We start from the raw sequence: 57671 nt of genomic DNA on the forward strand, positions 1-57671 counted from the left end.
CCGGGAATTAAGCGTTAAGGCGGTGATGGTGAATGGCGGCGGCAATCACCGGCTTTAAGCGGGTGAAGTCGTCCACGGCGGGAACGGCGCGCGGTGCGGGCGCGGCGACGGGTTCCGGGAAGAAGCGAGTAATCACGGCGGACATGCCGCGGATGGCAAAGATGAGCAGGAACAGAAAGCTCAGTACGAACCCCATCCCTAAAAACATCAGGGTGAAACCTTCACCCAGTAGTACAGCTTCATTCATGAATCATTTTCCATAATGAGAGGCACGACGGTGGCCTTGACGACAACCTTCCTGGTGAATCCGGCTAAGGAGTAGAGTGGATTTCCCTTGGCCACCTCTGGCTTTGGCCTCTACTTTTCTCCAGGTCGTTTGCTGCCAAGACACCGCCGTGCGTTTTTTTACACCATCATGCTGAACACGATGCTAGCGATAACCAGCACAATACCGCCGCCCAGACGAGAGGAAATTTGTGCATATGAAATGAGGTTCATACGGTTACAGGCGGAGAGCACTTCCAGATCGCCGGAGCCGCCGCGGTTGGCCATACAAAGACCCGCAGTAATGGATGATTCAATCGGGTAGAAGCCAATCAACCAGCCCCCGATAGCTGCGCCGACGACTGCGCCGACCACAATGATCGCGGCGATAACGACGTTCGCGAACGTCAGGGCATCGATGATCTCTTGCAGATCGGTGTAGCAAACGCCCACACCGACCATCAGCACCCACAGCAGTTGTTTAGAGAAGAAGTCAGAAAGACGTTTCGCCCCGGCTTTAATCTCCGGTGAGCAAAGACCTGATGCGTTCAGCGCAGCAACAATCAGAACCATCCAGGCGAAGTAGTGAATAGAGACGCCGCCGATGCTTGGCAGAATTTTCTTGGCAACAACATAGGCCAGCAGGAAGCAGGTGGTGGATAGCACCATGCCAACCGCCGTTTCACGATGGGTAATCTGACCGGCCTTTTCATCATCTTCGGTTTTGAAGGAAGCCTTACGAACCAACTCGCCTTCACCGCTAAGCCAGGTGTATTTTTTGCCTATCATATCGAGGAGGGCGGCGAAAATAATGGCGAAGATATTCGCAATGGTCAGAATAGCAATAGCCGTTGAGTAATACTCTTCGCGAGAACGTCCGGTAACCGAGTGATAAATTTCAGACAGAGGCACGGCGCCCGCGCCGTTACCACCGCCCATAATCGGCAGAACGTACAGCATCATGATACGGTCGACCGGGATACCGAAGCACAGACCAATGACGATACCGAAAAGGGACGCGCCGACAATCCCGGCGAGGATGGTTGGGATATAGCCCAGCAGTGATTTTAATAGCAGCTTACGGTTTACCGACAGGATCGCGCCTGTGATCAACACTGCGATAAACAGGTTAAGGAAGTTGCTTTTATCCATTACGTTGCTGATCGCATCAATTTCTTTCTGCGTAAATATGCCAGCATAGACAAAATAAGCTGCAACCAGAAATATCATAACCGGTGCGCCGCCAATATATTTATTGAAGATCGGTAAACGTTTGCCGATTTCACCAAAAATGGCCCCCATAACAAACATAAGAGCAAAACCACCGACTAAGTCAGTCGGTATAGCGTTATAGAAATGAGACAGTAATAAAGTAATTAATGCAAAGGCATAAAGCGGTAGCGGCATACCAAAGATTTTGAATCTGAGTAAATCGCTGGCCCCCTTTTTCTCCGTCGCCGAAGCCTGGGTCATGTTGGTCATAAACATTTTCCTGTGTATTGATGGGTAACAAGACCCGCGCATACTAATAAATTCAATGAACCGTGAGATGTGACTATCTTCACTGAATGGTTGTGTTTTTAATTAATTTAATTATTTTTATTAACTCTGGTTAATTAAGGAAATAAAAACCATAAAGCTTATAAAAGCAAGGGGGAAAGTGTGATGTCTATTCCAGACGAATAATATAAACACTGGCGAAATATGCGGCGTTATTTGCTGACGGATGCAGAATAGAGTGAATCTAATATTTAAACGCATTTATTTGCAAAAGGATGTATTGCGTCGCGAGTCGGTCGCCATGTTTCTGGAGGGCGTGGGACTCTCCCTGGAAGACGATTGTGAAATCGCGGTATGCGCATATTGGCAGGGTGAGATAGTCGGGTGCGGTTCTCTGGCCGGGAACGTACTGAAATGCATCGCTGTTTCCCCGGTTTTACAAGGGGAAGGGCTCAGCCTCAAACTGCTGACTGAGCTGCTTACATTGGCCTACGAGTTAAACCGCAGCGAGCTTTTCCTGTTCACTAAGCCGCAAAATCGGTTGCTGTTTTCTGGCGCGGGGTTTTGGCCCATTGCGCAGGCAGGTGAGCTGGCGGTGTTAATGGAGAACAGCAGTGAACGGTTAGCGCGCTTTTGTCGCCAACTGGCGCTTTATCGTCAACCGGGAAAAACGATCGGCGCCATCGTCATGAACGCCAATCCGTTTACATTGGGCCACCGTTATCTGGTGGAGCAAGCGGCTGCGGCCTGTGACTGGTTGCATCTGTTTGTAGTCAAAGAAGATGCTTCATTTTTTTCCTATACCGACCGTTGGGCGCTGATCGAACAAGGAATCGCGGGCATTGACAACGTCACGTTGCATTCCGGCTCCGCTTATATGATCTCGCGTGCGACGTTTCCCGGCTATTTCCTCAAAGAAAAAGGGGTTGTGGACGACTGCCATTGCCAGATCGATCTGCAACTCTTCCGTGAACATCTGGCTCCAGCGCTGGGGATTACCCATCGTTTTGTCGGCAGTGAGCCGTTTTGTCCTCTGACCTGTGCCTATAACCAGCGGATGCACGACATTTTACACGATCCGAAGCGCAGCGGCCCGGTTATTGAGGTCGTCGAGCTGGCGCGGGTGGAGAAAAACGGCACGGCTATTTCCGCCTCTCGCGTCAGAAAACTGTATAGCGAACGTAATTGGCCGGCAATAAGCGCGCTGGTGCCTGCTGGCACCCTGGCATATCTGCAGCGGCATGCCGCCAGACACACTGAAACCATATGACGTAACACCGTTAACAAGGAACATAACTAATGAAAATCATTAAAGATGCCCTGGCAGGCACGCTGGAATCCAGCGATGTGATGATCAGGATTGGTCCATCCAGCGAGCCAGGAATTCGGCTGGAGCTAGAGAGTCTGGTGAAGCAGCAGTTTGGCGCGGCGATTGAGCAGGTGGTTCGGGAAACGCTGGCGAAGCTGGGCGTTGAACGCGCGCTGGTTAGCGTCGATGACAAAGGCGCGCTGGAGTGCATTTTACGCGCCCGAGTGCAGGCGGCGGCGCTGCGCGCTGCAGAACAAACGGAAATTCAATGGAGTGCGTTATGAGACCACGTCGCAGTATGTTGTTTATCCCCGGCGCAAATGCGGCCATGTTGAGCACCTCGTTTGTCTATGGTGCGGACGCGGTGATGTTCGACTTAGAAGACGCCGTAGCGTTACGTGAGAAAGATACCGCCCGTCTTTTAGTCCATCACGCGCTTCAACATCCGTTCTATCAGGATGTTGAAAAAGTGGTGCGCATTAATCCACTGAACACGCCGTTCGGTCTGGCCGATCTTGAGGCCGTCGTGCGTGGTGGCGCGGATATTGTGCGTCTACCGAAAACCGACAGCAAAAACGATGTGCTGGAGTTGGAAGCGCAGGTCGAACGGATCGAGCGTGAATGTGGACGTGAAGTCGGCAGTACCGGGCTGATGGCGGCGATCGAATCAGCGAAAGGCGTGGTCAATGCCGTCGACATCGCCACCTCCAGCCCGCGCATGGTGGCGATTGCGCTGGCGGCATTTGATTACGTGATGGATATGGGCACCTGCCGGGGCGATGGCACCGAGCTGTTCTACGCCCGCTGCGCAGTGCTGCATGCGGCGCGCGTTGCGGGTATTGCCGCCTATGATGTCGTTTGGTCGGATATCAATAATGAAGAAGGCTTCCTGAAGGAAGTGCAGTTGGCGAAAGGGCTTGGTTTTAACGGTAAGTCCTTAGTGAACCCACGTCAGATTGAGCTGTTACATCAGGCTTATTCTCCGACACGTAAAGAAGTTGAGCATGCGTATGAGGTGATTGCCGCCGCTGAAGAGGCTGAGTCTCGCGGTCTGGGCGTCGTTTCACTCAACGGCAAAATGATTGACGGCCCGATTATCGACCACGCGCGTAAAGTGGTGGCGCTGTCGGCTTCCGGTATTCGTGATTAAGGAAGGAACCATGAAAGAGACTGTAACCATGCTCAACCAGCAATATGTCGTACCGGAAGGATTACAGCCCTACCAGGGGGTAACAGCGAACAGCCCGTGGCTTGCCAGTGAAACGGAAAAGCGTCGGCGTAAAATTTGTGACTCGCTTGAAGAGGCTATCCGTCGTTCCGGGCTTAAAAATGGCATGACGATATCCTTCCACCATGCGTTTCGTGGTGGCGACAAAGTTGTCAATATGGTGATGGCGAAGCTGGCGGAAATGGGATTCCGCGATCTGACGCTTGCCTCCAGCTCATTAATTGATGCCCACTGGCCGCTTATCGAGCACATTAAAAATGGCGTGGTGCGGCAGATTTACACCTCCGGGCTGCGCGGCAAGTTAGGGGAAGAGATCTCCGCTGGCCTGATGGAAAACCCGGTACAGATCCACTCTCACGGCGGCCGCGTAAAGCTGATTCAGAGCGGTGAGCTGAATATTGATGTCGCTTTCCTCGGCGTGCCGTGCTGCGATGAATTTGGTAATGCTAACGGCTTTAGCGGCAAGTCACGCTGCGGCTCTTTGGGGTATGCGCAGGTTGATGCGCAGTACGCTAAATGTGTGGTGCTCCTGACCGAAGAGTGGGTCGAATTCCCCAATTATCCGGCCAGTATCGCGCAGGATCAGGTTGATTTGATCGTACAGGTGGATGAAGTAGGGGATCCGGAAAAGATCACCGCGGGCGCGATTCGCCTGTCCAGTAACCCGCGTGAACTGTTGATCGCCCGGCAGGCGGCCAATGTGATCGAACACTCCGGTTATTTTTGTGACGGTTTTTCGCTGCAAACCGGCACCGGTGGCGCTTCTCTGGCGGTCACCCGTTTCCTGGAAGACAAAATGCGTCGCCACAACATTACGGCGAGTTTTGGCCTGGGCGGGATCACCGGCACCATGGTGGATCTGCATGAGAAAGGGTTGATCAAAGCGCTGCTGGATACGCAATCATTCGATGGCGATGCCGCCCGTTCGCTGGCGCAGAATCCACATCATATTGAAATTTCGACCAATCAATACGCTAACCCCGGTTCTAAAGGCGCGGCATGCGAACGCCTGAATGTGGTGATGCTGAGCGCGCTGGAAATTGACGTGAATTTCAACGTTAACGTGATGACCGGTTCAAACGGCGTACTGCGTGGCGCATCGGGCGGCCATAGCGATACGGCAGCAGGGGCCGATCTCACCATTATTACCGCACCGCTGGTCCGTGGCCGAATCCCATGCGTGGTGGAAAAAGTGCTGACTACCGTCACGCCTGGGGCAAGTGTTGATGTGCTGGTTACCGACCATGGTATTGCGGTGAACCCTGCGCGTCAGGATCTGCTTGATAACCTGCGTGCTGCGGGTGTGGCGCTGATGACCATCGAACAACTGCAACAGCGCGCTGAGCAACTGACGGGCAAACCGCAGCCGATTGAGTTTACCGATCGGGTGGTGGCTGTGGTGCGTTATCGCGACGGTTCAGTGATTGACGTGATTCGCCAGGTTAAAGGCTGATGAAGGGCACAGACCTGCTGTACCAGGGCCAGGCAGTTACGCTGGAGGAGATGCTACAAGCGCGCGATAAACGTGCCGCCAGGCAGCGTCAGGCGTTGAACTGCTATCGGCTACCTTTGATTTCCCTCACGCTGGTTGCACCGGGCGCCGTTAAAAACTCAGCGGTCTGGCGGCGTGTCGCCGATTACGCAATTGCCGAAATACTGGCGCTTTGCGAACAGAAGGAGTGGGTCAACGTCTGGGAAATGCAGGTAAATGAACGCAGCGGCCCGGAATGGATGGCAGCGGTCTGTGCGCCGGCAATGGCGTTGAAACAGCACATGTCGACACTAGAGATGAGCCATCCGTTAGGGCGGCTTTGGGACATCGACATTATTGATAGCGACGGTAAGTCGCTATCACGCCGTGAACTCGGGCATCCTGCCCGGCCATGTTTGATATGCCAGCAGGATGCTCATCTCTGTGCCCGGGGCAAGCATCACACCCTTGACCTTTTGTTGGATGAAATTGCACGAAGGATTGAATGCTATGAACGTGAGCGTTGTGACTGAACGGCGTACGCCAGCGTACTCATCGCTGGCGGCTGGCGAACTTAATGGGTTGGTTGCAAGAGCGCTGCTGACGGAAGCCAGGCTGACACCAAAACCCGGTCTGGTCGATATTCGTAATTCGGGAGCGCATAGGGATATGGATCTGGCGGCATTTGAACGTAGCACTACCGCCATTGCTCCATGGATGGAAAAGTTTTTTATCATGGGCAACAACACGGCGGCGCTGGCGGCAGAAAATGTCCTGGTGATGCTGCGTCCGCTGGGGATGGCCTGTGAGAACGATATGCTACAGGCGACCAATGGTGTGAATACCCATCGCGGGGCGATTTTCGCTTTTGGCCTGCTGAGCGCAGCGATTGGCCGACTTCTCGCGCGGGGAGAACCGTTGGAGCAAAATCGTATCTGCGACCAGGTTGCCCGCCTGAGTCGGAATATTGTTGCCCACGAGCTCTCAGCAAAAAAAGCGGGAAAACTGACAAAGAGTGAAACCCATTTCCAGTGTTATGGCCTGTCGGGCGCGCGGGGAGAAGCGGAAAGCGGTTTTCGAACCGTCAGAACGCAGGCTTTGCCGGTGTTTAACCGGGTCGTGCAGGAGCATGACGATACCCATCTTGCCCTACTGCAAACATTGTTGCATCTGATGGCGTGGAATGATGATACCAATCTGGTGTCACGGGGAGGCCTGGAAGGGCTTTACTACGTGCAGCAGCAGGCACAAAAATTGTTGTGGCAAGGGGGCGTATTGGTTGAGGGGGGCATTGAAGCGATGCAGTCCCTCGATGATGAACTCATCCTGCGTAACTTAAGCCCTGGCGGTAGCGCGGATTTACTGGCAGTGACCTGGTTTTTAAGTCATTTTCCTGCCGGTTCCCTCTATCCTGAGTAAGTTTCTCTTCTTTCATTCTCTCCAGCAATGATTCATCCTGCGGGATGAATCATGTCTTTTACTTATATCGCTCCCTGTTTATCATTAATTTCTAATTATCGGCGATTTTAGATGGCGGCCTCCGGGCGCGCTGGTTACTCTGAAAACGGTTTACGCAATTTTTACAAAAGAGAATAGCTATGCATGAAGCACAAATCCGCGTCGCCATTGCCGGCGCCGGTGGCCGCATGGGACGGCAGTTAATCCAGGCCGCCATGGCGATGGAAGGTGTTCAGCTGGGTGCCGCGCTGGAGCGCGAAGGCTCTTCCTTGCTGGGCAGCGATGCTGGCGAACTGGCAGGGGCGGGAAAGTCCGGCGTGATCGTTCAAAGCAGCCTTGAGGCGGTAAAGGATGATTTTGACGTTTTCATCGATTTTACCCGTCCGGAAGGCACGTTGACGCATCTGGCGTTTTGCCGCCAGCATGGTAAAGGGATGGTGATTGGTACTACCGGCTTTGACGACGCCGGTAAACAAGCCATTCGCGAGGCGTCACAAGAGATTGCGATCGTTTTCGCCGCAAACTTTAGCGTCGGCGTTAACGTCATGCTCAAGCTGCTGGAGAAAGCCGCGAAGGTAATGGGCGACTATAGCGATATTGAAATTATTGAAGCGCACCACCGCCATAAAGTGGATGCACCGTCGGGTACGGCGCTGGCAATGGGCGAGGCAATCGCCGGGGCGCTGGATAAAGATCTGAAGGACTGCGCGGTCTACTCGCGTGAAGGTTATACCGGCGAGCGCGTACCGGGAACGATTGGCTTTGCAACCGTTCGGGCGGGCGACATCGTCGGCGAACATACCGCGATGTTTGCCGATATTGGCGAGCGCGTAGAGATTACGCATAAAGCTTCCAGCCGCATGACGTTTGCAAATGGCGCGTTGCGATCGGCGTTATGGCTAAAAACGAAGAAAAATGGGCTATTTGACATGCGGAATGTGCTGGGGCTGGATGTATTATAGCGACTAAATACCTTCGTGATGTGGTTGTGGTAATCAAGATTAATTGATTACAAAGGGCAATATATTATTGCCCTTTTGTTTTTTTTGCCCCCCGGTTATTCGGTCAGATAAGTAACGCCTTTCGCCATTCATGTTTCGACAGTTTCTTCGCCCACGACATGTTCAGCCGCAGCGGCTTACCGTATGCAAAAGGCACCTCGACCAGACTGATAAGACTGATATCCATCGGGGGTAGTGCTGTTCCTCGGGGGCGTTTTATCTCTTTTACTTCAATAGGTTAGCTTTTTTATGCTGTAGTGAGGCTGGTTGTGTTCCAATCTTATGCGCTAGTCTTAAAGAAAAAGAAGTTGGATCTTTATATCGCGATTGTAATTCTTATTACATTGTCTTAATTTGCTGTTTTTTGTCGATTTTTTGATGTGTTTGATTTGTTTTTTATTTTCATAACCACTTGATTTTTAAATTATTTTTGTTATTAATTTGCTTTATTTTGAATTTTTATGCATTTAATGGCATTAATGGTTATTAAATGAATTTTTATCGTTGTTTTTTGTTGTTTTAATGTGAAATTTGACCATTTGGTCCACTTTTTATCATGCCAGCCAATTTTTTGCGAACTCAAGGAAGCGCAAGCGTTTTCTATCGTCACTTAGTTGATCTTTTTGCCTCTTAAACAGAATAATTTCCTTATAATGTGCAAAATAACATAAAAAATACCCTCTTTAAGTTGACTTTTATCCGGCTTAACTTCAGAATGCCGCCGTTTGCCAGAAATCCACGGGTAAGCAAATTTGCATTGCTTCATACTGACTGAATGAATTAATATGCAAATAAAGTGAGTGAATATTCTCTGGAGGGTGTTTTGATTAAGTCAGCGCTATTGGTTCTGGAAGACGGAACCCAGTTTCACGGTCGGGCCATTGGGGCAACGGGTTCGGCGGTTGGGGAAGTCGTTTTCAATACTTCAATGACCGGTTATCAAGAAATCCTCACTGATCCTTCCTATTCCCGCCAAATCGTCACTCTTACTTATCCCCATATTGGTAATGTCGGCACCAATGAAGCCGATGAAGAATCTTCTCAGGTTCATGCGCAAGGTTTAGTGATTCGCGATCTGCCGTTGATTGCCAGCAACTTCCGTAACACCGAAGACCTCTCTTCTTACCTCAAACGGCATAACATTGTGGCGATTGCTGATATCGATACCCGCAAGCTGACCCGACTGCTGCGTGAGAAAGGCGCACAGAACGGCTGCATCATTGCAGGCGATAGCCCGGATGCGAAGCTGGCGCTGGAAAAAGCGAAAGCATTTCCTGGACTTAACGGTATGGATCTGGCGAAAGAAGTGACCACGGCGGAAACTTACCGCTGGACGCAGGGTAGCTGGACGCTGAAAGACGGTTTACCGGAAGCGAAATCTGAGGATGACCTGCCGTTCCATGTGGTGGCCTATGATTTCGGCGCGAAGCGCAACATCCTGCGTATGCTGGTGGATCGCGGCTGCCGCCTGACGGTGGTGCCAGCGCAAACCTCTGCTGAAGAGGTGCTGAAAATGAATCCGGACGGCATCTTCCTGTCAAACGGCCCTGGCGACCCGGCTCCGTGCGACTACGCGATTACTGCTATCCAGAAATTCCTCGAAACCGACATTCCGCTATTTGGCATCTGCCTCGGTCATCAGCTACTGGCGCTGGCGAGCGGTGCGAAGACCGTTAAGATGAAGTTCGGCCATCACGGCGGCAACCATCCGGTAAAAGATATGGACCGAAACGTGGTGATGATCACCGCGCAGAACCACGGCTTTGCGGTGGATGAAGACTCGCTGCCCGCCAACCTGCGCGTGACCCACAAGTCGCTGTTCGACGGCACCCTGCAGGGCATTCACCGTACCGACAAACCGGCGTTCAGCTTCCAGGGTCACCCGGAGGCGAGCCCAGGCCCGCACGATGCGGCGCCGCTGTTCGACCACTTTATCGAGCTTATTGAGCAATACCGTCAGTCCGCGAAATAATCAGGAGTAATAAGAGCCATGCCAAAACGTACAGATATAAAAAGCATCCTGATTCTGGGCGCGGGCCCGATTGTTATCGGTCAGGCGTGTGAGTTTGACTACTCCGGCGCTCAGGCGTGTAAAGCCCTGCGCGAAGAGGGCTATCGCGTCATTCTGGTGAACTCCAACCCGGCCACCATCATGACCGACCCGGAAATGGCCGATGCCACCTACATCGAGCCGATTCACTGGGAAGTGGTGCGCAAAATCATTGAAAAAGAGCGTCCGGATGCGGTGCTGCCGACCATGGGCGGCCAGACCGCGCTGAACTGCGCGCTGGAGCTGGAGCGGCAGGGCGTGCTGGAAGAGTTCGGCGTCACCATGATTGGCGCCACCGCCGACGCCATTGATAAAGCCGAAGACCGTCGTCGCTTCGATATCGCGATGAAGAAAATTGGTCTCGACACCGCGCGTTCCGGTATCGCACACACTATGGAAGAAGCGCTGGCGGTTGCCGCTGACGTGGGCTTCCCGTGCATCATCCGTCCTTCCTTTACCATGGGCGGCACCGGCGGCGGTATCGCTTACAACCGTGAAGAGTTCGAAGAAATCTGCGAACGCGGTCTGGATCTCTCGCCAACCAACGAACTGCTGATTGATGAATCGCTGATCGGCTGGAAAGAGTACGAGATGGAAGTGGTGCGTGATAAAAACGACAACTGCATCATCGTCTGCTCTATCGAAAACTTCGATGCCATGGGTATCCACACCGGCGACTCCATCACCGTGGCGCCCGCGCAGACTCTGACCGACAAAGAATACCAAATCATGCGTAACGCCTCGATGGCGGTTCTGCGTGAAATCGGCGTCGAAACCGGCGGTTCTAACGTCCAGTTCGCAGTGAACCCGAAAAACGGCCGTCTGATCGTTATCGAAATGAACCCGCGCGTATCCCGCTCCTCGGCGCTGGCGTCGAAAGCCACCGGTTTCCCGATTGCCAAAGTGGCCGCCAAACTGGCGGTAGGTTACACCCTTGACGAACTGATGAACGACATCACTGGCGGGCGCACTCCGGCCTCCTTCGAGCCGTCCATCGACTATGTGGTTACTAAAATTCCGCGCTTTAACTTTGAGAAATTCGCCGGTGCTAACGACCGTCTGACCACCCAGATGAAATCGGTCGGGGAAGTGATGGCGATTGGCCGCACCCAGCAGGAATCCCTGCAAAAAGCGCTGCGCGGCCTGGAAGTGGGCGCCACCGGCTTCGACCCGAAAGTCAGCCTCGACGACCCGGAAGCGCTGACCAAAATCCGCCGCGAGCTGAAAGATGCGGGCGCAGATCGTATCTGGTATATCGCCGATGCCTTCCGCGCAGGCTTGTCTGTGGATGGCGTCTTTAACCTGACCAACATCGACCGCTGGTTCCTGGTACAAATTGAAGAGCTGGTGCGTCTGGAAGAGAAAGTGGCTGAAGTCGGGATTACTGGCCTCAACGCCGACTTCCTGCGTCAGCTCAAGCGTAAAGGGTTTGCCGATGCGCGTCTGGCAAAACTGGCTGGCGTACGCGAGGCGGAAATCCGTAAGCTGCGTGATCAGTATGACCTGCACCCGGTTTACAAACGCGTGGATACCTGCGCGGCGGAATTCGCCACCGATACCGCCTACATGTACTCCACTTATGAAGATGAGTGCGAAGCGAACCCGTCCGTTGACCGCGATAAAATCATGGTCCTCGGCGGCGGCCCGAACCGTATCGGCCAGGGTATCGAATTTGACTACTGCTGCGTACACGCCTCGCTGGCGCTGCGCGAAGACGGTTACGAGACCATCATGGTCAACTGTAACCCGGAAACCGTCTCCACCGACTACGACACTTCCGACCGTCTGTACTTCGAGCCGGTGACGCTGGAAGACGTGCTGGAAATCGTGCGCATCGAGAAGCCGAAAGGCGTTATCGTGCAGTACGGCGGCCAGACCCCGCTGAAGCTGGCGCGCGCGCTGGAAGCGGCAGGCGTGCCGGTTATCGGCACCAGCCCGGACGCCATCGACCGCGCGGAAGACCGTGAACGCTTCCAGCATGCGGTTGACCGTCTGAAGCTGAAGCAACCGGCCAACGCCACCGTCACCGCCATTGAACAGGCTGTCGAAAAAGCGAAAGAGATCGGCTACCCGCTGGTGGTGCGTCCTTCTTACGTGCTGGGCGGCCGGGCGATGGAAATTGTCTATGACGAAGCCGATCTGCGTCGCTACTTCCAGACAGCGGTCAGCGTCTCTAACGATGCGCCGGTGCTGCTGGACCGCTTCCTTGATGACGCGGTTGAAGTGGACGTGGACGCTATCTGCGACGGCGAAATGGTGCTGATTGGCGGCATTATGGAGCACATTGAGCAGGCGGGCGTACACTCCGGCGACTCCGCCTGTTCCCTGCCGGCCTACACGCTGAGCCAGGAAATTCAGGACGTGATGCGCCAGCAGGTGCAGAAGCTGGCCTTCGAGTTGCAGGTGCGCGGCCTGATGAACGTGCAGTTTGCGGTCAAGGACAACGAAGTCTACCTGATTGAAGTCAACCCGCGTGCGGCGCGTACCGTACCGTTCGTCTCCAAAGCCACCGGCGTTCCGCTGGCGAAAGTGGCGGCGCGCGTGATGGCCGGCAAATCGCTGACCGAGCAGGGCGTGACCCAAGAAATTATCCCGCCGTACTACTCGGTGAAAGAAGTGGTGCTGCCGTTCAACAAATTCCCCGGCGTTGACCCGCTGTTAGGGCCAGAAATGCGCTCCACCGGGGAAGTGATGGGCGTGGGCCGTACCTTCGCGGAAGCGTTCGCTAAGGCGCAGCTGGGCAGTAACTCCACCATGAAGAAACAGGGCCGTGCGCTGCTCTCCGTCCGCGAAGGCGACAAAGAGCGCGTGGTGGATCTCGCCGCCAAGCTGCTGAAACAGGGCTTTGAGCTGGATGCCACCCACGGTACGGCGATTGTGCTGGGCGAAGCCGGTATCAACCCGCGTCTGGTGAACAAGGTGCACGAAGGTCGTCCGCACATTCAGGACCGTATCAAGAATGGCGAATATACCTATATTATCAACACCACCGCAGGTCGCCGCGCGATTGAAGACTCCAGGGTGATTCGCCGCAGCGCGCTGCAGTATAAAGTGCATTATGACACCACGCTGAACGGCGGTTTTGCCACGACGATGGCGCTCAATGCCGATGCCACCGAGAAGGTAACCTCGGTGCAGGAAATGCACGCGCAGATCAAAAAGTCGTAAACAAAGGGGCCGGCGGATATTGCTCTAACCGGACCTGTAATATAATGTTGAAAGGGTTTCTGTAAAGAAACCCTTTTTTTATCTTGCGTAAGGTCATTCCTGGAGAAGTCCGTTTCCGTAACCACATTTTCAATGTAATAAGCACGATATTGCTCACACTAATCAATATTTAAGTCGCATACTATCTTGCATATCCACAATTTTAATATGGCTTAGTTTTTATTAGTTTGGACAGGCCGTAGCCAGATTTTTAATTTGTGAAATGGTGTGCTTATGTGTGAAAAATATGTTGAAAGACCGCTTTATTTGTTAATTGCTGACTGGATGATGGCAGAGAACCGATGGATCACTGCCAGGGAGATTTCCCGTCAATTTGATATTGAACATTGCAAAGCAATTAATACGCTCTCCTATATTCTGTCAGAAGTGGGGGAAATTGTTTGTGAAGTGAAGATGATCCCTAACCAAATTGCAGGACGAGGCTGCCAGTGCCAGCGTCTGGTGAAAGTCGTGAGTATCGACTCTCAACTCTATCGCCGATTGAATCATAATTTGCAGGAAAGAAAAGTGAGCGTGGCGAAAGCGCCGCGGCTGTCTGCCGTTCCCCCCACAGAGCTAAACCGTGAGCAGAAATGGCAGATGATGCTCTCCAAGAGTATGCGTCGCTAATTGTCTGTTTAACCTGTTGGCGGGGTAAACGGTAATTGACGCGTAGGCCGGATAAGCGTGAGCGCATCCGGCATCAATTACTGTGCTGATTTTGGCTTCACGTCCGTCGTGCCTTTCAGGCGCGGTCGGTTTTCTTCGACCTGCGTTAACGGCTTCGTTTCAGATAACCCCGTTCGACAACGGATCGCAAGATCCTGATATTCTTTGGTATTGAGGCGTTTCCAGTGCAGCTCCTGGTCCGTAACCTGGCGTAGTACGCGCGCCGGTGAACCCACCAGCAGTTGCCTTGCCTCACCCTGAAATCCGGCTTTGACAAAACTCATGGCGGCGACAATGCTCTCTTCGCCAATCACTGCGCCGTCCATAATGACGCTATTCATGCCGACCAGGGCATCCCGTCCCACCACGCAGCCATGTAGAATAGCGCCGTGGCCGATATGGCCGTTTTCATGCACGATGGTATCGGTATCGCAGTAGCCATGCATAATGCAGCCATCCTGCAGATTAGAGCCTGCCTCCAGGATCAGGCGACCATAATCCCCACGCAATGACGCGAGTGGGCCAATATAAACACCGGCGCCCACGATGACATCGCCAATCAGCACGGCGCTGGGATGGACAAACGCGTCCGGATGCACCACCGGGATCAGTCCTTCAAAGGCGTAATAGCTCATAGTTGTACCTCGGTTTTTTTGCCGGATGGCGGTGTAAACACCTTATCCGGCCTACGGTTGCGCATGTGCTGTAGGCCGGATAAGCGAAGCGCCATCCGGCATAGTCACATTAACGACCTTTCCACACCGGATCGCGTTTTTCGGCAAATGCCTGCGGTCCTTCGAGCGCATCTTCTGAATGCAGCACCGACGGATAATGCTTCAGTACGCCGCTGCGGATGTAGCGGTAGCCTTCTTCTACCGGCATTTCGCTGGTCGCGCGATAAATCTCTTTCAGCGCCGCGATAGCCAGCGGGGCGCTATTGACCAGTTGTTGCGCCAGTTCGCGCGCGCTATCCATCAGTTCGCTCTGGCTGACAACGCGGTTCACGACTCCCCAACGCAGCGCTTCTTCGGCGCTCATTCGTCTGCCGGTCATTACCATTTCGTTGACGATAGCCGGCGGCAACAGCTTAGGCAGGCGCAAAACGCCGCCGCTGTCAGGCACGATGCCTAGCTTTGCTTCCGGCAGCGCGAAGCTGGCGTTTTCGGCGCAGACAATAAAGTCCGCCGCCAGCGCCAGCTCAAAACCGCCGCCAAACGCGTAGCCGTTCACCGCGGCGATAACCGGCTTATCGAGGTCAAATATTTCGGTTAAACCGGCAAAGCCGCCGGGACCAAAATCGGCATCCGGCGCTTCACCTTCCGCTGCCGCTTTTAAGTCCCAGCCAGCAGAAAAGAATTTCTCCCCGCCGCCGGTAATGATTGCTACGCGTAATTCCGGATCGTCACGGAAATTAAGAAAAGCTTCACCCATTGCAAAGCTGGTTTTGGCATCAATGGCATTCGCTTTAGGTCGGTCGAGGGTAATTTCCAGGATCGGGCCGTTACGGGTCAGATGTAATGACTCACTCATAGTTCATCTCCAGATAAATAGTTTCCCGGCGGGAGGGATTCCTGCCGGAAGGTTTATTTCAGATTTTTTTTGATTATTTTTCCTGAACAGTTGCGCGGCAGGTCGGTTCTGATCTCCATAAAAGAGGGAACCTTGAATTTCGCCATATTGTTTTCGCAAAAGCTGAAAAACTCGGCTTCGCTTAATGTTTCACCTTCATTAAGGACGATAAACGCTTTAATGGCCTCATCACGGATCGCGTCTTTAATACCGACCACCACAATGTCCTGAATTTTCGGATGCGCAGAAATAATATTTTCCAGCTCGACGCAGGAGACATTTTCCCCGCCGCGTTTAATCATGTTGCAGCGTCTGTCGACAAAATAGAAATAGCCATCCTCATCCTGGTAACCTGAATCACCGGTATGTAACCAGCCCTCTGGTTCCAGCGCCCTGGCGGTTGCCTCCGGCTGCATGTAATACTCTTTGAAGATAGTCTTGCCGGGGATGCCTTTAATACAGATTTCGCCAATTTCTCCGGCGGGCAGCGGGCGATTTTGATCGTCGCGAATTTCAGCTTCATAGCTAAAACCCACGCGACCAATGGAAGGCCAGCGTCGTTTGTCTCCGGGACGGTCGCCAATAATTCCGACAATGGTTTCAGTCATACCATAAGAGGTCAGCAGCCTGACGCCAAAGCGTTCGGTAAAGGCGTCTTTTTCCTGCGCGGATAGATTGAGATAGAACATCACTTCGCGCAGATGATGCTGCCTGTCCGTTGGCGCGGCGGGTTGGACCATCAGCGTGCGGATCATCATAGGAATGCACTCGGTCACCGTCGCCTGATATTTACGTACCTGATCCCAGAAGGCCCTGGCGCTGTACTTCTCCAGGAGCACAAAGGTGCTGCCGGCGGAAAAGGCTGGCATTGCGGCGGTACACTGGCAGTCGATATGAAAAGCGGGCATCACCGTCATGTACACGTCATCATCGCGCAGGGCGATTTGCCATGCAGAGTAATAGCCTGCAAAGCGCAGGTTATAGTGGGTAATCACCACCCCTTTTGGACGCGAGGTGGTACCGGAGGTAAACAGAATTTCCGCCGTATCGTCAGTGGATAACGCGGGCGTATAGCACAGCGTGGCCGACTGGCGTGCTTGTAGTTGGGAAAAGTGGCTCACGCCGTCGTCAGCCGGAAGCTGCTCGCCAATCAGACAGATATGATTAAGCGGAGTGCTATTGTCCTGGCGTATTTCACGGTACATAGGATAAAACTGGGCGCTGGTAACCAGCAGACTCACCTGGCTGTTTTGCAGGATCCAGGCGCTTTCTTCGCCCAGTAAGCGGGCATTAATCGGCACCATAATGGCGCCGATTTTTGCCAGTCCAAACCAGCAAAAGATGAATTCCGGACAGTTATCCAGATGCAGCGCGACCCTATCACCCTTGCGGATCCCTAAGGAATAAAAAAGGTTCGCCGTGCGGTTAATCTCTTCATTGAGCGAAGCATAGCTAAACTGCCGAACGATTCCCTCACAGGATTCGAAAATTAACGCCGTTTTATCTCCGTACACCCCGGCCAGGTCGTCCCACATCTGACGTAAGTTTTGTCCGCCAACGATATCCATATTGCTTTATCCACTGAAATCAGGCGTGAGCGCTAACCGGAAAACCGATTAGCGCATCGCGTTTAATCCTCAACTTTGGCCAGGCCTTTGCCGACCAGTTCCTTAATATCTGCTTCGCTATAACCAATGTTTTTCAGAATGGCGGCGGTATCCATGCCGTGTGACGGCATGCCACGCCAGATTTTCCCCGGGTTGTTTTTAAATTTCGGCATGATGTTCGGCCCTTTACAGGTGCGACCGTCCATTGTTTGCCACTGAGTAATCGATTCGCGGGCAACGTACTGCGGGTTACCTTCCAGTTCCGGAATGGTGAGCACCTTCGCACAGGCGATATTCAGCTCAGCAAAACGCGCCTGAACGTCGGCGATGGTGTGTGTTGCCAGCCAGGCGTCCAGTTTCTCTTCGACGAGCGGGCCGTAAGGGCATTCCACGCGATGGATGAGCTGCGTGCCTTCCGGAACTTCCGGCGTACCGAGAATGTGGGCCAGGCCAATATCTTTAAAACACTCGTTGATTTGCGTGATGCCGACCAACTCCATGACGATGTAACCATCGGCGCATTTATACAGGCCGCAACCGGCGTAGTAGGGGTCTTTCCCTTTCGTCATACGTGGACAGATTTCGCCGCCGTTGAAGTAGTCCATCATGAAATACTGACCCATGCGCAGCATCACTTCGTACATGGCGATATCGATGCTTTCACCTTTACCCGTTTCGCGTACTTTGTGCAGGGCTGCCAGCGCGGCTGTCGTCGCGGTCATCCCGGAGAAGTAATCGGCGGTATACGGGAAGGCTGGCATCGGCTGATCAACGTCGCCGTTTTGGATCAGATAACCACTGAATGCCTGCGCGATGGTGTTATACGCCGGAAGATTGGTGTACTCCTCGGTACCATACTGGCCGAAGCCGGAAAGGTGGGCAATGACCAGTTTCGGGTTATGTTCCCACAGCACTTCATCAGTAATACCACGGCGGGCAAAGGCCGGGCCTTTACTGGCTTCAATGAAAATATCGGTAGTTTCCATCAGTTTCAGAAACGCTTCCCGACCTTCATCTTTGAAAATATTCAGCGACAGGGCGTGCAGGTTGCGGCGTGAGAGCTGCGGGTAGTTAGGCTGTACGCGGATGGTATCGGCCCATGCGACGTTTTCAATCCAGATAACCTCGGCGCCCCATTCGGCGAACATCTGTCCGGCGAATGGACCGGCGATTTCGATTCCTGAAAAAACAACGCGTACCCCAGCAAGCGGGCCAAAGGTTGGCATTGGTAAATGATTCATCATTTTTCTCCTGGCATTTTTTGCGGTATGTAGGCCGGATAAGCACAGCGCCATCCGGCATGATTGCCTGATGGCGACGCCCCGCGTCTTATCAGGCCTACAAGGGATCGATTAGCGGTATTGCTTAAGTACCGCACGACCCAACGTCAGGATCTGCATTTCATCAGAACCACCAGAAACACGGTCAACGCGCAGGTCACGCCAGAAACGCGTGATGCGGTGGTTGCCCGCGATACCAACACCTCCCAGTACCTGCATGGCGGTGTCTACCACTTCAAACGCGGCGTTGGCGCAGAAGTATTTGCACATTGCCGCGTCGCCGGAGGTAATGGTGCCGTTATCCGCTTTCCACGCGGCTTCCAGCAGCATATTTTTCATGGAGTTCAGTTTGATCGCCATATGCGCAAACTTCTCCTGAATCAGCTGGAAACGGCCAATAGCTTCACCAAACTGCACGCGCTGATTCGCGTAACGCGCAGCGTCTTCAAAAGCGCACATTGCGGTACCGTAGTTGGTCAGCGCGACGAGGAAGCGTTCATGGTCAAACTCTTCTTTCACGCGGTTGAAGCCGTTACCTTCCCGACCGAACATGTCTTTCTCGTCCAGTTCAACGTCGTCAAAGGTGATTTCACAGCAGCTATCCATGCGCAGACCGAGTTTCTCCAGTTTGTTGACCTTGATACCCGCTTTGCTCATGTCCACAAACCACTCGGTGTAAACCGGTTTATCCGGCGATGCACCGTCTCTCGCCATGACCACGATGTACGGGGTATAGGCGCTACTGGTGATAAAGCACTTACTGCCATTAAGATAAACCTTACCATTTTTGCGTGTATAAGTGGTTTTCAGACTACCAACATCCGATCCCGCTCCCGGTTCGGTGATAGCAGAGTTCCACATCTGCTTACCGGTGCCCCGGAACGCCATGATTTTATCAATTTGCTCCTGAGTTCCTTCACGCAGGAAAGTGTTAAAACCTCCCGGCAATTGGTACAACACGTAAGTTGGCGCGCCAAGACGTCCCAGCTCCATCCAGACGGCGGCGACGGTAACAAAACCCGCTTCCAGACCGCCGTGTTCTTCCGGGATCAGCAGGCTATCAATACCCATATCCGCCAGCGCTTTTACAAAACGCTCAGGGTAGACGCTGTCACGATCGCACTCGGCAAAATAAGCTTCCCAGTTCTCACTGGCCATCAGTTCGCGAATACCGGCGACAAACAGCTCCTGTTCGTCATTTAAGTTGAAATCCATCTTTCAGCCTCTTGATCAATTGGGTTAATAAGAATTACTTGTCTTTCCAGTGCACTTTGGCGTCTTTAATAAAGGACAGCGTCACCATAATGTTGACGAAGAACAGCGGACATCCTCCGGCGATAATCGCGGTCTGAATCGGTTTCAACCCACCCAGCGCCAGCAGAACGATACCGATGATGCCGACCAGCACTGACCAGCCGATACGCACTAACAGAGGCGGCTCTTCACCATCGCGAACTTCGCGACAGGTCGACATCGCCAGGGTGTAAGAGCAGGCGTTAATCAGCGTGACGGTGGCAATAAAGCAGAGGATGAAGAAGCCCCACATGGTGGCGGTGCTGAGCGGCAAGGCGGCCCAGGTTTCGATAATGGCGCGCGCCACGCCGTGTTGCTCAATCAGTTGCGGGATGTTGAGGATGTTTTTATCCATCAGCAGCAGCGTGTTGCTGCCCAGCACTGTCCACAGGATCCAGGTAGACGCGGTCAGACCCATCACCATCCCGAAGCACAGTTCACGTACGGTACGACCACGGGAAATACGGGCCAGGAAGATACTCATCTGGATGGCGTAAATAACCCACCACGCCCAGTAGAAAACAGTCCAGCCCTGTGGGAAGCCGCCTTTACCGATGGCGTCGGTATAGAACAGCATCCGTGGCAGGTGCATTAACAGCATCCCGACGGAGTCGGTGAAGTAGTTCATGATGAAGCTGGCGCCGCTGACGATAAACACCCAGCCGAGCATCAGGAAGCTCAGGTAGCTACGCACATCGCTGGCGATTCTGACCCCTTTTTGCAGGCCGCAGGCCACGCAAATCGCGTTCAGAATGATCCAGCAGGTAATGATGATGGCGTCGAGTTGCAGCGTATGCGGAATACCGAACAGCCATTGCATACACTCGGTGACCAGCGGGGTAGCCAGACCGAGGCTGGTGCCCATCGCGAAGATCAGCGCCACCAGGTAGAAGTTATCGACGATGGTACCGAACAACCCTTTCGCATGCTTTTCACCGACGAGCGGTACCAGCGTGGAGCTGGGGCGGATGACATCCATCTTGCGTACAAAGAAGAAGTAGGCGAAGGCCACGGAAAGGAAGCTATAGGTTGCCCACGGCAGCGGCCCCCAGTGGAACAGGCTGTACGCCAGGCCTATCTCTTTCGCGCCCGTGGAATTTGGTTCCAGGCCGAACGGCGGGGTGGAGATATAGTAGTAGATCTCAATAGAGCCCCAGAACAGAACCGCAGCGGATGTACAGGAGGCGAACATCATGAAAATCCAGCTGGCGGTGCTAAACTCCGGTTTTTCGTCACCTAATCTCTTTTTGGCATAGGGGCCAAAAACCAGCCAGAACCAGCCGAAGAGCATAACGACCATATACCATTCAAATGCCCAACCCCAGACGTTGGTGACATAACTGAATACCGCATTAATAACGACGTTAGCGGCATCAAGATCTCTGACTGTTAGCCAGCAAAGTATCCCGACAATTATTAATGGCGGAAAAAAAACCTTCGGTTCAATTCCCGATTTTTTCTTTTCATTTTTCATAAGTGAATTCCAGTGTGAAAACGAAATTTATTTAGCGTGCCAGTCCATGAACGTTTGTTTATTTATTATTAATGATTTGTTGATAAGTTTTTAACCTCTGGGACGCCTCAATGAGTAACTCATGATGGGTATTCACTTCGGGTGATTCTGTTATCTTCATCACACTTTTTTGCGTTGATTATTTTGTGTCTAAATTTTGATTTTTTCTTTATTTATCAATTAGTTGGTTGTGGTTTTTTAACTTTTTTAAGTATCTGACGTTCAATATTGTTGAGCCAGCAAACAATATTGAAAATTTTCATATTTGGCATATTTCTTTCAATATTGGTGAGGTGCGTAACACTATTGAAAGTTACGAATATCAATGTGTGACATTTTCAATATTGGTGATTAAGGTTTTATTTCCGAATTAAAGAGCGTGATATCTGTATTTAACACCGCCGATATAAATACGTTTCCTTCATGATTTCTGGAGATGCAATGAAGATAATTACTTGCTACAAATGCGTACCTGATGAGCAGGATATTGCGATTAATAATGCTGACGGAACACTCGATTTCAGCAAAGCGGATAGCAAAATCAGCCAATATGATCTGAATGCAATTGAAGCTGCTTGCCAGTTAAAACAGCAGTTGGGAGACGCTCAGGTTGTCGCCATGAGCGTTGGCGGCAAAGCGCTGACTAATGCAAAAGGGCGCAAAGATGTCCTCTCTCGTGGCCCTGATGAACTGATTGTGGTCATTGACGATCAATTTGAGCAGGCGCTGCCGCAACAAACTGCCAGCGCGCTGGCCGCCGCGGCGCAAAAATCAGGTTTCGATCTACTTATCTGCGGCGACGGTTCTTCCGATCTTTATGCTCAGCAGGTTGGTTTGCTGGTGGGCGAAGCGCTGAACATTCCGGCGATTAACGGCGTGAGTAAAATCCTCTCTCTTACCGACAGCACATTGACAGTAGAACGCGAACTGGAAGATGAAGTTGAAACGCTGAGCATCCCGCTCCCGGCGGTGATCGCGGTTTCCACCGACATTAACACCCCACAAATCCCTTCGATGAAAGCCATTCTTGGCGCGGCGAAAAAACCGGTTCAGGTCTGGTCGCCTGCGGATATCGGGCTGAACAGCGTACCCGCGTATTCCGCACAACAGGTTGCCGCACCGAAGCAGCGCGAGCGTCAGCGTGTGGTGATTGAAGGTGACGGTGAAGAACAAATCGCCGCGTTTGTCGAGAATCTGCGCAAAATCATTTAATTATCAGGGGATGTTATGAACAAATTTTCCAGTGTCTGGGTATTCAGCGATACCCCTTCTCGTCTGCCCGAACTGATGAGTGGCGCGCAGGCTGTAGGTGAAAAAGTTAACGCGTTCGTACTGAACGAAGCAGACAGCGCGACAGCATGTCATTTGGGCGCGGATCATGTCTGGCTGCTCAGCGGCAAACCAGAAGACCGCATGATCGAAGACTACGCTGCTGCGATGGCTGAGACTATTCGTCAGCATAGCGAGGGCGGCGCGGTGCTGCTGCCGAATACGCGTCGGGGCAAGCTGTTGGCGGCAAAACTGGGCTATCGCTTGTCGGCTGCGGTATCTAACGACGCCAGCGACGTCGCCCTGCAGGATGGAAAAGCGGCGGTTAAACATATGGTCTACGGCGGTCTGGCGATAGGGGCAGAAACCATCGCTTCGCCGTTTGCCGTGATCACACTCAGCAGCGGAACGTTTGACGCACAACAACCGGATGCTTCTCGCAGCGGCGAGATGCATACCGTTCAGTGGCAGGCTCCGGCCATTACCGTGACCCGCACCGCAACCCAGGCGCGTCAGAGCAACAGCGTTGACCTCGACAAAGCGCGTCTGGTGGTCAGCGTGGGACGCGGCATCGGCAGCAAAGAGAATATCTCGCTGGCCGAAGCGCTGTGCCAGACGATTGGCGCCGAGCTGGCCTGTTCCCGCCCGGTGGCGGAAAACGAGAAGTGGATGGAGCACGAGCGCTACGTCGGTATCTCCAACCTGATGCTCAAACCTGAACTGTATCTGGCTGTGGGGATCTCCGGGCAGATCCAACACATGGTCGGCGCCAACGGCGCGCAGACGATTTTCGCCATCAACAAAGATAAAAACGCGCCAATCTTCCAGTATGCGGATTTTGGCATCGTTGGCGATGCGCTGAAGATCCTGCCTGCGCTGACGGCTGCCTTAGCGCGATAAACCATTTCGGGCAGGATACGAAGGTATCCTGCCGCTGACAGGAGTACGTATGTCCGAAGATATCTTTGATGCCATCATCGTGGGTGCAGGTCTGGCCGGTTCGGTTGCGGCGCTGGTGCTTGCTCGCGAAGGTGCACAGGTGCTGGTTATCGAGCGTGGCAATTCTGCTGGCGCGAAGAATGTCACCGGTGGGCGTCTGTATGCGCATAGCCTGGAACGCATCATTCCCGGCTTTGCGGATCAGGCCCCCATTGAACGCATGATCACCCACGAAAAACTCGCCTTTATGACCGACAAAGGGGCGATGACGATGGATTATTGCAACGGCGAGGACGCCGCATCGTCGCAAGTTTCTTATTCCGTTTTGCGCAGTAAATTTGACGCCTGGCTGATGGAGCAGGCCGAAGAGGCGGGGGCGCAACTGATCACCGGTATTCGCGTCGATAACGTCGTTCAGCGTGATGGCAAAGTCGTGGGCGTGGAAGCCGATGGCGATATTCTGGAAGCCAAAGTCGTGATCCTCGCTGATGGGGTGAATTCTCTGCTGGCTGAAAAGCTGGGCATGGCAAAGCGTGTTGAGGCATCGCATGTTGCCGTCGGCGTGAAGGAACTGATCGAATTGCCGAAGTCGGTCATTGAAGATCGTTTCCAGTTACAGGGCAACGAAGGTGCCGCCTGTCTGTTTGCCGGGGCGCCAACCGATGGTCTGATGGGCGGTGGCTTCCTGTATACGAATGAAACAACCCTTTCCCTGGGGCTGGTCTGTGGACTTCATCATCTGAAAGACGCGAAAAAATCGGTCCCGCAAATGCTGGAAGATTTCAAACAGCATCCGGCAGTTGCGCCGCTGATCGCCGGTGGCAAGCTGGTGGAATATGCCGCGCACGTTGTACCCGAGGCGGGAATGAATATGCAGCCTGAACTGGTGGGCGATGGCGTACTGATTGCCGGGGATGCTGCCGGCATGTGTATGAACCTCGGCTTTACCATCCGGGGTATGGATCTCGCCATATCCGCAGGCGAAGCGGCGGCGAAGACGGTGCTTTCGGCGATGAAGCGCGACGATTTTAGCAAGCAGTCGCTGGATGAATACCGTCAGCATCTGGACGAAGGTCCGATGCGCGATATGCGTATGTATCAGAAACTGCCAGCTTTTCTTGATAATCCCCGCATGTTTACCGCTTATCCCGAAATGGCGGTCAATATCGCGCGCGACCTGTTCACCGTGGATGGCTCCGCTCCGGTGCCGATGCGTAAAAAAATCCTGCGCCATGCGAAGAAAGTGGGCTTCATCAACCTAATGAAAGATGGCCTGAAAGGAGTGACCGTATTATGACATCTCCCGTTAATGTGGACGTCAAACTGGGCGTCAATAAGTTCAATGTGGATGAAGACAGCCCGCACATCATTCTCAAAACCGATCCTGATAAACAGGCGCTGGAGGTGCTGATTAAGGCCTGTCCGGCGGGACTGTATAAAAAGCAGGACGACGGCAGCGTTCGTTTTGATTACGCCGGGTGCCTGGAGTGCGGAACGTGCCGGATCCTCGGCCTTGATACGGCGCTGGAAAAATGGGAATACCCGCGCGGGACGTTTGGCGTGGAGTTCCGCTACGGCTAATAAGTACGAAGTTGTGCCCCCGTTGGCCGGATAAGATGCGGTAGCGTCGCCATCCGGCAATCATGTGGCGCCAATGCCGGATGGCGGCGGAAACGCCTTATCCGGCCTACAGATGCGCTTTGCCCGTGTTGAAACAGGACATCACCATGCAGCAGCCCAGGAACTTTGATGACCTTAAATTCTCCTCCATTCATCGCAGAATTATGCTGTGGGGAAGCGGCGGCCCGTTCCTTGATGGCTACGTGCTGGTGATCATTGGCGTGGCGCTGGAACAACTGACGCCGCTATTGCACCTTGATGCTGAATGGATTGGCGCGCTCGGCGCGGCTACGCTTGCCGGACTGTTTATCGGCACCTCGTTGTTTGGCTATATTTGCGATAAAGTCGGGCGGCGTAAAATGTTCCTGCTTGATATTATCGCTATCGGTGTTATCTCCGTGGCGACCATGTTTGTTTCCACGCCGCTTGAATTGCTGGTGATGCGCGTTTTAATTGGCATTGTTATCGGCGCGGATTACCCTATCGCTACTTCCATGATTACGGAGTTTTCCAACACCCGCCAGCGCGCGTTCTCCATCGGTTTTATCGCCGCGATGTGGTACGTCGGCGCGACCTGCGCCAACCTGGTGGGCTACTGGCTGTATGACATGGAAGGCGGCTGGCGTTGGATGCTTGGCAGCGCCTTTATCCCGTGCTTAATCATTTTGATTGGCCGCTTTGACCTGCCGGAATCGCCACGCTGGCTATTGCGAAAAGGACGGGTAAAAGAGTGCGAACAAATGATGATCAAACTGTTCGGCGAACCGGTCTGCTTTGACGATGAGCCGCCGCAGGAGACCCGCTTCCTGCAGTTGTTTAACCGCCGTCATTTTCCGTTTGTACTGTTCGTTGCGGCTATCTGGACCTGTCAGGTAATCCCGATGTTCGCTATCTATACCTTTGGGCCGCAGATCGTCGGGTTACTCGGCTGGGAGCAGGGGCGCAACGCGGCGCTCGGCAATGTGGTGATTAGCCTCTTTTTTATGCTGGGCTGTATACCGGCGATGTTCTGGCTAAACAGTATTGGCCGTCGCCCTCTGCTTATTGGCAGCTTCGCCATGATGACTATCGCGCTGGCGCTGCTGGGGCTGGTGTCAAATCTGGGCATCATACTGGTCGTGGTGGCGTTTGCGGTATACGCCTTCTTTTCCGGCGGACCGGGCATACTGCAATGGCTTTATCCTAATGAACTCTTCCCGACGGATATTCGCGCTTCGGCCGTGGGGGTTATCATGTCGTTAAGCCGCATCGGAACCATTGTCTCCACCTGGGCATTACCGATTTTTATTACTCGTTACGGTATTAATAACGTCATGCTGATTGGCGCGTTGATTTCGTTAGTCGGGCTTGGCGTATCGGTGATGTTTGCCCCGGAAACTCGCGGCTTGACGCTAACACAGACCGGAAACATGACTTTGCGCGGAACGCCATCGGATAACCCTCATTAAGAGTGTTCTGCATTTCTCCCTGCTTTTCGCCAATAACGCTACAGTTAACAGTCACATGCTAAAACAACTGAAAAGCAGGGAGAACACCATGCAAAAACGTCTTATGACCGCACTGTTTACCGCAGCAACACTATTCACCGTCGCAGGATGCTCTTCTAACCAGGCGGTTGAAACCACGGATGGCAAAACTATTGTCACCGACGGGAAACCCGAGGTCGATAACGATACCGGTATGGTGTCTTACAAAAACGCCGCCACCGGGAAAACCGAACAGATTAATCGCGATCAGCTGAAAAATATGAGCGAGCTGGATAATTAATTCAATTTTTTCTGGTTAGCCGCGCAATAATATTCTCTCTTTATGCGCATCCATTTATTCCCATGCGAATAAACGGATGCCTGAACAGGCAGGGACGCCGGAAAACGTCGAAATACGTTAGACCATTCGCCCGTGTTCCCGCTTTCCCCACCGCGCTGTCCGCTTACATGAGGTTACACTCATCGACATTTCTCTGAACAGCGGCTCAACATTTCCCGGAAAAAAACATATCGCAGGGCATTTATCCTTATGATTAGGTATAAATGATGAGGTATAAGGAACAGGAGTCTGTAATGAAACTGAAAACAATACCTTTTTATTTGCTCGCGCTATTTTCTGCCGCCTCCGGGGCTACGGAGATAAACGCCTGCAAAGACCTGATCGGAACATGGAAAACCACGGCAGATAACCCGCCTTATACCATGACAATATTGCCGCCAGTAGAAGGCTGCGGGGAAAAATGTGTGAAACTGAACGTACGGTATGAACTTGACGTGACTCACCGCAACGCGCTTTATTGCCATGAAGGACAAGAGGGGGTAAAAGGGCAGGGACCCATGGTGATAGCATTTGAAGGGGCGTATGGTGGACACGCTATTGGAACCTATAACCGACAGCTGCAATTACTTTGGGCTGGCGTAATACCGAAAAATAAAAAGGGGAAATGGATAACGAAAATGGAAAGTTACTGGTTCAGGCAGGTAAAAGCGCACTAAACATCATCTTAAAACAGCCCGCAAAACCGTCTTATTCACGAAGGGCTTACTGCCTGCGCGCGCACATTCCAACGGCTTGCCTGCCCCGGATGAACTGTTGATAAAAAAGAGGGCCAGCATCTGTTTCCAGACGGCCCTGAGTGGATTGTGACGTAACATGGCACCTTGCTGGCGCTCTCTTATTATTTCATGCCTGTGCCCTCGTTATGGCGCAATCAGAGCTTTATTTCGTCGCATCGTTATAAACTTCGGCAACGGCTTCAAAATTCGGACCATGCTCACGTGCAGCGATAATATGATAATATTTTCCGCCTTTCGCATCGGCTAATGCTGACAGTTTTTCGCGTAGATCAGAGGGTGAGGAAATCTGTCCGCCACTCTGGGACACATTTATGGTGCCGACCTTAACCAGTTTGAAGTGGCTGATTTCTTGCTTAGAGACCTGCTCTGCCGCAAGCGTGCTGAATGAAGCAACCGTTGCCAGTAATGCGGCGGCAATAATGCGTTTTTTCATGGTTCTGTTCCTGTTGCATTGATGATAAGGTTTGCGCAATATCAGTAATCCGTAACGAAATTATTTATCCCCTTCATACTTCAGGTTGCTTATGTGTTGGCTACGGATTACTCGGCCCACCTATGGGCCTCGCCCTGACGGGCCGTCGCACGCGACGTTCAAATCTGCTCCCGGCAGATTTGTCGCTCACCTCAGTCACATAATTATCTATGCTCCTGGTAACTCACTCCCTTACCGCCTTTAAGCAACTCGAATTATTTTGGGTAATAACCTCGGTTGATTATCTGAAAATAGCCTTATTTGGTGTGACCGTTTTATATCTTGTTATAGTCACCTCTTTATGTTGTTGTCAATGTAAAATAATGCACTGCCAGCTAAAAAGAAACTTAACCCCCTGTAAATAATAGTTTTTATATTATTTCTTTTAATGGCGTAATTTTTATTGAATCACGCGGCAATACGCTAGTTTTATTCATAAGCAACATAACAGAATTGAGTTATGTTTTAATTTCCCAGCGTGATATTACCGGTTGTATGTCTATGGTTACGCGGCCTGTTACTGATAGTGTTTCTTTCGGGGGGATTTTATTGTAGCGGCATAGGGTAATCACCGTAGCTGAAGGGAAAAGGCGCGAACACAGCGCTATAGAGTATGTTTAATAATGTATTTTTTTATGAAGTAATGTCTGCAGTTGTATCTCTAAAATAAAAACAATGAACTTTTCATCTAAATAATTTTTCAATGAATTATGCTCATTTATTAATATATTTCTAATTTGAAATACAAATCAATTTATAACACATATTCTTACCCGGAAGGCATTGATACATATCCACGCTTCCTCGTACAGTAATAAATGAATATGTGATAAAGTTACTGACTACAGGTATAATAATATGAGTAATAAAAAAAATCTGTCCGCAGAAGAGACGGATCTTACGCGTAGGAAACTGTTAACCAGTGCCGGTATTCTTGCCGCAGGCGGTATGTTATCCGGCGCGGTAAAGGCTGATGAAAAATGCGCCGTCAAGGCGAAACCGGCGTGGGATAAACCGTTTACTGGCGAAATCCCGGAAAAATTGCCAGAAGGATATAATATTCTGTTAGTCGTGACCGACCAGGAGCGTTTTTTTCCTACGTTTCCTTTCCCGGTACCCGGCAGAGAGCGGCTCATGAAAACGGGGGTGACATTCTGTAATCATCAGAATACCAGTAATGTCTGTACGCCTTCCCGCTCCGTATTGTATACCGGCTTACATATGCCCCAGACAAAAATGTTTGATAATCTGGGCTTACCCTGGATGCCTTATGACCTTGACCCCGCTCTTGGAACCACAGGCCATATGATGCGGGAACTGGGATACTATACGGCCTATAAAGGTAAGTGGCATCTTACAGAAAAACTGGAGAAGCCTTTGCCTGACGAAAAAGATGAGGATATTGATGTCGGGGATATTCCCGAACCAGAATTACATAAAATTATGGAAAAATATGGTTTTGCTGACTATCACGGCATCGGAGATATTATAGGCCATAGTAAAGGCGGCTATTTTTATGATTCAACCACCACGGCTCAGACTATAAATTGGTTAAGATGCAAGGGGCAGCCATTGAATGACCAACACAAGCCCTGGTTCCTGGCCGTTAACCTCGTTAATCCTCATGACGTCATGTTTATTGATACCGATAAAGAGGGAGAAAAGGTACAGTGGCGTGGCGAGTTGGATCAGGATGATAATACCCTGGCGCCCACGCAGCCGCCGGAAAACGAGCTTTATCAGGCAAGCTGGCCGAACTATCCGCTGCCGGCAAACAGGCATCAGTCATTCAATGAGCAGGGAAGACCGCCGGCGCATCTTGAATACCAGACGGCGCGCGCTGCGCTGGAAGGGCAGTTTCCTGATGAAGATCGTCGTTGGCGTAAACTGCTTGACTACTATTTCAACTGTATCCGCGATTGTGATACTCACCTTGACCGGATATTAAATGAACTGGATGCCCTCAAGTTAACTGATAAAACGATTGTTGTATTTACTGCCGATCATGGCGAATTAGGCGGAAGCCATCAGATGCACGGTAAAGGCGCTTCCGTTTATAAAGAACAGATCCATGTACCGATGATTATTTCCCACCCGGCGTACCCCGGTAATAAGAAATGTCAGGCGTTGACCTGTCATCTTGATATCGCGCCGACATTAGTTGGACTGACCGGTTTGCCGGAAGAAAAACAGCACCAGGCGTTAGGCAACCGCAAAGGCGTTAATTTTAGCGGATTGCTAAAAAACCCGGAGGGCGTTGCGGTTAATGCGGTGAGAAATGCCAGCTTATATTGCTATGGCATGATCTTGTATACCGATGCCCATTATCTCCACCGCGTTATTGCGCTACAAAGAGATAAACAAAAAACGGTGGCGCAAATCAAGCAGGAAATATCCCATTTGCATCCTGATTTTAGCCATCGTTCAGGGACGCGGATGATTAACGATGGCCGTTATAAGTTTGCGCGTTATTTCTCGCTAAGGGAGCATAATACGCCGGAAACCTGGGAGGATCTTATTAAGTACAACGATCTTGAACTTTACGATCTTAAAAATGATCCCGATGAGAACCATAACCTTGCTGCTGATAAACAGAAATATCAGGATCTCATTCTTACGATGAATGAAAAACTGAATAAAATTATCAAGGACGAAATTGGCGTGGATGACGGCAGTTTTATGCCGGATGCGGCCCATGAGCCGTGGGATCTTACTATTGAGCAGTTTAACCGCATGGCGAAAGATTAAGTGCCTGGCCCATTAGGCTATTTTATTCGCCATTTTGGGACCGGGCAGTGCTCAAAATCCTCACGTACTACGTGTACGCTCCGGTTTCTGCGCGCTGGTCGGCCCCAAACTGGCTTCAACAATTACGCCTACTGGGCCAGGCTCTAAGTACCTGACCCATTAGGTTAATTTATGCGTCGGCGATCTGGCATCCAGCGTGTCTGGAGGTTCAGATGCTGTTGGCGCTGCGCTTATTGGGCCTGTGTCATCATGTAATGGATTGATATTACAGTCATTACAGGCAAATTTAGCGCAGCGCCGCCCGACAAGAAGGCCTTAAACCGATTTGTCAGCGATTTAAGGCCGCCATCATCACCGACCTTTCCACACCGGATCGCGTTTTTCCGCAAACGCCTGCGGCCCTTCGAGGGCGTCTTCCGGGGCAGGATGGCGCCAACTCCTTGCTGGCGTTAATTCAATTTTTTCTGATTAGCCGCTCAATAATATTCACTATTAGCCTGGCGAATTTGTCACTACACTTTGTGATAAAAAACAGATCATCACAGGCTAATCATGATCCTCATTATTTATGCGCATCCGTATCCGCATCATTCTCATGCGAATAAACGGATGCTTGAACAGGCAGGGACGCTGGAAAACGTCGAAATACGTTCGCTTTATCACCTCTATCCCGATTTCAATATTGACGTTGCCGCCGAACAGGAGGCGCTGTCGCGCGCGAGTCTTATCGTCTGGCAGCATCCGATGCAGTGGTATAGCGTCCCTCCTTTACTCAAATTATGGATGGATAAAGTCCTCACCCACGGCTGGGCTTACGGTCATGGCGGTACGGCATTGCACGGTAAACATCTGCTGTGGGCGGTAACGACCGGCGGTGGTGAAAACCACTTTGCTATCGGCTCCCATCCCGGATTTGACGTCCTTTCTCAGCCGCTACAGGCGACGGCGCTCTATTGCGGCCTCAAATGGCTGCCGCCGTTTGCCATGCACTGCACGTTCATTTGCGATGACGACACCTTACAGGCGCAGGCGCGTCAGTATAAACAGCGTTTACTGGCATGGCAGGAGGTGAATCATGGATAGCCATACTCTACTGCAGGCGCTGATCTATCTTGGTTCGGCGGCGCTGATTGTGCCGATTGCGGTACGTTTGGGCTTAGGATCGGTGCTGGGGTATCTGATTGCGGGTTGCATTATCGGCCCCTGGGGGCTACGGCTGGTGACGGACGCCGAATCTATTCTGCATTTTGCGGAAATCGGCGTCGTGCTGATGTTGTTTGTTATTGGGCTTGAGCTGGACCCGCAACGGTTATGGAAGCTGCGCGCCTCGGTATTTGGCGGCGGCGCGTTACAGATGGTGGTCTGCGGCGGACTGATCGGTCTGTTCTGCATGTTTCTTGGCCTGCGTTGGCAGGTGGCGGAACTGATTGGCATGACGCTGGCGCTTTCGTCCACGGCTATCGCCATGCAGGCAATGAATGAGCGTAACCTGACCGTTTCGCAAGTAGGGCGTAGCGCATTCGCAGTGCTCTTGTTCCAGGATATCGCGGCGATCCCGCTGGTGGCGATGATTCCGCTGCTGGCCGCCAGCGGCGCATCCACCACGCTTGGCGCGTTTGCGCTATCGGCGTTGAAAGTCGCAGGCGCGTTGGCGCTGGTGGTGCTGCTGGGACGCTACGTTACGCGCCCGGCGCTGCGCTTTGTCGCGCGTTCTGGTTTGCGGGAAGTGTTCAGCGCCGTGGCGCTATTTCTGGTGTTTGGTTTCGGCCTGTTGCTGGAAGAGGTTGGGCTGTCAATGGCGATGGGCGCGTTTCTGGCGGGCGTTCTGCTGGCGAGTTCGGAATATCGTCATGCGCTGGAAAGCGATATTGAACCCTTTAAGGGGTTGCTGCTGGGGCTGTTCTTTATTGGCGTCGGCATGTCGATTGATTTCGGCACGCTGGTGGAGAATCCGCTGCGCATTCTGCTGTTGTTGGCCGGTTTTCTGGCAATCAAAATCGTCATGTTGTGGCTGGTCGCGAGGCCGCTGGGCGTACCGGCAAAACAGCGTCGCTGGTTTGCCGTCTTATTAGGCCAGGGAAGTGAGTTTGCGTTTGTGGTTTTTGGCGCGGCGCAAATGGCGGATGTACTTGAGCCGGAATGGGCAAAAGCGCTGACGCTGGCGGTCGCGCTGTCGATGGCGGCAACGCCGATTTTTCTGGTGCTGCTGACGCGCATGGAGAAGACCGCGACGGGGGAAGCGCGCGAGGCGGATGAAATCGACGAAGAGCAACCGCGGGTTATTGTGGCCGGGTTTGGACGATTTGGGCAGATAGCCGGGCGTTTGCTGCTGTCGAGCGGGGTGAAGATGGTGGTGCTCGATCACGACCCCGATCATATCGAAACGCTGCGTAAATTCGGCATGAAGGTTTTTTATGGCGACGCGACGCGTATGGATTTACTGGAATCTGCCGGAGCGGCGAAGGCGGAGGTATTGATTAACGCCATTGACGATCCGCAAACCAATTTGCAACTGAGTGAACTGGTGAAGTCGCATTTCCCGCATCTGCAGATTATCGCCCGTGCCCGTGATGTCGATCATTATATTCGCCTGCGCCAGGCTGGTGTGGCGATGCCCGAACGTGAAACCTTCGAAGGCGCGCTCAAAAGCGGACGACAGGCGCTGGAAGCGCTGGGGCTGGGACGTTATGAAGCCCGCGAGCGCGCGGATCTGTTCCGTCATTTTAATACCCGGATGGTGGAAGAGATGGCGAAAGGGGAAAACGATCCGTTATCTCGCGCCGCCGCCTATAAACGTACCAGCGCGATGTTGAGCGAAATTATTACCGAGGACCGGGAGCATCTGTCGTTGATTCAGTGCCACGGCTGGCAGGGAACGGCTGAGGGCAAACATTCCGGGGAGGCCGCTGATGAACCCGAGGTCAAACCGTCAATCTAAAGTAAAAAATGTGATGTTCTGCAAACTTTACTGCTAATTGGCTGTTTTTGAACTACTGTAATGCTGGCGCTCCACATCAAATGAGTGGCGTCGCCAGCAGAACGAAAAATTTTCGTGCTCATCCTCTTTTCGTCAGTCGACGAAAGATTGCGCTTTACGTATAGTGGCGGCAATTTTTTTTGTATCAGGAAATAATTAATGATCAGTCTGATTGCGGCGTTAGCGGTGGATCGCGTCATCGGTATGGAAAACGCCATGCCGTGGAACCTGCCTGCCGATCTCGCCTGGTTTAAACGTAACACGTTAAATAAACCTGTCGTCATGGGACGTCACACCTGGGAGTCCATCGGACGCCCCTTACCGGGACGTAAAAATATTGTTATCAGCAGCCAGCCAGGCACCGACGATCGCGTGCAGTGGGTGAAGTCTGTCGATGAGGCGATTGCCGCTTGCGGCGATGCGCCGGAAATTATGGTCATTGGCGGCGGGCGCGTGTACGAGCAGTTCCTGCCAAAGGCGCAGAAGCTTTATCTGACGCATATTGATGCGGAAGTCGAAGGCGATACCCATTTTCCGGATTATGAACCGGATGACTGGGAATCGGTATTCAGTGAGTTTCACGATGCCGACGCGCAGAATTCTCACAGCTATTGTTTCGAGATTCTGGAGCGTCGTTAACGCTGTAGTGCCGGATGGCGGCGAAACGCCTTATCCGGCCTACTCTTGAGCCAGATGTCGCCAGATGTAGGCCTGATAAGCGTAGCGCCATCAGGCATAAACCTATCAGGCGTTGACCGCTTCGCCTTCGCCCATATCCATCTGGCGGTTTGACGGCTGCACAAAATACTGTTTATCTTCCCAGCGTAAACAGGTCAACTCCCCGCCCCAGCAGCAGCCGGTATCCAGCGCGTAAATACCTTCCGGCGTCCCTTTCCCTTCCAGCGACGCCCAGTGCCCGAACGCAATACTGTAAGCCTCGCTCACCGGCCCCGGAATGGCGAACCACGGCTTCAGCGGCGCAGGGGCATTTTCCGGCGACGCTTTGCTGTACATATCCAGTTGACCGTTAGGAAAGCAGTAACGCATACGGGTAAAGGCATTAGTAATAAAGCGTAGCCGCGCCAGACCGCTTAACTCCGGCGACCAGTTATTCGGCATATCGCCATACATCGCGTCGAGGAAAAAGGGGTACGAGTCGCTCGACAGCACCGCTTCAACATCGCGGGCGCACTCTTTTGCCGTCTGCAAATCCCACTGTGGGGTAATACCCGCATGCGCCATGACCAGCTTTTTCTCTTCATCTACCTGCAACAGCGGCTGACGGCGTAACCAATTCAACAGCTCATCGGCGTCCGGCGCTTCAAGAAGCGGGGTCAGCCGGTCTTTAGGTTTGTTGCGGCTAATCCCGGCGAATACGGCCAACAGGTGTAAATCGTGATTCCCCAGCACCAAACGCACGCTATTGCCAAGCGATTTGACGTAGCGTAACACGTCCAGCGAACCGGGACCGCGGGCGACCAAATCGCCAGTCAGCCACAGAGTGTCTGTATCTGGCGTAAATTCCACTTGCTGTAATAAGGCGATCAGTTCGTCGTAGCAACCGTGAACGTCGCCGATGAGATAAGTTGCCATTGTTATAATTTTAGTGAATGAGTGTAGGGACGGCGAGTCGAAACACGGGAATGTCGATGGTAAAGGCGTCGCCATTTTCATCGATCATTTCGTAATGACCCTGCATGGTGCCCAGCGGCGTTTCAATTACCGCGCCGCTGGTGTACTGATACTCTTCGCCAGGCGCAATGCGCGGCTGGACGCCAACCACACCTTCGCCCTGGACTTCGGTTTCACGGCCATGACCATTGGTAATCAGCCAGTAGCGGCCCAATAGCTGCACTGGCGCCCGGCCCAGATTGCGGATGGTTACGGTATAGGCAAAAACGTAACGTTCATCGTCAGGTGAGGATTGCGCCTCAATGTAGACGCTTTGCACCTGAATACACACTCTGGGCGAATTGATCATGTTTAACTCTCCTTCAAAGGCGCGTTTTCCGACAGATAGTTGGCCATCTGGCAGTACTGCGCGACAGAGATATTTTCCGCGCGCATTGCCGGGTCAATACCCATTTCCGTCAACGTCTCAACGCTAAAAAGGTTGCCGAGACTGTTACGGATCGTTTTACGGCGCTGGTTAAAGGCCTCGGTGGTAATACGGCTCAACACGCGAATATCTTTAACCGGGTAAGGCATTGTTGCGTGTGGAACCAGACGCACCACGGCGGAGTCCACTTTGGGCGGCGGCGTGAAGGCGGATGGCGGCACTTCAAGCACCGGGATCACCTGACAGTAATATTGCGCCATCACGCTTAAACGACCATACGCTTTGCTGTTCGGCCCTGCAACCAGACGATTTACCACTTCTTTTTGCAACATAAAGTGCATGTCGGCAATGGCATCAGTATAGCTAAAGAGATGGAACATCAGCGGGGTGGAGATATTATAGGGCAGATTGCCGAACACACGCAGCGGTTGGCCCAACTGCGCAGACAGTTCGCCAAAGTTCATGGTCATGGCGTCCTGCTGATAAATAGTCAGCTTCGGCCCTAAAAACGGATGGGTTTGCAAACGCGCCGCCAGATCGCGGTCAAGTTCAATGACCGTGAGCTTATCCAGTCGTTCGCCGACCGGCTCCGTCAGCGCCGCCAGGCCGGGGCCGATTTCAACCATCGCCTGGCCTTTTTGCGGATTAATAGCAGAAACAATACTGTCGATCACAAACCGATCGTTGAGAAAGTTTTGCCCGAAGCGTTTACGGGCTAAATGGCCCTGATGGACTCGATTATTCATTGGGTATTAACAATCATTTTGATGGCGAGATTAAGCGCCGTAATAAAACTGCCGACATCCGCTTTTCCACGGCCCGCCAGTTCAAGCGCGGTGCCGTGGTCAACGGAGGTTCGAATAAAAGGTAGGCCGAGCGTAATATTCACTCCCCGACCGAACCCTTGGTATTTTAGCACGGGCAGGCCCTGATCGTGGTACATTGCCAGCACCGCGTCGGCATTATCGAGATATTTGGGCTGAAACAGCGTATCAGCAGGTAGCGGCCCGTTGAGTTTCATCCCCTGCGCCCGCAGCTCGTCGAGCACCGGAATGATGGTGTCTATCTCTTCCGTGCCCATATGACCGCCTTCGCCCGCGTGCGGATTCAGGCCACAGACAAGAATGCGCGGTTCGGCAATACCAAATTTGGTCCGCAAATCGTGATGCAAAATAGCAATCACTTCGTGCAAAAGCGCAGGGGTGATGGCGTCTGCAATCGCCCGTAGCGGCAGATGCGTGGTCGCCAGCGCCACGCGAAGTTCTTCGGTTGCCAGCATCATCACGACTTTTTTCGCCTGCGAACGCTCTTCGAAAAACTCGGTATGACCGGTAAACGGAATGCCTGCGTCGTTAATAACGCCTTTGTGCACGGGGCCTGTGATCAGCGCGGCAAATTCACCGTTCAGACAGCCATCACACGCTCGCGCCAGCGTCTCGACCACATAGGGGCCATTTTCTACCGTCAACTGACCGAGGATGGCAGGCGCGCGCAGCGAGACCGGCAATAGAGTCAACGTTCCCGCGGGCTGCGGCGCAGCGGGGACATCAGGCGAGTAAGGGAGAAGCGAGAGGGGCAGGCCGAGCATGGCGGCCCGCTCCGTCAGGAGCGCGCCGTCCGCACAGACGACCAGTTCAATCGGCCACGCGCGTTGTGCCAGTTGGACAACAAGGTCGGGGCCAATCCCGGCGGGTTCGCCGGGAGTGATAACAACGCGTTGCGCACTGCTCATTAGTTACTCAAAATCTTAACGTAAGCGCTGGCGCGCTGTTCTTGCATCCAGGTCGCCGCTTCTTCTGAGAATTTACGGTTCATCAGCATACGATAAGCGCGATCTTTCTGCGCCGCATCGGTTTTGTCTACCTTACGCGTATCCAGCAATTCGATCAGATGCCAGCCGAAAGAGGAGTGTACCGGCGCGCTTATTTGGCCTTTATGCAGCTTCGTCAGCGCGTCGCGGAACGCCGGATCGAAAATATCTGGCGTAGCCCAACCCAAATCACCGCCCTGGTTAGCGGAGCCCGGGTCCTGAGAGTACTCTTTCGCCGCAGCGGCAAATGTGGTTTTACCACTCTTAATGTCAGCCGCGATTTCTTCCAGCTTCAGGCGCGCCTGCTGATCGTTCATGATCGGCGACGGCTTAAGCAGAATATGACGAGCGTGAACTTCGGTCACGGAGATACTCTGGCTCTGACCGCGCAGGTCGTTTACTTTCAGAATGTGGAAACCGACGCCGGAGCGAATCGGGCCGACAATGTCGCCTTTCTTCGCGGTGCTCAGCGCCTGGGCGAAAATCCCCGGCAGCTCCTGGATACGGCCCCAGCCCATCTGACCGCCTTTTAGCGCCTGCTGGTCGGCAGAGTAGGTAATCGCCAGTTTGCCGAAATCTGCGCCGTTACGCGCTTCTTCAACAATGCTTTCCGCCTGGCGCTGCGCGTCGTTAACCTGCTCGGAGGTTGGGTTTTCCGGCAGAGCAATCAGGATATGGCTCAGGTTCAGCTCGGTGCTGGCGTCGTTTTGGGTGCCAATCTGTTTTGCCAGCGCGTCAACTTCTTGCGGCAAAACGGTGATACGGCGACGAACCTCGTTGTTGCGCACTTCAGAGATAATCATCTCTTTACGAATCTGGTTACGGTAGGTTGAATAGTTCAGCCCATCGTAAGCCAGACGGCTGCGCATCTGATCCATCGTCATATTGTTTTGTTTGGCGATGTTGGCGATGGCCTGATCCAACTGCTCATCTGTGATCTTCACCCCCATCTTCTGACCCATCTGCAGGATAATTTGATCCATAATCAAACGTTCCAGGATCTGGTGACGCAGCGTGGCGTCGTCCGGAAGCTGCTGACCTGCCTGACCCGCGTTGAGTTTGACTGATTGCATTAAGCCATCAACGTCGCTTTCCAGCACGACGCCATTATTGACGACGGCTGCGACTTTATCGACTACCTGGGGGGCAGCGAAACTGGTATTCGCGATCATGGCGATACCGAGAAGCAGCGTTTTCCAGTTCTTCATACTTTTTCCATTTCAATTAACCGCAATGCGGATTACGTTGTAAATCAATCAGATTACATAGAGCTTTGGTACGGCAGAATGTTCGAACGCAACATTTCTTGCGTGCCGAGGCCGTAGTTAGAGCTCAAACCGCGCAGCTCAATGTTGAAGCCAATCGCGTTATCATAAATCGCGTGTTGTTTATCGTTATCCCAACCGTTCAGCTTACGTTCGTATCCGACGCGGATCGCATAGCAGCAAGAGTTGTACTGCAAGCCGAGCATCTGGTCTGCAGGTTTGCTCGAATTGGTATCGAAGTAGTACGCGCCGACAATCGACCAGCGATCGGCAATCGGCCAACTTGCCACCGCGCCCACCTGGTTGATGCCGTTTTTATACTGCTCTGCCGTGGAATAATACGAAGGCAACGTAGCCTGAATATATTCCGGGCTGGCATAGCGGTAGTTCAACTGTACCAGACGATCCTGATCCCGACGGTATTCGAGGCTGCTGCTGCTGGTAGCGACGCTATCCAGACGGGTATCGTACTGCACTCCGCTACGCAGCCCCCAGCGTTCTGAAATACGCCAGTAAGTGTCGCCTGCCCAAACCAGCGAACCGGTTTTGTCGTCATTCTCCCATTTAATGTTGTCATCGCCGGTGCGAGACTCCGTGAAATAGTAGATTTGACCAACAGAAACGTTAAAACGTTCAACGGCGGCATCATCATAAATGCGTGTTGTGACGCCGGTCGTGACCTGGTTGGCGGAAGCAATACGGTCGAGACCGCCATAAGTGCGGTCGCGGAACAGGCCGTTATAGTCGGATTGCAGCAAAGAAGAATCGTAGTTATAGATGCCGCTCTGGTCGCGGTACGGCACATACAGGTACTGCACGCGTGGTTCCAGCGTCTGGGTATACCCCGGCGCCAGCATCGCCATATCGCGTTCGAAGATGAGCTTACCGTCGACTTTAAACTGCGGCATGACGCGGTTAACCGAATCTTCCAGCTTATTTTTATTGTTTGGATCGCTGTTATAGCTGTCCAGATTCGTTTGCTGATAGTGCGTCGCCATCAGCTTCGCTTCGGTGTTCAGGCTGCCCCAGCGGTTGGAGAGCGGCAAATTGATGGTTGGCTCCAGGTGGACGCGGGTCGCTTCCGGCATATTGTCTTTGGTGTTGACGAAATGTACCGCCTGGCCGTAAATCCGGGTATCAAACGGCCCGAGATCGTTATGGTAGTAGTTAACGTCTAACTGCGGCTCCGCAGAGTAGCTGCTGGTGTTTTGATCGTTAAAGACCTGGAATTGTTTGGTCGACACCGTAGCGTCAAAGTTTTGTACGGCGTAGCCGACGCTGAATTTCTGCGTTGCGTAACCGTCGGTACTGGAACCGTACTTACTGTCGAAATCGTTAAAGTAGCTGGAGTCGCTGACTTTGGTGTAATCGACGTTAAAACGCCACACCTGATCCATCACGCCTGAGTGCTGCCAGTAGAATAACCAGCGGTGCTTATCGCCCTCTTTGGGATGTTCGTCCTCGTAGACTTTATCAGAAGGCAGATAATCTAATTCCATCAACCCGGCGCCGGCCTGCGTGAGATAACGGAATTCGTTCTCCCACATAATATTGCCGCGGCGGTGCATATAGTGCGGGGTGATGGTGGCGTCCATATTGGGCGCGATGTTCCAGTAATACGGTAAGTAGAACTCGAAATAGTTCTTGGTCGTGTATTTCGCGTTCGGGATCAGGAAACCTGAGCGACGTTTGTCACCGACGGGTAGCTGTAAATAGGGGCTATAAAAGATCGGAACCGGACCTACTTTAAACCGGGCGTTCCAGATCTCCGCAACCTGTTCTTCACGGTCATGGATGACTTCACTCCCCACCACGCTCCAGGTATCGGAGCCAGGCAGACAGGAGGTAAAGCTGCCGTTTTCCAGAATGGTATAGCGGTTTTCGCCACGCTGCTTCATGAGATCGGCTTTACCGCGCCCCTGACGGCCCACCATTTGGTAATCGCCTTCCCAGACGTTCGTGTCTTTGGTGTTCAGGTTCGCCCAGCCCTTCGGCCCTTTAAGGATGACCTGATTGTCATCATAATGCACATTACCCAGCGCATCGACGGTGCGTACAGGTTCCGGCTGACCTTCCGCCTGCTTCTGATGAAGCTGCACTTCATCCGCTTGCAGGCGGCTATTCCCCTGCATAATGTCCACGTTGCCGGTAAAAACGGCATCGTCCGGGTAGTTACCTTTAGCGTTATCGGCATTGATAGTAACCGGCAGATCGTTGGTATCGCCTTTTACCAGAGGACGATCGTAGCTCGGCACGCCCAACATACACTGTGAGGCGAGATCGGCTGCCAGCCCCTGATGACTATAAAGGGCGCTGGCGATCATGGTGGCCAGAAGAGTGGGAATACGTTTTTTCATACGTTGTATTTATTGTTCCATCATCGGTAGCGTTGCGCGTGACAAACGGTCACAGCCTAACTTACTCATCTTCGCTGCGCCAGTGTTAATCCTGCCGTTTAGCGTCTGTGGTGTTAGGCACGGCATTGAATGACAGGTATGATAATGCAAATTATAGGCGATGTCCCACAAATGACCGTAGCCTTCATTCGCGGAAAAGCACCTTATTTTGTGGGAGATAGCCTCACCGATAGCGTAACGTTTTGGGGAGTCTATGCAGTACTGGGGAAAGATAATTGGCGTCGCCGTAGCCCTGATGATGGGCGGCGGCTTTTGGGGCGTGGTCCTGGGTCTGCTGGTGGGCCATATGTTCGACAAAGCCCGCAGCCGAAAAATGGCGTGGTTTGCCAACCAGCGGGAACGGCAGGCGCTGTTTTTTGCCACCACCTTTGAGGTGATGGGCCACTTAACCAAATCAAAAGGACGGGTGACGGAAGCGGATATTCATATCGCCAGTCAGTTGATGGATCGTATGAATTTACACGGCGATTCACGTACTGCCGCGCAGAACGCCTTTCGGGTCGGAAAAGCGGATAATTACCCATTACGTGAAAAGATGCGGCAGTTTCGTAGCGTCTGCTTCGGGCGTTTTGATCTGATCCGGATGTTTCTGGAAATTCAGATCCAGGCGGCGTTTGCCGATGGTTCACTGCACCCTAATGAGCGGGAAGTGCTGTATGTGATTGCGGAAGAGTTAGGTATTTCCCGCGTACAGTTCGATCAGTTTCTGCGCATGATGCAGGGCGGCGCGCAGTTTGGCGGCGGTTATCATCAACAGTCCGGCGGCGGCTGGCAGCAGGCGCAGCGCGGCCCGACGCTGGAAGATGCCTGTAATGTGCTGGGGGTTAAAACCACCGACGATGCAACCACCATTAAACGCGCTTATCGCAAACTGATGAGCGAGCATCATCCGGACAAACTGGTCGCGAAAGGTTTACCGCCGGAAATGATGGAAATGGCGAAGCAAAAAGCGCAGGAAATTCAGAAAGCGTATGAGCTAATCAAAGAACAGAAAGGCTTCAAGTGATTGAATTGCCGGATGCGACTAGCGCCTTATCCGGCCTACGTTAATGAATGTAGGCCGGGCAAGCGAAGCGCCCCGGCATAAATTGGCTCAGAATTTAAAAATCTGCCGGGACTTTAAACGTCATGCTGTTACCGTAAGCGGGGTGGGTAATGGTCAGCATTTCGGCGTGTAACTGCAAACGCGGCGCCAGCGACAACGCTTCCGGCGAGGCGTAAAACCGATCGCCTAAAATCGGGTGGCCTAACGCCAGCATATGCACACGAAGCTGATGCGAACGTCCGGTGATCGGCTTGAGCACCACGCGGGCGGTATTATCCGCCGCAAACTCCACCACGTTATATTCCGTTTGCGCCGGTTTGCCGGTTTCATAACACACTTTCTGCTTTGGCCGGTTCGGCCAGTCGCAGATGAGCGGTAAGTCGACCAGTCCTTCCGCCGGGGAGGGATGCCCCCATACGCGCGCCACATACTGCTTTTTCGGCTCACGTTCGCGGAACTGGCGTTTTAGCTCCCGCTCCGCGGCTTTGGTCAGCGCCACTACAATCACGCCGCTGGTGGCCATATCCAGACGATGCACCGACTCTGCCTGCGGGTAGTCGCGCTGGATACGCGTCATAATGCTGTCTTTGTGCGCTTCCAGACGCCCCGGCACGGACAACAGGCCGCTGGGCTTATTGACCACCATAATGTGCTCATCCTGATACAGGATAACCAGCCAGGGTTCCTGCGGCGGATTGTAGTTTTCCATCCCCATGTACGGCTCCGTTATTGGTGCGTGACGACGATAAGACGCAGCGCGTCCAGACGCCAGCCTGCCTGATTCAGGCTTTCCAGCACCTGCTGACGGTTGCTGTCGATAGCGGCAAGTTCGTCGTCGCGGATGTTCGGGTTGACGGCGCGCAGCGCTTCCAGACGCGACAGTTCCCCGGACAGTTTTTCATCTGCCTCGCGGCGCGCGTTATCAATCAGCGCTCTGGCGGACTGTTCAATCTGGGTCTCGCCCAGTTGCAAAATGGCGTGGACGTCCTGTTGAACGGCGTTAACCAGTTTGCTGCCGGTGTGGCGATTCACGGCGCTGAGCTGGCGGTTGAAGGTTTCAAACTCGACCTGGGCGGCCAGATTGTTGCCGTTTTTATCTAACAGCATACGTACCGGCGTCGGCGGCAGGAAGCGGTTCAGTTGTAGCTGTTTCGGCGCCTGCGCTTCCACGACGTAAACCAGTTCGACCAGCAGCGTGCCGACTGGCAGCGCTTTATTTTTCAACAGCGAAATGGTGCTGCTGCCGGTATCGCCGGAGAGGATCAGATCCAGTCCGTTACGGATGAGCGGATGTTCCCAGGTAATAAACTGCGCATCTTCGCGAGACAGGGCTACGTCACGTTCAAACGTGATAGTACAGCCGTCTTCCGGCAGGCCGGGGAAATCCGGCACCAACATGTGGTCGGACGGCGTCAGCACGATCAGGTTGTCGCCGCGATCGTCCTGGTTAATGCCGACGATATCGAACAGGTTCATGGCGAACGCGATCAGGTTGGTGTCGTCGTCCTGTTCTTCAATGCTTTGTGCGAGCTGTTGGGCTTTTTCTCCGCCGTTGGAGTGGATCTCCAGCAGGCGGTCGCGGCCCTGTTCTAACTGGGCTTTTAGCGCTTCATGTTGCTCGCGGCAGGATTTGATCAGATCGTCAAACCCGTCGGTTTCTTCAGGCGCGGCCAGATAGTTAATCAGACTGGCGTAGGCTGAATCATAAATTGCGCGACCGGTCGGGCAGGTGTGCTCAAAGGCGTCCAGCCCTTCGTGATACCAGCGAACCAGCACCGACTGGGCGGTTTTTTCCAGGTACGGGACGTGGATCTGGATATCATGCGCCTGGCCGATACGATCCAGACGACCAATACGCTGTTCCAGCAGATCCGGGTTAAACGGCAAGTCGAACATCACCAGATTGCTGGCAAACTGGAAGTTACGTCCTTCGGAGCCGATTTCGGAACATAACAGCACCTGCGCGCCGGTATCTTCTTCGGCGAACCAGGCGGCGGCGCGGTCGCGTTCGATAATCGACATGCCCTCATGGAACACGGCGGCGCGGATGCCTTCGCGTTCGCGCAGCACCTGTTCCAGCTGTAACGCGGTGGTCGCCTTGGCGCAGATCACCAGCACTTTTTGCGAACGATGGCTGGTCAGATAGCCCATCAGCCACTCAACGCGTGGGTCGAAGTTCCACCAGGTGCCGGTATCGCCTTCGAACTCCTGATAAATTTGTTCCGGATAGAGCATATCGCGGGCGCGATCTTCCGCGCTTTTACGCGCGCCCATAATGCCGGAGACCTTAATGGCGGTCTGATACTGGGTCGGCAGCGGCAGTTTTACCGTATGCAGTTCACGTTTCGGGAACCCCTTGACGCCGTTACGGGTGTTGCGGAACAAAACGCGGCTGGTGCCGTGGCGATCCATCAGCATCGACACCAGCTCATCACGGGCGGCCTGCGCATCGTCGCGATCGCTATTAGCGGCCTGCAACAGCGGTTCAATATCCTGTTCGCCGATCAGATCGCCCAGCCTGTTCAGTTCGTCGTTGCTGAGTTTATTGCCCGCCAGCAGCATGGCCACCGCATCGGCGACAGGGCGGTAGTTTTTCTGTTCTTCGACAAACTGTTCGAAATCGTGGAAACGGTTCGGATCCAGCAGGCGCAGACGGGCGAAATGGCTTTCCATCCCCAGCTGTTCTGGCGTGGCGGTCAGCAGCAGCACGCCCGGTACGCGTTCAGCTAACTGTTCGATGGCCATATATTCACGGCTCGGCGCATCGGTACTCCACACCAGATGATGCGCTTCGTCGACCACCAGCAGATCCCACTCGGCGTCGCACAAATGTTCCAGACGCTGCTTATTACGGCGGGCGAAATCCAGCGAGCAGATCACCAGTTGTTCGGTTTCAAACGGGTTATACGCGTCGTGCTGCGCTTCGGTATAGCGTTCGTCATCGAACAGCGCGAAGCGCAGGTTGAAACGGCGCAGCATTTCTACCAGCCACTGGTGTTGCAGGGTTTCCGGCACGATGATCAATACGCGTTCCGCCGCGCCGGATAATAACTGTTGATGCAGAATCATCCCGGCTTCAATGGTTTTACCTAAGCCCACTTCATCCGCCAGCAGTACGCGCGGCGCGTGGCGACGACCTACATCATGAGCGATATTAAGCTGATGCGGGATCAGATTGGTCCGCTGACCGCGCAGGCCGCTGTATGGCATCCGGTACTGCTCGCTCTGAAATTTACGGGCGCGATAGCGCAGCGCGAACCGATCCATTCGATCGATTTGACCGGCGAACAGACGATCCTGGGGCTTACTGAAAACCAACTTGCTGTCGAGCAGAACCTCGCGCAACGTCACATTGGTCTCTTCGGTATCCAGGCGGGTGCCGACATAAACAAGCAGGCCATTTTCTTCTTTTACTTCATCGATATGTAGCTGCCAGCCTTCATGGCTTGTAATCGTATCGCCAGGGTTGAACATGACGCGGGTCACGGGAGAATCACTGCGCGCATACAGGCGGTTTTCCCCCGTGGACGGGAAAAGTAAGGTGACGGTTCGCGCATCCATCGCAACAACGGTTCCAAGTCCCAGCTCGCTTTCTGTATCGCTGATCCAGCGTTGACCAAGTGTAAAAGGCATATGTGTTCGGCTCTATATCTTTAATTGCAGGCATTACTCGCCATTCCCAGGCGACAGCACTGGATAATTGCGAGTATACGACCCCGCTACCAGGCTAATGTGGTAGTGGCGTTAATTAGGTCCAGGAATGGAAAGGGCGCTATGGTACTGGAAGGCGGCGCTTTCGTCACGCGTCAAAATAACCCCAGTTGCCCGGTCAGTAGTGTAGCAAAATTATCTTCAACGAAGGGAAGAATTCCTTCCGCCACGGGTTGTAGCTGGCGGGTAAGATAGTGTTCGTAATCCAGCGGCGACTGCTGGTAATCCAGGGGCTCGGGGCCGTTAACAGTCCAGACATATTTTATGGCGCCGCGATTCTGATACTGTGCCGGACGACCCTGCTTCAGGTTTTGTTCATCCGCCAGCCGGGCGGCGCGAACGTGCGGCGGGATGTTACGTTGGTACTCATGTAAAGGGCGACGCAGACGCTTACGATAAACCAGCTGCGCGTCCAGTTCGCCCGCCATCAGTTTATCGATAGTCTCACGCACATAGTCTTGATAAGGTTCATTGCGAAAAACACGCAGATACAGCTCCTGTTGAAAGCGCTGCGCCAGCGGCGTCCAGTCGGTCCGCACCGTTTCCAGACCTTTAAATACCATGCGCTGGCTGTCGCCTTCCTGAATCAGGCCCGCGTAGCGTTTTTTACTGCCAGTATCCGCGCCGCGGATGGTCGGCATCAGAAAACGGCAAAAGTGGGTTTCAAACTCCAGCTCCAGCGCGCTGGTCAAATTTTGCTGTTGTAACGTCTGCGCCCACCATTCGTTCACGTGACGCACCAGCCTGTGCCCGATTTCCGCCGCGTCGGCTTCTGAATGCGCGCGCCGGAGCCAGACGAAAGTGGAATCGGTATCGCCATAAATCACGTCATAACCCTGCGCCTCAATCAGCGCTTTGGTCTGGCGCATAATCGCATGACCGCGCATGGTGATTGACGACGCCAGACGGGGATCGAAAAAGCGACAGGCCGTGGTGCCGAGTACGCCATAAAAGGCGTTCATAATGATTTTAAGCGCCTGCGAGAGCGGTTTATTGCCCTGATGTTTGGCTTCATCGCGCCCGTGCCAGATTTGGCTAACAATTTCCGGCAGGCAGTGCTTTTCTCGTGAAAACCAGGCGTCAAGGAAACCTTCGGTACTGTGTTCCGGATCCGGCTGCGCCATGCCTTCGACCAGCCCGACGGGATCAATCAAAAACGTGCGGATAATCGACGGGTACAGGCTTTTATAATCCAGCACCAGTACTGAATCGTATAATCCGGGTTGTGAATCCATTACGTAGCCGCCGGGACTTGCCAGCGGCGGCACTTCGCCGAGATTGGGCGCGACATAGCCGGCGCGGTGCATTCGCGGAAAGTAAAGATGCCCGAATGCGGCGACCGAACCGCCGTGGCGATCGACCGGCAGGCCGTTGATCGTCGCGCGTTCCAGCAAAAACGGCATGATCTCGGTTTTATGGAAAATGCGCGTGACCAGCTCGCAGTCTTTCAGGTTGTAGGTGGCGAGGGCGGGTTTATCCTGGGCAAAGCGACGATCGATCTCATCCATACGATCCCAGGGATTATCAATGGATTTTCCTTCGCCGAGCAGTTCCTGCGAGACGGCTTCCAGCGAAAAAGACGAAAAATTCCAGAACGCGGATTTAAGCGCGTCGATACCATCGATAATGACTCGCCCTCTGGCCTGGGCGAAAAAAACGCCGTTTTTGAAGCCATGTTCGCGCCACTCCAGTTCGCTATTATCTCGCCCCAGCCGTAAAGGGATACGGTAGCGTTCGGCATGTTTTTGCAGCATACGCAGGTCGAACTGCACCACGTTCCAGCCGATGATGACGTCGGGATCATGCTCGGCAAACCAGGCGTTGAGTTTTTCCAGCAACTGCGGGCGGCTGGCGACATACACAAGCTCGAAGTCCAGTTGGCGGTCATCGCCGTTCGCCGGGCCCAGCATATAAACGGTACGCTGGCCGCAGCCTTCCAGACCAATGCAATACAGCTCGCCGTGTCGCGTGGTTTCGATATCCAGCGAGACCCATTTTAGCGGCGGTCGATAGTCGGGGTGGGGTTTAAGACGCGCATTGCGGATAACGCCGTTGCGCATCTCGCCATCTACCCAAACGGGCGACGTAATAAAACGTTCCATCAGGTAACGTTCCGGCGGGCGGACATCCGCTTCATAAACGGTGACGCCGTTTTCGCGCAGCAGTTTCTCCATCCGCATAAGCTGGCGGTGAGTACGGCAATACAGACCGGAGACCGGCTGACGATGAAAGTCTCGCAGCTGGAGCGGCGTCAGGCGATAGTCTTTTTCCGCCTGTAGCAGCGAGGCGGCGCGGGAGGTCTGGCTGGTCGGAATAAACGCCACGGACTCTTGCGGCGCCAGCGTCGCCTGCACAGGACCGTTGTCTGTCGCCAGCCAGAAAGAGACCTCCGTCCCTTGCGGCGTATCCCGCCAGTGCCGGGTTAAAATGAAACCTGCCTGCGCCACGATGATTACCTGTCTAAAAAATTCACGCTAATTATAACCTGTTTTAGGGGGTAATACTGTTATTTTGTACAGGCATATAACGTAAAAGCCGATATCCGCTGTAATAAAATGTTTCTCGCAGTAAGAAGCGGGTTTGCGCCCACCAGGATTTATAGCGGGTGGATCGCGTGGGTGATGAGCGGCTATCGATACCATTATCCTGAGCGATAGTTTTCAGACGCAGCATATGCAGCGGATCGCTGACCAGTAACGCTGTGCGCCATTGTTGTTGTCGCAGTATCTGTTTTGCGTAACGAATATTTTCGCGCGTCACGGTAGAGCGCTCTTCAATAAAAATCGCCTTAGCCGGAATCCCTTTTTCCAGAACGTATTGACGGGCTATCGCCGCGTCGGAAACCGTTGCGCCAGCGCCGTAGCCGCCGGTTAATACCAACGCGCGGACAATGTGTTGTTGGTAAAGCCAGATGGCATGATCCAGTCTGGCCTGAAAAACGGGAGAAGGCGTTTTTCCGCTAACGCCTGCTCCTGCGACAATCGCGCAGTCAGCTACGCGCGTCTGGTTTTGCTGACTGAACTGATAAATAGCGATAGCGTTATGGATAAACACCATGGCCATAATGAGAATGATGCCTGCCGCGATTCTGATGATGTAGCGATATTTCATGAATGAGTTCGTTCCCCGTGACGGGTGTAATGGATATTTTAACGATAAAAGGGCTTTTAGCGTCAGATATTTTTGCTGACGTATATTTATCAATATATACCCAAAATAATTCGAGTTGCTTAAAGGCGGCAAGGGAGTGAGGCCCCAGGAGCATAGATAACTATGTGACTGGGGTGAGCGACAAATCTGCCGGGAGCAGATTTGAACGTCGCGTGCGACGGCCCGTCAGGGCAAGGCCCATGGATGGGCCGAGTAATCCGTAGCCAACACATAAGCAACTCGAAGTATGAAGGGTATAATGATGCTGGTGTAGACAGCAGATATAATTATCCTATAACTGCTAATTTTGAATCATGTTTATTTACAATTTTTACCCATGTATTAGCTGTTTTGTGTCAAGTCTGTTTTCATACATTCAGTATTTTCAGAAAGGCGCTTGTTCGAATCTGTTACTTATTTCTCGGATTAACAAAAAAGCGATATTTTTTGTTTGTTTTAATTAATGAAAAGTGTAACAATTTCATTTGGAACATCCGTACCGTCAGGTAGAAATATAATATTCCAATTGGCCGCTATGGTTAAATAAAAATGGATTACAGTGCGAATTCGTCGGGAACTCTCTGCATAATTTAATTTTTATTTTAGAATATAATTTTATTTTGACTTTCGGGTGCGGGTGTTTTTATCAAAATTTGTGGTATTCAGGAATGATCTTTTATGAATGTGAGTATGCAGGCGCGTCTGGTAGGGAGCGACCGTTATCTTTTCGTCAATACTCAACGCGCTAACCCTTCCATAAAAACCGTGAGTCGATTTTTTGAGTATAAAACATGGACAGAACAGATTTGGCGTACCGAGATTATTGAAAACGGCAATGCTTTTTTTCACTGGCAAGGACACGACAGAAAAAACGGACATCGGGATACCATTATTAACTATCTGTTAAATGGGCAACGCTGGCAGTCAACAATCGAGGATTATATTTTCTTCCATGCGCTGGAAGGAAAAGTGTTGCAGGGATATTATGACAATATTATTGAATATGTGAGTTCTGATCATTACGTCTATCAAAGCGCATTTGCTGAATATATCACCGACCAGATTCATCAACGCGCCCCCAATGGGACGCGTTTTTAGAGGCATTACTGCCCGTAATAGGCTTTTGCGCCGTGTTTGCGTAGATAGTGTTTATCCAGCAGGGATTGCTGCATGTCGGGCAACTGCGGCGCAAGCTGGCGGCAGAAGATCCCCATATAGGCCACTTCTTCCAGCACGATGGCGTTATGCACTGCATCCTCGGCATTTTTACCCCAGGCAAACGGGCCGTGCGAATGGACAAGCACGCCGGGCATTTGAGCGGCGTCAATGCCTTGTTTTTCAAAGGCTTCAACAATGACATTGCCCGTTTCCCATTCATACTCGCCATTAATTTCCGCCTCGGTCATTTTGCGAGTGCAGGGAATCGTACCGTAGAAATAGTCGGCGTGGGTGGTGCCCGTCGCCGGAATCGGCTGACCCGCCTGCGCCCAGATAGTCGCGTGGCGCGAATGGGTGTGTACGATGCCGCCGATAGTCGGAAATGCCTGGTACAACAGACGGTGGGTTGGCGTATCGGACGACGGTTTCTTATGACCTTCAACGACTTCACCGGTCTCCAGGCTGACCACCACCATATCGTCAGCGGTCATGACGCTATAATCGACGCCGGACGGCTTAATCACCAGTACGCCGCGTTCGCGATCGACGGCGCTGACGTTACCCCAGGTAAGGGTGACCAGGTTGTGTTTTGGCAGCGCCAGATTGGCTTCCAGTACCTGGCGTTTGAGATCTTCTAACATTGTTTTCTCCCTGCCGGATGGCGCTTCGCTTATCCGGCCTACGAGCGACGGTGTGCCGGATGGCGACATAAATGCCTTATTCGGCCTACAGGACCGTAGGCCCGGTAAACGCAGTGCCACCGGGCATTCAGACTCCACTTTTAGCGTTTTAAACCGTAATACACCTCGTTCCAGCGCAGCGCGTCCTTAAAGGCCGGCAGACGGGTATCGTTATCAATCACCGCGATTTCGATATCGTGTATTTCTGCAAACTGGCGCATATCGTTCAGATCCAGCGCGTGGCTGAAGACGGTATGGTGCGCGCCGCCAGCCAGAATCCACGCTTCGGAGGCGGTCGGCAGATCCGGCTGCGCCTTCCACAGCGCGTTAGCCACCGGCAGTTTCGGCAGGGAGTGCGGCGTTTTTACGGTGTCAATGCAGTTGACCAGCAGGCGATAACGATCGCCGAGGTCGATCAGGCTGGCGACGATCGCCGGGCCGGTTTGGGTATTGAAAATCAAACGCGCCGGATCTTCCTTGCCGCCAATGCCGAGGTGCTGGACGTCGAGGATCGGTTTCTCTTCCACCGCGATGGACGGACACACCTCCAGCATGTGCGAGCCGAGCACCAGATCGTTGCCTTTCTCGAAGTGGTAGGTGTAATCCTCCATAAATGAGGTGCCGCCCTGCAGACCGGTTGACATCACTTTCATAATGCGAAGCAGAGCGGCGGTTTTCCAGTCGCCTTCGCCCGCAAAGCCGTAGCCCTGTTGCATAAGACGCTGTACGGCCAGACCCGGGAGTTGTTTCAGGCCGTGCAAATCTTCAAATGTCGTCGTAAAGGCGTGGAAGCCGCCCTGTTCCAGGAAACGCTTCATACCGAGTTCAATACGCGCCGCCTCCCGCACGTTCTGGCGTTTATCGCCGTGGATTTGGGTAGCGGGCGTCAGGGTATAGCTGCTTTCATACTCGTCAATCAGAGCGTTGATATCGCCGTCGCCGATAGAATTCACCACCTGCACCAGATCGCCGACCGCCCAGGTATTGACCGAAAAGCCAAATTTGATTTGCGCGGCCACTTTATCACCGTCAGTCACTGCGACTTCACGCATATTGTCGCCGAAGCGGCAGACTTTTAGCTGGCGGGTATCCTGTTTAGAGACCGCCTGGCGCATCCAGGCGCCGATACGCGTATGGGCCTCTTTATCCTGCCAGTGACCAGTGACGACCGCGTGCTGCTGACGCATCCGCGCGCCGATAAAACCGAACTCACGACCGCCGTGCGCAGTCTGGTTCAGGTTCATAAAGTCCATATCGATGCTGTCCCACGGCAGGGCGGCGTTAAATTGGGTATGGAATTGCAGTAGTGGTTTGTTAAGGATACTCAGCCCGTTGATCCACATTTTGGCCGGGGAGAAGGTGTGCAGCCAGACCACCAGCCCCGCGCAGCGATCGTCATAATTGGCGTCACGACAAATGGCGGTAATCTCATCCGGCGAGGTGCCCAGCGGTTTTAATACCAGTTTACATGGCAGTTTGGCTTCGGTATTCAGCGCGTTGACCACATGCTCGGCATGTTGGGTGACCTGGCGCAGGGTTTCTGCGCCATACAAATGCTGGCTGCCAATCACAAACCATACTTCATAATTATCAAAAATCGTCATTGTCGTGTCCTTAATGAGTCAGGATTGCCTGATTGGCCGGGGTCGTTGGCGCCGGCGCGGCAGTCGGAAGATAATGTTGTTCTGCGCTTAGCGCCCACTGCTGGTAGCGGCGGTAAAGCTGTTCGAGGCGTTGCGCCTGTTCAGGGCGGGGACGCAGAGTGCGTTCTACCGCGCTTGCCATGCTTTGCTGGGCGGCAGGAATATCGGCATGGACTTTCGCAGCGACGGCGGCAAAGATAGCGGCGCCTAATGCGCAACACTGGTCGGAAGCGACGATCTGCAACGGACGATTCAGTACGTCGCAGCAGACCTGCATAATGACCTGATTTTTACGGGCGATGCCGCCAAGCGCCATCACGTTATTGACCGCGATACCTTGATCGGTAAAACACTCCTGAATGGCGCGCGCGCCGAAGGCGGTCGAGGCGACCAGACCGCCAAACAGCGCTGGCGCGTCGGTGGCGAGATTGAGATCGGTAATGACGCCTTTCAGACGCTGATTAGCGTTTGGCGTGCGGCGACCGTTAAACCAGTCGAGCACCACCGGCAGGTGATCCAGGGACGGATTTTTCGCCCAGGCGTCGGTGAGCGCTGGCAGTAGCTGCTTCTGGCTGGCGTTAATCTGGGCTTTCAGTTCCGGGTGCTGCGCGGCAAGTTGCTCCAGCGGCCAGCTCAACACGCGGCTAAACCAGGCGTAGATATCGCCGAAAGCAGATTGCCCCGCTTCCAGACCGATAAAGTTCGGCACCACGCTGCCATCAACCTGACCGCAAATGCCTTTCACGGCGCGATCCCCGACGCTCTGTTTATCCGCAATCAGAATGTCGCAGGTAGACGTGCCGATGACTTTTACCAGCGTATTGGACTGTGCGCCCGCGCCGACCGCGCCCATGTGGCAGTCGAACGCGCCGCCGGAAATCACTACGCTTTCCGGCAAGTCGAGGCGCTGCGCCCATTCGGCGCACAGGGTGCCCACGGGCAGATCGGCGGTGAAGGTTTCGCTAAATAACGGGTAGTGCAGATGACGGTTAATGCACGGATCGAGTTCATCAAAGAAGCTCGCGGGCGGCAGACCGCCCCAGCTTTCATGCCACAGTGTTTTGTGCCCGGCGCTGCAGCGGCCACGGCGGATATCCTGCGGGCGAGTGGTGCCGGAAAGCAGCGCCGGCACCCAGTCACACAGTTCAATCCACGAGACGGCGGCCTGCGCGACGGCGCTATCCTGGCGGGTAACGTGCAGAATCTTCGCCCAGAACCATTCGCTGGAGTAAATGCCGCCAATATAGCGGGAGTAGTCGACCTTGCCTGGCTTATGGCACAGACGAGTGATTTCGTCGGCCTCTTCCACGGCGGTGTGATCTTTCCACAGCACAAACATCGCATTCGGGTTCTCGGCGAACTCCGGACGCAGCGCCAGGACGTTACCGTCGGCGTCAATCGGCGCTGGCGTAGAGCCGGTGCTGTCAACGCCAATGCCAACGACATTTGCGCGTTGCGCGGCGCTTAATTGTGCCAGAACGGCTTTCAGCGCGGCCTCCATTGACTCCATGTAGTCGCGCGGATGATGACGGAACTGGTTGTTCGGGCCGTCGCAATAACGGCCTTCTTGCCAGCGCGGATACCACTCTACGCTGGTGGCGATCTCGTCGCCGGTGGCGCAGTCCACTGCCAGAGCGCGCACTGAATCACTGCCAAAATCGAGGCCAATTGCAATTGCCATCGTCTTACTCCATCCAGAAAAACAGGTATGGAGAAACAGTAGAGAGTCGCGGCAAAAACCGTCAGGCAGGATCCGCTAATCTTATGGACAAAAATGCTAATGCTTTGCAAAGTGTGACGCTGTGCAAATATTCAATGTGGACATTCCAGCCATAGTTATAGACACTTCTGTTACTTAATTTTATCGCCTGAACTGTACGCTTTTGTTACAAAGCGCTTTTCACAAGCGGGGTTGATACGTGCTTTCATCAAGCGCAAGGCCTTGCGGAGACGTAAGCACTGTTGTCCTGGTCAATATGGACAATTTGTTTCTTCTCTGAACATCGGGGGGTAGAGAAATCATGGCTGAAACGCAAAATGATCCGCTATTGCCGGGATATTCATTTAATGCCCATTTGGTCGCCGGACTGACGCCAATTGAAGCGAATGGATATCTGGATTTTTTTATCGATCGTCCGTTGGGCATGAAGGGATATATTCTTAACCTGACCATCCGCGGAGAGGGCGTCATTAATAATAATGGCGAGCAGTTTGTCTGTCGGCCTGGCGATATATTATTGTTTCCGCCGGGCGAGATTCATCACTATGGACGGCATCCGGATGCCAGCGAGTGGTATCACCAGTGGGTTTATTTCCGGCCTCGCGCCTACTGGCAGGAGTGGCTGACCTGGCCGACAATCTTTGCTCAGACAGGATTTTTCCGCCCGGACGAGGCGCGCCAGCCGCATTTCAGCGAACTGTTCGGGCAGATCATCAGCGCCGGGCAAGGGGAAGGCCGCTATTCTGAGCTACTGGCGATCAATCTGCTGGAGCAGTTGTTGCTCAGACGTATGGCGGTAATTAATGAGTCGTTGCACCCGCCGATGGATAGCCGTGTGCGCGATGCCTGCCAGTATATCAGCGACCATCTGGCGGACAGTCATTTTGATATCGCCAGCGTCGCCCAGCATGTCTGCCTGTCGCCCTCCCGGTTATCGCATCTGTTCCGCCAGCAGTTAGGCATTAGCGTATTGAGTTGGCGCGAAGATCAGCGTATCAGCCAGGCGAAACTCCTGCTTAGCACCACGCGAATGCCGATAGCGACCGTTGGGCGCAATGTTGGATTTGACGATCAGCTCTATTTTTCTCGGGTATTTAAAAAATGCACCGGGGCAAGTCCTAGCGAGTTCAGGGCCGGATGTGAATAAAAAGTGAATGATGTGTCCACAAAGATGTCATAAGCCGTAACTATTCGGATAATTGACGGCTTGACGAAGGGGGACGGGGTAAGCAGAATCCCTGCTTCATCACGCTGACGGACACACTATGCAAGCACTGCTGGAACACTTTATCACCCAATCCACTCTGTATTCGCTTATCGCCGTGTTGCTGGTCGCCTTCCTGGAATCGCTGGCGCTGGTGGGGTTGATTTTACCCGGCACGGTACTGATGGCGGGGCTGGGCGCGCTTATCGGCAGCGGCGAGCTCAATTTTTGGCATGCCTGGCTGGTGGGTATTATCGGCTGTCTGATGGGCGACTGGATTTCGTTCTGGCTGGGGTGGCGCTTTAAAAAGCCGCTACACCGCTGGTCTTTTATGAAAAAGAACAAGTCGCTGCTGGATAAAACCGAACACGCGCTGCATCAGCACAGTATGTTCACGATCCTGGTCGGACGTTTTGTCGGTCCGACGAGGCCGCTGGTGCCGATGGTGGCAGGGATGCTGGATCTTCCCGTGGCGAAATTTATTGGGCCGAACTTGATTGGCTGTTTGCTGTGGCCGCCGTTTTATTTCCTGCCGGGCATTCTGGCGGGAGCGGCAATCGATATTCCTTCCGATATGCAGAGCGGAGATTTCAAATGGCTGCTGCTGGCGACGGCGTTGCTGCTGTGGGTCGGAGGCTGGCTATGCTGGCGGCTGTGGCGCAGCGGCAAAGCGGCAGTCGATCGTTTAACCGCGTATTTCCCCCGCAGCCGTTTGCTGTATCTGGCGCCGTTGACGCTCGGGATCGGCGTGGTCGCGCTGGTGGTGCTGGTTCGCCACCCGCTGATGCCGGTATATATCGATATTCTGCGCAAAGTTGTGGGTTACTAACGATTCCTTTGCCGGATGGCAGCTTCGCCTTATCCGGCCTACAAAATATGGGATTTGATGCCCAATAGCGCTGAGGCGCTGGCTTGACCGCTTAGTAGCTCGTCTGTTTTGCCTTGCCACGCGATACGCCCGTCGGCGACGACGATTGACCGGGGCGCAATTCGCGCCGCATCTTCCACGCTGTGCGAGACCATCAACAGCGTGAGCTGTCGCTCGCGGCAGATATCGCTGACCAACGTCAGCATCTCCTGACGCAGCGCGGGATCGAGCGCGGAGAACGGTTCATCCAGCAGCAGTACCGGCTGTTCACGTACCAGGCAGCGCGCCAGCGCTACCCGCTGACGCTGGCCGCCGGACAGTTCGCCCGGTAAACGCGTCATCAGACTCTCAATGCCCATCTGATGTGCGATAGCGTCCCGTTTTTCCCGCTGGCTGGCGTTGAGCGTTAACCCAGGATTTAGCCCCAGACCGATATTTTGCTGCACATTCAGGTGGCTGAATAAATTATTCTCCTGAAACAGCATTGAGACCGGACGGCGTGAGGGCGGCGTAAGCGTATGATCTTCGCCGGCAATCAGTAGCGTACCGCTGGCAGGCGCAAGAAAACCGGCAATTAAATTCAACAACGTGCTTTTCCCCGCGCCGCTGGGGCCAAGAATCGCCACCTGCTCGCCGCGTTCTACCGCCAGCGTAAAACGCATCGGCAAATGATGGTAAAGCCAGGTGATATCAATCAGTTTTAGCATGTCGGCCCGGTAGTTTCTCTATGAGGGTAAATAACGTAAAACAGAGCAGCAACAGTATCAGCGCGGTCACCGCGCCGTCCTGGCTGCGGTAGGAGCCGATCTGCTGATACAGATAAAACGGCAGCGTGCGGAAATTGTCATTGCCGAAAAGCGCGACGACGCCAAAATCACCGATAGAAAGTACGCAGGCAAACGCCAGCGCCTGCGCCAGCGGACGTTTCAGCGC

General features: G+C 53.3%; 50 protein-coding genes and 1 pseudogene (1 of these 51 running past the window's edge). 25 read left to right on the top strand and 26 right to left on the bottom strand.

Annotated elements, in window-relative coordinates:
- Positions 1-7: 7 nt before the first annotated feature.
- Positions 8-247, bottom strand: coding sequence for an oxaloacetate decarboxylase subunit gamma (locus tag ACLJTG_RS15625; protein WP_001001151.1), 240 nt, complete (start codon positions 245-247; stop codon positions 8-10).
- Between the two features lie 158 nt (positions 248-405).
- Complete coding sequence (gene citS / locus ACLJTG_RS15630; protein ID WP_000183602.1) at positions 406-1746, bottom strand: citrate/sodium symporter CitS; 1341 nt, start codon at positions 1744-1746, stop codon at positions 406-408.
- 244 nt (positions 1747-1990) lie between these two features.
- Here citS and citC point away from each other — a divergent pair, with 244 nt between their 5' ends.
- From citC to dapB, 7 genes are all read left to right on the top strand, one after another.
- Positions 1991-3034, top strand: coding sequence for a [citrate (pro-3S)-lyase] ligase (gene citC, locus ACLJTG_RS15635; protein WP_072102744.1), 1044 nt, complete (start codon positions 1991-1993; stop codon positions 3032-3034).
- Between the two features lie 29 nt (positions 3035-3063).
- Complete coding sequence (citD, locus tag ACLJTG_RS15640) at positions 3064-3357, top strand: citrate lyase acyl carrier protein (RefSeq protein ID WP_000691461.1); 294 nt, start codon at positions 3064-3066, stop codon at positions 3355-3357.
- Complete coding sequence (gene citE, locus ACLJTG_RS15645; RefSeq protein ID WP_198898303.1) at positions 3354-4223, top strand: citrate (pro-3S)-lyase subunit beta; 870 nt, start codon at positions 3354-3356, stop codon at positions 4221-4223. Before citD ends, citE begins: the two co-directional genes overlap by 4 nt.
- A gap of 10 nt (positions 4224-4233) precedes the next feature.
- Positions 4234-5754, top strand: coding sequence for a citrate lyase subunit alpha (citF, locus tag ACLJTG_RS15650; RefSeq protein ID WP_000665575.1), 1521 nt, complete (start codon positions 4234-4236; stop codon positions 5752-5754).
- Positions 5754-6305: a citrate lyase holo-[acyl-carrier protein] synthase gene (citX, locus tag ACLJTG_RS15655; protein WP_000679050.1), complete on the top strand. Its 552-nt coding sequence runs from the start codon at positions 5754-5756 to the stop codon at positions 6303-6305. Before citF ends, citX begins: the two co-directional genes overlap by 1 nt.
- Positions 6283-7191 carry a triphosphoribosyl-dephospho-CoA synthase CitG gene (citG, locus tag ACLJTG_RS15660; RefSeq protein ID WP_001103238.1) on the top strand — a complete coding sequence of 303 codons (909 nt, stop codon included), beginning with the start codon at positions 6283-6285 and terminating at the stop codon, positions 7189-7191. The genes citX and citG overlap by 23 nt, the downstream gene beginning before the upstream one ends.
- A gap of 179 nt (positions 7192-7370) precedes the next feature.
- Positions 7371-8192, top strand: a complete 822-nt coding sequence (gene dapB / locus ACLJTG_RS15665; RefSeq protein ID WP_079951382.1) for a 4-hydroxy-tetrahydrodipicolinate reductase — start codon at positions 7371-7373, stop codon at positions 8190-8192.
- A 103-nt stretch (positions 8193-8295) separates the two neighbouring features.
- On the opposite strand, the gene ACLJTG_RS15670 is transcribed toward dapB, so the two are convergent.
- Complete coding sequence (locus ACLJTG_RS15670; protein ID WP_000355310.1) at positions 8296-8418, bottom strand: hypothetical protein; 123 nt, start codon at positions 8416-8418, stop codon at positions 8296-8298.
- 636 nt (positions 8419-9054) lie between these two features.
- Between ACLJTG_RS15670 and carA the strand changes: the two genes are divergently transcribed.
- The 3 genes from carA to caiF all read left to right on the top strand — a co-directional run bounded on the left by carA (position 9055) and on the right by caiF (position 14118).
- Positions 9055-10203 carry a glutamine-hydrolyzing carbamoyl-phosphate synthase small subunit gene (carA, locus tag ACLJTG_RS15675; protein ID WP_000597280.1) on the top strand — a complete coding sequence of 383 codons (1149 nt, stop codon included), beginning with the start codon at positions 9055-9057 and terminating at the stop codon, positions 10201-10203.
- Between the two features lie 18 nt (positions 10204-10221).
- On the top strand, positions 10222-13449 hold the full coding sequence (gene carB / locus ACLJTG_RS15680; RefSeq protein WP_001126310.1) for a carbamoyl-phosphate synthase large subunit: 3228 nt from the start codon (positions 10222-10224) through the stop codon (positions 13447-13449).
- Positions 13450-13722: 273 nt separating this feature from the next.
- Positions 13723-14118, top strand: a complete 396-nt coding sequence (caiF, locus tag ACLJTG_RS15685) for a carnitine metabolism transcriptional regulator CaiF (protein WP_000333324.1) — start codon at positions 13723-13725, stop codon at positions 14116-14118.
- Between the two features lie 77 nt (positions 14119-14195).
- Here the strand turns inward: caiF and caiE are convergent, their stop codons facing one another.
- The 6 genes from caiE to caiT all read right to left on the bottom strand — a co-directional run bounded on the left by caiE (position 14196) and on the right by caiT (position 21380).
- Positions 14196-14792 (bottom strand): carnitine operon protein CaiE, encoded by a 597-nt coding sequence (caiE, locus tag ACLJTG_RS15690; protein WP_000122863.1) that lies wholly within the window; start codon positions 14790-14792, stop codon positions 14196-14198.
- 109 nt (positions 14793-14901) lie between these two features.
- The gene (gene caiD, locus ACLJTG_RS15695; RefSeq protein WP_000004383.1) at positions 14902-15687 is read right to left on the bottom strand and encodes a crotonobetainyl-CoA hydratase; all 786 of its coding nucleotides are present in this window, start codon (positions 15685-15687) and stop codon (positions 14902-14904) included.
- A gap of 53 nt (positions 15688-15740) precedes the next feature.
- Entirely contained in the window at positions 15741-17294 is a 1554-nt protein-coding gene (caiC, locus tag ACLJTG_RS15700; RefSeq protein WP_000355800.1) for a crotonobetaine/carnitine-CoA ligase, read from the bottom strand.
- Positions 17295-17356: 62 nt separating this feature from the next.
- Positions 17357-18574, bottom strand: a complete 1218-nt coding sequence (gene caiB / locus ACLJTG_RS15705; RefSeq protein ID WP_001016212.1) for an L-carnitine CoA-transferase — start codon at positions 18572-18574, stop codon at positions 17357-17359.
- A gap of 111 nt (positions 18575-18685) precedes the next feature.
- The gene (gene caiA / locus ACLJTG_RS15710; protein WP_000347134.1) at positions 18686-19828 is read right to left on the bottom strand and encodes a crotonobetainyl-CoA dehydrogenase; all 1143 of its coding nucleotides are present in this window, start codon (positions 19826-19828) and stop codon (positions 18686-18688) included.
- A gap of 34 nt (positions 19829-19862) precedes the next feature.
- A complete protein-coding gene (caiT, locus tag ACLJTG_RS15715) occupies positions 19863-21380 on the bottom strand; it encodes an L-carnitine/gamma-butyrobetaine antiporter (RefSeq protein ID WP_000787073.1) in 1518 nt (505 codons plus the stop codon).
- Between the two features lie 480 nt (positions 21381-21860).
- Between caiT and ACLJTG_RS15720 the strand changes: the two genes are divergently transcribed.
- The 7 genes from ACLJTG_RS15720 to ACLJTG_RS15750 all read left to right on the top strand — a co-directional run bounded on the left by ACLJTG_RS15720 (position 21861) and on the right by ACLJTG_RS15750 (position 27730).
- Positions 21861-22631 (top strand): electron transfer flavoprotein FixA, encoded by a 771-nt coding sequence (locus ACLJTG_RS15720; RefSeq protein WP_000692195.1) that lies wholly within the window; start codon positions 21861-21863, stop codon positions 22629-22631.
- 15 nt (positions 22632-22646) lie between these two features.
- Entirely contained in the window at positions 22647-23588 is a 942-nt protein-coding gene (locus ACLJTG_RS15725) for an electron transfer flavoprotein subunit alpha/FixB family protein (protein WP_001032187.1), read from the top strand.
- 49 nt (positions 23589-23637) lie between these two features.
- Positions 23638-24924: an FAD-dependent oxidoreductase gene (locus tag ACLJTG_RS15730; RefSeq protein WP_023228077.1), complete on the top strand. Its 1287-nt coding sequence runs from the start codon at positions 23638-23640 to the stop codon at positions 24922-24924.
- On the top strand, positions 24921-25208 hold the full coding sequence (fixX, locus tag ACLJTG_RS15735; RefSeq protein WP_000203736.1) for a ferredoxin-like protein FixX: 288 nt from the start codon (positions 24921-24923) through the stop codon (positions 25206-25208). The genes ACLJTG_RS15730 and fixX overlap by 4 nt, the downstream gene beginning before the upstream one ends.
- A gap of 146 nt (positions 25209-25354) precedes the next feature.
- On the top strand, positions 25355-26695 hold the full coding sequence (locus ACLJTG_RS15740) for an MFS transporter (protein WP_001674927.1): 1341 nt from the start codon (positions 25355-25357) through the stop codon (positions 26693-26695).
- 88 nt (positions 26696-26783) lie between these two features.
- The gene (locus ACLJTG_RS15745) at positions 26784-27014 is read left to right on the top strand and encodes a YgdI/YgdR family lipoprotein (RefSeq protein WP_001172089.1); all 231 of its coding nucleotides are present in this window, start codon (positions 26784-26786) and stop codon (positions 27012-27014) included.
- A gap of 299 nt (positions 27015-27313) precedes the next feature.
- Entirely contained in the window at positions 27314-27730 is a 417-nt protein-coding gene (locus tag ACLJTG_RS15750; protein ID WP_198898327.1) for a hypothetical protein, read from the top strand.
- Positions 27731-27953: 223 nt separating this feature from the next.
- Here ACLJTG_RS15750 and srfN read toward each other — a convergent pair whose 3' ends face one another.
- A complete protein-coding gene (gene srfN, locus ACLJTG_RS15755) occupies positions 27954-28244 on the bottom strand; it encodes a DUF1471 family virulence protein SrfN (RefSeq protein ID WP_000745957.1) in 291 nt (96 codons plus the stop codon).
- 897 nt (positions 28245-29141) lie between these two features.
- Here srfN and ACLJTG_RS15760 point away from each other — a divergent pair.
- Positions 29142-31031, top strand: a complete 1890-nt coding sequence (locus tag ACLJTG_RS15760; RefSeq protein WP_000066315.1) for a sulfatase-like hydrolase/transferase — start codon at positions 29142-29144, stop codon at positions 31029-31031.
- Positions 31032-31382: 351 nt separating this feature from the next.
- On the opposite strand, the pseudogene ACLJTG_RS15765 reads toward ACLJTG_RS15760, so the two are convergent.
- Positions 31383-31448 (bottom strand): annotated as a pseudogene (locus ACLJTG_RS15765) (hypothetical protein); the annotation flags it as partial.
- Positions 31449-31583: 135 nt separating this feature from the next.
- Between ACLJTG_RS15765 and kefF the strand changes: the two are divergent.
- The 3 genes from kefF (at position 31584) to folA (ending at position 34647) form a co-directional block, all read left to right on the top strand.
- Entirely contained in the window at positions 31584-32114 is a 531-nt protein-coding gene (kefF, locus tag ACLJTG_RS15770) for a glutathione-regulated potassium-efflux system oxidoreductase KefF (RefSeq protein ID WP_000600706.1), read from the top strand.
- Entirely contained in the window at positions 32107-33969 is a 1863-nt protein-coding gene (gene kefC / locus ACLJTG_RS15775) for a glutathione-regulated potassium-efflux system protein KefC (protein WP_079951384.1), read from the top strand. Before kefF ends, kefC begins: the two co-directional genes overlap by 8 nt.
- Before the next feature lie 198 nt (positions 33970-34167).
- Positions 34168-34647: a type 3 dihydrofolate reductase gene (gene folA, locus ACLJTG_RS15780; protein WP_000624379.1), complete on the top strand. Its 480-nt coding sequence runs from the start codon at positions 34168-34170 to the stop codon at positions 34645-34647.
- Between the two features lie 105 nt (positions 34648-34752).
- Here the strand turns inward: folA and apaH are convergent, their stop codons facing one another.
- From apaH to lptD, 6 genes are read right to left on the bottom strand one after another with little or no spacing between them, the layout of a single operon-like run.
- Positions 34753-35601, bottom strand: coding sequence for a bis(5'-nucleosyl)-tetraphosphatase (symmetrical) ApaH (apaH, locus tag ACLJTG_RS15785; RefSeq protein ID WP_000257211.1), 849 nt, complete (start codon positions 35599-35601; stop codon positions 34753-34755).
- Positions 35602-35611: 10 nt separating this feature from the next.
- Positions 35612-35989 (bottom strand): Co2+/Mg2+ efflux protein ApaG, encoded by a 378-nt coding sequence (apaG, locus tag ACLJTG_RS15790; protein ID WP_000610894.1) that lies wholly within the window; start codon positions 35987-35989, stop codon positions 35612-35614.
- A gap of 2 nt (positions 35990-35991) precedes the next feature.
- Positions 35992-36813, bottom strand: coding sequence for a 16S rRNA (adenine(1518)-N(6)/adenine(1519)-N(6))-dimethyltransferase RsmA (rsmA, locus tag ACLJTG_RS15795; protein WP_001065397.1), 822 nt, complete (start codon positions 36811-36813; stop codon positions 35992-35994).
- Entirely contained in the window at positions 36810-37799 is a 990-nt protein-coding gene (pdxA, locus tag ACLJTG_RS15800) for a 4-hydroxythreonine-4-phosphate dehydrogenase PdxA (protein WP_023238199.1), read from the bottom strand. The genes rsmA and pdxA overlap by 4 nt, the downstream gene beginning before the upstream one ends.
- A complete protein-coding gene (surA, locus tag ACLJTG_RS15805) occupies positions 37799-39085 on the bottom strand; it encodes a peptidylprolyl isomerase SurA (RefSeq protein ID WP_000800482.1) in 1287 nt (428 codons plus the stop codon). Before surA ends, pdxA begins: the two co-directional genes overlap by 1 nt.
- A 53-nt stretch (positions 39086-39138) precedes the next feature.
- Positions 39139-41499: an LPS assembly protein LptD gene (gene lptD, locus ACLJTG_RS15810; RefSeq protein ID WP_000746119.1), complete on the bottom strand. Its 2361-nt coding sequence runs from the start codon at positions 41497-41499 to the stop codon at positions 39139-39141.
- Positions 41500-41752: 253 nt separating this feature from the next.
- On the opposite strand from lptD, the gene djlA reads away from it, so the two are divergent.
- On the top strand, positions 41753-42565 hold the full coding sequence (djlA, locus tag ACLJTG_RS15815) for a co-chaperone DjlA (protein ID WP_001200595.1): 813 nt from the start codon (positions 41753-41755) through the stop codon (positions 42563-42565).
- Between the two features lie 94 nt (positions 42566-42659).
- Here the strand turns inward: djlA and rluA are convergent, their stop codons facing one another.
- The 4 genes from rluA to ACLJTG_RS15835 form a co-directional block, all read right to left on the bottom strand.
- Entirely contained in the window at positions 42660-43319 is a 660-nt protein-coding gene (gene rluA, locus ACLJTG_RS15820; RefSeq protein WP_000525196.1) for a bifunctional tRNA pseudouridine(32) synthase/23S rRNA pseudouridine(746) synthase RluA, read from the bottom strand.
- Between the two features lie 11 nt (positions 43320-43330).
- The gene (gene rapA / locus ACLJTG_RS15825) at positions 43331-46237 is read right to left on the bottom strand and encodes an RNA polymerase-associated protein RapA (RefSeq protein ID WP_001116968.1); all 2907 of its coding nucleotides are present in this window, start codon (positions 46235-46237) and stop codon (positions 43331-43333) included.
- A 173-nt stretch (positions 46238-46410) separates the two neighbouring features.
- Positions 46411-48762 carry a DNA polymerase II gene (gene polB / locus ACLJTG_RS15830; protein ID WP_079951385.1) on the bottom strand — a complete coding sequence of 784 codons (2352 nt, stop codon included), beginning with the start codon at positions 48760-48762 and terminating at the stop codon, positions 46411-46413.
- A 43-nt stretch (positions 48763-48805) separates the two neighbouring features.
- Complete coding sequence (locus ACLJTG_RS15835) at positions 48806-49426, bottom strand: YdcF family protein (protein ID WP_000877503.1); 621 nt, start codon at positions 49424-49426, stop codon at positions 48806-48808.
- A gap of 717 nt (positions 49427-50143) precedes the next feature.
- On the opposite strand from ACLJTG_RS15835, the gene ACLJTG_RS15840 reads away from it, so the two are divergent.
- Positions 50144-50563 (top strand): DUF4751 family protein, encoded by a 420-nt coding sequence (locus tag ACLJTG_RS15840; RefSeq protein WP_023238195.1) that lies wholly within the window; start codon positions 50144-50146, stop codon positions 50561-50563.
- A gap of 5 nt (positions 50564-50568) precedes the next feature.
- On the opposite strand, the gene araD is transcribed toward ACLJTG_RS15840, so the two are convergent.
- From araD to araB, 3 genes are all read right to left on the bottom strand, one after another.
- Positions 50569-51264: an L-ribulose-5-phosphate 4-epimerase gene (araD, locus tag ACLJTG_RS15845; protein WP_000888684.1), complete on the bottom strand. Its 696-nt coding sequence runs from the start codon at positions 51262-51264 to the stop codon at positions 50569-50571.
- A gap of 140 nt (positions 51265-51404) precedes the next feature.
- Positions 51405-52907 (bottom strand): L-arabinose isomerase, encoded by a 1503-nt coding sequence (araA, locus tag ACLJTG_RS15850; RefSeq protein ID WP_000151693.1) that lies wholly within the window; start codon positions 52905-52907, stop codon positions 51405-51407.
- Positions 52908-52917: 10 nt separating this feature from the next.
- Positions 52918-54627, bottom strand: coding sequence for a ribulokinase (gene araB, locus ACLJTG_RS15855; protein ID WP_079951387.1), 1710 nt, complete (start codon positions 54625-54627; stop codon positions 52918-52920).
- A gap of 340 nt (positions 54628-54967) precedes the next feature.
- Here araB and araC point away from each other — a divergent pair, with 340 nt between their 5' ends.
- Together araC and ACLJTG_RS15865 are read left to right on the top strand one after the other, a co-directional pair.
- Complete coding sequence (gene araC, locus ACLJTG_RS15860; protein WP_000852387.1) at positions 54968-55813, top strand: arabinose operon transcriptional regulator AraC; 846 nt, start codon at positions 54968-54970, stop codon at positions 55811-55813.
- 118 nt (positions 55814-55931) lie between these two features.
- A complete protein-coding gene (locus tag ACLJTG_RS15865) occupies positions 55932-56699 on the top strand; it encodes a DedA family protein (RefSeq protein WP_001148369.1) in 768 nt (255 codons plus the stop codon).
- Between the two features lie 38 nt (positions 56700-56737).
- Here ACLJTG_RS15865 and thiQ read toward each other — a convergent pair whose 3' ends face one another.
- The gene (gene thiQ, locus ACLJTG_RS15870; protein ID WP_000915970.1) at positions 56738-57445 is read right to left on the bottom strand and encodes a thiamine ABC transporter ATP-binding protein ThiQ; all 708 of its coding nucleotides are present in this window, start codon (positions 57443-57445) and stop codon (positions 56738-56740) included.
- Positions 57429-57671, bottom strand: the final stretch of a protein-coding gene (gene thiP, locus ACLJTG_RS15875; protein ID WP_079951388.1) for a thiamine/thiamine pyrophosphate ABC transporter permease ThiP. The gene runs 1368 nt beyond the window's last position; the window shows 243 of its 1611 coding nt (coding positions 1369-1611); its start codon lies off the right edge, out of view; it ends in the stop codon at positions 57429-57431. The genes thiQ and thiP overlap by 17 nt, the downstream gene beginning before the upstream one ends.

It is taken from the genome of Salmonella sp. SAL00672, from assembly GCF_046552175.1.
GTDB lineage: Bacteria > Pseudomonadota > Gammaproteobacteria > Enterobacterales > Enterobacteriaceae > Salmonella > Salmonella enterica.

Excerpts from the sequence above, each read along its gene's own strand:
- ACLJTG_RS15625 (WP_001001151.1), bottom strand. The coding sequence starts at position 247 with ATGAATGAAGCTGTACTACTGGGTGAAGGTTTCACCCTGATGTTTTTA.
- citS (WP_000183602.1), bottom strand. The coding sequence starts at position 1,746 with ATGACCAACATGACCCAGGCTTCGGCGACGGAGAAAAAGGGGGCCAGC.
- citC (WP_072102744.1), top strand. The coding sequence starts at position 1,991 with ATGCAGAATAGAGTGAATCTAATATTTAAACGCATTTATTTGCAAAAG.
- citD (WP_000691461.1), top strand. The coding sequence starts at position 3,064 with ATGAAAATCATTAAAGATGCCCTGGCAGGCACGCTGGAATCCAGCGAT.
- citE (WP_198898303.1), top strand. The coding sequence starts at position 3,354 with ATGAGACCACGTCGCAGTATGTTGTTTATCCCCGGCGCAAATGCGGCC.
- citF (WP_000665575.1), top strand. The coding sequence starts at position 4,234 with ATGAAAGAGACTGTAACCATGCTCAACCAGCAATATGTCGTACCGGAA.
- citX (WP_000679050.1), top strand. The coding sequence starts at position 5,754 with ATGAAGGGCACAGACCTGCTGTACCAGGGCCAGGCAGTTACGCTGGAG.
- citG (WP_001103238.1), top strand. The coding sequence starts at position 6,283 with ATGAACGTGAGCGTTGTGACTGAACGGCGTACGCCAGCGTACTCATCG.
- dapB (WP_079951382.1), top strand. The coding sequence starts at position 7,371 with ATGCATGAAGCACAAATCCGCGTCGCCATTGCCGGCGCCGGTGGCCGC.
- ACLJTG_RS15670 (WP_000355310.1), bottom strand. The coding sequence starts at position 8,418 with ATGGATATCAGTCTTATCAGTCTGGTCGAGGTGCCTTTTGCATACGGT.
- carB (WP_001126310.1), top strand. The coding sequence starts at position 10,222 with ATGCCAAAACGTACAGATATAAAAAGCATCCTGATTCTGGGCGCGGGC.
- caiF (WP_000333324.1), top strand. The coding sequence starts at position 13,723 with ATGTGTGAAAAATATGTTGAAAGACCGCTTTATTTGTTAATTGCTGAC.
- caiE (WP_000122863.1), bottom strand. The coding sequence starts at position 14,792 with ATGAGCTATTACGCCTTTGAAGGACTGATCCCGGTGGTGCATCCGGAC.
- caiD (WP_000004383.1), bottom strand. The coding sequence starts at position 15,687 with ATGAGTGAGTCATTACATCTGACCCGTAACGGCCCGATCCTGGAAATT.
- caiC (WP_000355800.1), bottom strand. The coding sequence starts at position 17,294 with ATGGATATCGTTGGCGGACAAAACTTACGTCAGATGTGGGACGACCTG.
- caiB (WP_001016212.1), bottom strand. The coding sequence starts at position 18,574 with ATGAATCATTTACCAATGCCAACCTTTGGCCCGCTTGCTGGGGTACGC.
- caiA (WP_000347134.1), bottom strand. The coding sequence starts at position 19,828 with ATGGATTTCAACTTAAATGACGAACAGGAGCTGTTTGTCGCCGGTATT.
- caiT (WP_000787073.1), bottom strand. The coding sequence starts at position 21,380 with ATGAAAAATGAAAAGAAAAAATCGGGAATTGAACCGAAGGTTTTTTTT.
- ACLJTG_RS15720 (WP_000692195.1), top strand. The coding sequence starts at position 21,861 with ATGAAGATAATTACTTGCTACAAATGCGTACCTGATGAGCAGGATATT.
- ACLJTG_RS15725 (WP_001032187.1), top strand. The coding sequence starts at position 22,647 with ATGAACAAATTTTCCAGTGTCTGGGTATTCAGCGATACCCCTTCTCGT.
- ACLJTG_RS15730 (WP_023228077.1), top strand. The coding sequence starts at position 23,638 with ATGTCCGAAGATATCTTTGATGCCATCATCGTGGGTGCAGGTCTGGCC.
- fixX (WP_000203736.1), top strand. The coding sequence starts at position 24,921 with ATGACATCTCCCGTTAATGTGGACGTCAAACTGGGCGTCAATAAGTTC.
- ACLJTG_RS15740 (WP_001674927.1), top strand. The coding sequence starts at position 25,355 with ATGCAGCAGCCCAGGAACTTTGATGACCTTAAATTCTCCTCCATTCAT.
- ACLJTG_RS15745 (WP_001172089.1), top strand. The coding sequence starts at position 26,784 with ATGCAAAAACGTCTTATGACCGCACTGTTTACCGCAGCAACACTATTC.
- srfN (WP_000745957.1), bottom strand. The coding sequence starts at position 28,244 with ATGAAAAAACGCATTATTGCCGCCGCATTACTGGCAACGGTTGCTTCA.
- ACLJTG_RS15760 (WP_000066315.1), top strand. The coding sequence starts at position 29,142 with ATGAGTAATAAAAAAAATCTGTCCGCAGAAGAGACGGATCTTACGCGT.
- kefF (WP_000600706.1), top strand. The coding sequence starts at position 31,584 with ATGATCCTCATTATTTATGCGCATCCGTATCCGCATCATTCTCATGCG.
- kefC (WP_079951384.1), top strand. The coding sequence starts at position 32,107 with ATGGATAGCCATACTCTACTGCAGGCGCTGATCTATCTTGGTTCGGCG.
- folA (WP_000624379.1), top strand. The coding sequence starts at position 34,168 with ATGATCAGTCTGATTGCGGCGTTAGCGGTGGATCGCGTCATCGGTATG.
- apaH (WP_000257211.1), bottom strand. The coding sequence starts at position 35,601 with ATGGCAACTTATCTCATCGGCGACGTTCACGGTTGCTACGACGAACTG.
- apaG (WP_000610894.1), bottom strand. The coding sequence starts at position 35,989 with ATGATCAATTCGCCCAGAGTGTGTATTCAGGTGCAAAGCGTCTACATT.
- rsmA (WP_001065397.1), bottom strand. The coding sequence starts at position 36,813 with ATGAATAATCGAGTCCATCAGGGCCATTTAGCCCGTAAACGCTTCGGG.
- pdxA (WP_023238199.1), bottom strand. The coding sequence starts at position 37,799 with ATGAGCAGTGCGCAACGCGTTGTTATCACTCCCGGCGAACCCGCCGGG.
- surA (WP_000800482.1), bottom strand. The coding sequence starts at position 39,085 with ATGAAGAACTGGAAAACGCTGCTTCTCGGTATCGCCATGATCGCGAAT.
- lptD (WP_000746119.1), bottom strand. The coding sequence starts at position 41,499 with ATGAAAAAACGTATTCCCACTCTTCTGGCCACCATGATCGCCAGCGCC.
- djlA (WP_001200595.1), top strand. The coding sequence starts at position 41,753 with ATGCAGTACTGGGGAAAGATAATTGGCGTCGCCGTAGCCCTGATGATG.
- rluA (WP_000525196.1), bottom strand. The coding sequence starts at position 43,319 with ATGGGGATGGAAAACTACAATCCGCCGCAGGAACCCTGGCTGGTTATC.
- rapA (WP_001116968.1), bottom strand. The coding sequence starts at position 46,237 with ATGCCTTTTACACTTGGTCAACGCTGGATCAGCGATACAGAAAGCGAG.
- ACLJTG_RS15835 (WP_000877503.1), bottom strand. The coding sequence starts at position 49,426 with ATGAAATATCGCTACATCATCAGAATCGCGGCAGGCATCATTCTCATT.
- ACLJTG_RS15840 (WP_023238195.1), top strand. The coding sequence starts at position 50,144 with ATGAATGTGAGTATGCAGGCGCGTCTGGTAGGGAGCGACCGTTATCTT.
- araD (WP_000888684.1), bottom strand. The coding sequence starts at position 51,264 with ATGTTAGAAGATCTCAAACGCCAGGTACTGGAAGCCAATCTGGCGCTG.
- araA (WP_000151693.1), bottom strand. The coding sequence starts at position 52,907 with ATGACGATTTTTGATAATTATGAAGTATGGTTTGTGATTGGCAGCCAG.
- araB (WP_079951387.1), bottom strand. The coding sequence starts at position 54,627 with ATGGCAATTGCAATTGGCCTCGATTTTGGCAGTGATTCAGTGCGCGCT.
- araC (WP_000852387.1), top strand. The coding sequence starts at position 54,968 with ATGGCTGAAACGCAAAATGATCCGCTATTGCCGGGATATTCATTTAAT.
- ACLJTG_RS15865 (WP_001148369.1), top strand. The coding sequence starts at position 55,932 with ATGCAAGCACTGCTGGAACACTTTATCACCCAATCCACTCTGTATTCG.
- thiQ (WP_000915970.1), bottom strand. The coding sequence starts at position 57,445 with ATGCTAAAACTGATTGATATCACCTGGCTTTACCATCATTTGCCGATG.